Raw genomic sequence first — 43905 nt, 5'->3', positions numbered from 1 at the left:
CCCGGCGGGCTTTCTCATTCTTGACACGACCGCGGCCCCACTCGCCCCTCATATAACCGGCGAGCGCTTCTGCATCCTCTGCAACGCGGCGCGCAGTCGCGGCAATTCCTGATCCACCACCAGCCAGACCGCATCGACGTCGATCGCCAGGTAGTCATGTACCAGGATGTTCCTGAAGCCGGATATCGCACGCCGTGGCACGTCCGGCTCGCCCGCCTTGATCTTATCGGTCAAACGCTGACTCGACTCCGCCAGCGTTTGCAGATTGCGAACGACCGCATCCTGAATCAGCCGTGAAGCGCGAAAACGGGTCTCGTCACCACCGACGTACTCGTCGATGCGGCCAGTGCACTCCGGCATGTGGACAAGCTATACCTTGTCGGCCTCGGGACTCGGCTTCATGCGGCAAGGATCACAATGGCTGCGCCTCGTTGAGGATGCGGTCGCGCATCAGCGGGTGAAGCGATTTCTCGGTCACCACGTCCACGCGGCGACCGAGGAGGTCTTGCGCGTCCATCAACAATGCCCCGAGCACGAAGCCTGAGGTGTCGGGAGCGGTTTCGACCAGCAGGTCGACATCGCTGGATGCGTCGGCGTCGTCACGCGCCATCGAGCCGAACACCTTGATCGAGCGCACGCCATGGCGTCGCGCCAGCGCACGCAGCGCCTCGCGGTGGGATTCGATCATCGGGTGCATGTTCGCCACCTCATGAAAAACGACGCCTCAAGTCTAGCAAACGAACAACGCTGCGCAGATTGCCTCGAGGTCGCGCTCAGCCGCCGGGGTCAGGCGATATTCAGCCATGCTCGGCAAGCATCCGCTGCTTGAAGTCTGCAGCATCGAAGCGTCTCGGCTCGCCGCTGGCTTCTCCCTCGATCAGCGCGGCGCGGATCGCCTCGATCTCGGCGCTGCGCTCCTGCTCGCGGCGGATCAAATCGCGGATGCACTCGCTGTCGTTCGTGTAGTGACCTGCGTTGATCTGTGCCTTGACCCAGTTGTCCTGCTGATCGGTCAGGGTAATCGTCTTGCGCACGGTGCCCATGACGTGCCTCCTGGAGTTACGCCAAAAGTGTGATTAATTCATACGGATGGTGCATTTTAGAGGAAATAGGGGACAGACCCCAATTTCCGCCCCGCGCCGGCGCTACACGCCCCCGTGCCGACGCCAGAACTCGGCGGGCGTGAGGATGGGGTAGACGTTTGCCAGGGCGAGCAGGTCCTTGTCGCCGGCGATCAGGTAGTCGAGGCTTCCTGCGCGCATGCCCGCCAGCAGGGTGCCGAGCACGGGCTGGTCGTTGTCGTCGCGCAAGGCCTCGTCGGCAACCGACTCCGGCTCGACGAGCTCGGCCTGGATCGACAGGATGTCCACGAGGTCGTCGATTTCGCGGCTGGAAAGGCCGTGGCGGGCGGTTAGCCGTGGCAGGACGCGACGCAGTTCTTCGAGGATGAAGGTCGACAAAACCACGTCGACCGAACCGTGCCGCCAGGCGGCGACGATGCGGCCCGGCACGCTCCCCGGGTAGGCCAGGCCGGACAACAGCACATTGGTGTCGAGAACGACACGCAGGGTGGACGGCACGCTCAGCCCGCTATCCGCTGCTTGCGTTCGCGTCGCTCGGCAGCGACCGCGGCCTCGATCTCGGCGATCCCCTCGTCTTCGGGGACGCCGTCATAGCCTGCCTCGATGCGCTGGCAAAGCGCATCGAAACGCGCCTGCATGCGGCGGATGCGCTCGAACAGGCGCGCATCGACGAGTGCTGCGACGGGCTTGCCGTCCTTGTTGATCACCACGCTGTCGTGGCGGTACTGTACCTGGTTGAGCATCTCGCCGAGGTTCTGGCGAAAGCTGACGGCGCTGGCTTGCGTGATCATCGTGCGACTCCTGCTGACTGTTATGGTCATTATGGTCATGGGGGTGAACTCGGGCAAGGTGAGCGAACCAGGGGTCCATCCCCTGCACCGTGCCCCTCAGTCACGACGACAGCCAGTTCTCGACCGCCAGGCCTGGAACGCGGCTGAACTCCCTGACGTTGTCGGTCACCAGCACGGCACCGAGGGCAAGCGCCTGCGCAGCGATCCACAGATCGTTGCCGCCGATCGGCGTGCCTTGCCGCTCGAGCCCGGCGCGAATCCTTGCGTAGTGCGAACTCGTCGCGGCGTCGAGCGGCGGCACCGCAAGCCCCGCCACCACCTCTTCCAGGCGCGCCCGGTTGCGCTCGGCCTGTGCGCTCTTCTCCACCCCGGTCTGGAGTTCGCCCAGCACGATGGGCGAAAGCACGAGCGCGGACGCCGGCAAGGACTCGAGCCGCAAGCGAACCGCAGGCTGCGCCTTGAGCGCGGCGATGAAGATGTTGGTATCGAGCAGGTAGTGCATGCCGCGTCAATCCCAGCCGGCGACCGGCTCGGCAGGCGCATCGGGCGGCGCCTCCAGCTCCAGCCCGCCCGCCTGCCAGCAGGCCCTGAATACGTCTGCCGCGGAACGCGGCGTATCCGGTATGAGGCGGGCGATCACCCGACCGCGCCGGGTGATCGCCACCTCCTCACCACTCTCCACCGCCGCCAGCAACGCTGAAAACTGGCTCTTGGCCTCGACAACTGCAACCGTGCGCATGACGCCTCTCCAGATGACCACATGGACAGATGATAGCAGCGATTGAGAACCCCCCCGGGGTCAGGTCTTTCATTTACTCGCCTAACCCCTCCCGCTGGCACGACTCCGCCCCTCACCAGAACGTCGCAACCCCGAACAGCCCCAATGCCGGATCGCGCGTCACCAACACCAGGCCTTCCAGCTCCGTCTGCGCCGCCAGCATGCGGTCGAAGGGGTCGCGATGCTCGACCGCATAGCCGCCCGCCTTGAGGCAGTGGTAGTGGTTGATCGGCACATGCTGGAAGCCATCGGCCACCACCAGCTCGTCGAACCGGCCGACCGCCTCCGCTGCCTCGCCGAGTTTGCCGAGCCGGTGCTTGGTAGCGAGTTCCCAGGCTGTGGCGGCGCTGACGAAGACGGCGTTGGCCGGGTCCGAGATGGCGTCGCGAGCCCGGGCGGACAGCTGCGGATCATCGGTCCACCACCATAGCAGCGCGTGGGTATCGAGCAGCAGGCGCATCGTCATTCCCAGGCGGCGAGTTCTTCGGGCGGCAGCGGCTCGAAGAAGGCGTCGGGCAGCCGCCTGCCGGCCAGACGGCCCGGCTTGCGGACGGTGCCCCCGTCGGGGGCGAGCGGCACGAGGCGTGCGTAGGGCTTGCCCGCCTTGGCGAGGATGATCTCCTGGCCGGCATGCGCCTGCTCGAGCAGGCGGGAAAATTGCGTCTTGGCTTCGTGGACGTTGACGGTCAACGGCATCGCACACCTATCGGACTAAGTTGATGGACTAAGTCTAGTCTGAAGCCGCAGACCGCAGCAAGACCGGCACGCAGAGAAACCCTCAGGGTCAGGTCTTTCATCTACTCATCCTTCCGCTCCAGCCAATCCTCCAGCAGCAAGCCCGGAACGCGCTCGAATTCACGGAGCTTATGCGTGACGAGGGTGAGGTTGAGCGTGCGAGCATGCGCCGCGATCAGCAGGTCGTTGGCTCCGATGGTGCTCCCGGCCCGCTCCAGCGTCGCGCGAATTTCGGCGTACTCGCGATCTGCATCACCCTCGAAGGGCAACACCTCGATGGCACCGAGCAAATCTTCCACGCGCTGCGTCAGGGCGACCGAGCCGCGCTTCGCCGCGCCATAACGAAGCTCGCAGGCCACGACGATGCTGGTGCAGATGGCATCGGCGTCGAGTTGGGCCAGCCGCTTCGTTACCGCTCCCTGCGGATCCTTGATCAGGCTCGACAGGATGTTCGTGTCCAGCAGATAGCGCGCCGCCATCAGAACACGTCCTCCGGTTCAGGCGGCGGGTCGGCGATTTCGGGGAAGGCTTCCTGCAGCGGGGCCCAGCCGGCCAGCAAGGCCAGGAGCCTGTGACGCGGGCCAATGGGCTCGATGATCAACCTCGCCCCTTCCTTGCGGATGATGGCCTCGGTGCCTTCAAGCTCGAACTCGCGCGGTATCCGGACCGCCTGGTTGCGTCCGTTGCGAAAAAGGGAGACGTGTCGTTCGCTGTTCATAGTGATCCCCTGAAAGGCATATGTCAAAGCCTATGCCTTTCAGGGGATCGGGTCAATCAGCAAAAATCGGGGACAGACCCCAATTCCCGGTTGTGGGGTTCGCCGGTGGGTGAGAGAGCCTCCATGACGCCTGCCGAATGATCTTTGACGCGGCTGGCGCCGGGCCTACCGGAACGGTAACGTCGCCAACGGCACCTTTCGTCCGCGGCGACGGTCCAGAACGCCAGTCTCAACTCCTTTTTTGCCGACCGGGGCAACGGGGCTGCGAGCACGCAGGCGACGCGCGCCTTGATCGCTGAACACAGCGTGCCGGGTCGTGCGCTGGTGCTGGTGACCCATCAGGTAAACATCACCTCACTCTCGGGGGTTTTCCCCGCCGCGGGCGAGATCATCGTGATGCGGATCGCTGCCGATGGGCTCGAAACCGTGGGCCGGATCCGAAGCGCGGACTGAAGCCTCGGTGATGCACCCGGTCGCGTAGAGGGGGTAGAGGATCTCCTCCTCGCGCTGGATACGGTGTGCGAGGCCGATGATCACGCGCTCGAAATCATCGAAGAAGCTCTCCTCGAGCGCCGGCTCCTCGCTTACGTGGGCGTATCGAGCGAGAAAGGCCAGCGCTTCCGCGCCCACCTCGTCCATGTCCTCGCGGAACGCCTGCATCAGCGCGCGCATTTCCGGGTCTTCGGCAAACACATGGTCGAGATGGAAGTAGAAGCGCACGTTCTCGACCAGCACATGGCCCTGGAGCGTAACGCGCAAGCGGTCGAGCAGAGGGCCGATGCTGCGCAGCAAGCCATCCGCCGCAGCGCCCTGGATGGCCCCGATGGCGTCAAGCATGCTTCGGTGCTCGCGTACGAGACGCACCAGCAAGTCAGCGTGGTAACGGGCGGCCAGGTCGAGCGCACCTTCATCGTCACCCTCGTCAGCGGAACACGCCCACTCGGGGAGCGCCTCTTCGCGCCCACGGCGGACTCTGGCAAGTAGCCAATCGAGCAGAAACATGTGTCCCCCATGTCTTGCCGCGTTGCGGCCGATGACCGAAAGCGGGGGTTTAGCCCATTGGCATTCATGAAACGCTGAGCCATATCAAAAAATGATCAATAACTTTCTAATGAACGAATAAGCGCAGACTCAGCGGATTGCACGCACTTGATCGCGCGCAGATCGGTCCACGCCCATTTCTGAGAAAATGCCTCCCCCATCCGAGGCGATCCGACGCCGACCGACTGACCATGTCCGTTCCTGCCCCCACCGCACACGAAACCCTGGACGACCGGCGTGTCCTGCTCGTCCTTTCCACGCTGCCGGACCACGATAGCGCCGAGCGCCTCGCCGCCGCGCTGGTCGAGGCCGGCCTGGCCGCGTGCGTGAACGTGATGGCGCCGTGCACCTCGGTCTATCGCTGGCAGGGCGCGGTGGAGACAGCCAGCGAGGTGCCGGTGCTGATCAAGACCACAGCCGCACGCTATGCGGAACTGGAAGCGGCGATCCGCGCCCGCCACCCGTACGAACTTCCCGAGATCGTGGCGGTCCCTTTCGAGCGGGGGCTGGCGACCTACCTCGACTGGGTGGGCGCCGAAACCCGGCCACCGGCCGGCTGAGGACGCCGCCAGGCCAAGCCGCCCGCACGACTCGCATGCGCCCCTCCCGACAACCCTCCGAAGAGCCCCGATGTTCTCCTCTGCGCGCCTCCTCTCCCCCCTGTACGCCCTGATCCGCCTGTTCGCGCTGCTGGCCAGCTTCATCGCGCTGGTGCCCGCCGTCCAGGCCGATCCGATCGAGCCGGAAAAGGCCTTCGCGATGCGTGCGCAGGCGCTCGATGCGCACACGGTGGAGGTGGTGTTCCAGGTGGCGAAGGGCTACTACCTGTATGGCGACAACTTCCGCTTCGAGGCCGAGCCGGAGGGCGTGCGCTTCGGGACCGCAGAGAAGCCTGCGGGCAAGCTGAAGAAGGACGACTTCTTCGGCGAGGTGGAAACGCATCGCGGCGAACTGCGCATCCTGCTTCCGGTAGAGGCGCCCGAGGGACTCACGCGTTTCGAGTTGTTCGCGACCAGCCAGGGTTGCTGGGACGGGGGCATCTGCTATCCGCCGACCACGCAACAGGTGTCGATTGACCTCAGCGCGCCGCCGAAGAAGTCCGGCGGCGGCTTCCTCGACAGCGTCCTGGGCGGAGGCTCGGGCGCAACAGGCTCCGCCTCGAGCACGCCGGCACCGGCCGCAGCGGCCGCGCCCACCGTCTCCAGCGACGAGACCGGCGACATCGCCCGCCTGCTCTCCGGCGCAAGCGTCCCCATCATCCTCACCAGCTTCTTCGGTTTCGGCCTGCTGCTCGCGTTCACCCCCTGCACCTTCCCGATGATCCCGATTCTGTCGGGCATCATCGTCGGCCAGGGCAACAAGGTGTCGCACATGCGCGCCTTCGTGCTGTCACTGGCCTATGTGCTGGGCATGGCGGCAACCTACGCGCTCGCCGGCGTCGCGGCCGGGCTGTCCGGCACCATGCTGACCGCCGCGCTGCAGAACGTGTGGGTGCTGTCGGCCTTCGCCCTTGTCTTCGTGCTGCTGTCGCTGTCCATGTTCGGCTTCTACGAGCTGCAACTGCCCACCGCGCTGCAAAGCAGGCTGGCAGACACCGCGAGCCACGGCAAAGGCGGCAGCCTGGGCGGGGTGATCGTGATGGGCGTGCTGTCGGCGCTCATCGTCGGCCCCTGCGTGGCAGCACCGCTGGCCGGCGCCCTGCTCTACATCGCGCAGACCGGCGATGCGGTGCTGGGCGGCTGGGCGCTGTTCGCGATGGGCCTGGGCATGGGTGCGCCGCTGCTGGCGGTGGGCGTGGCCTCGCGCAGCCTGCTGCCCAAGGTCGGGCCCTGGATGGAGGGCGTCAAGAAGGCCTTCGGCGTGATGCTGCTCGCGGTGGCGCTGTGGATGATTACCCCGGTGATTCCGCCGCTGGCGATGATGCTGGGTTGGGCGGCGCTGCTGCTGTTCTCCGCCATCTTCCTGCACGCGATCGACCCGCTGCCGCCGCAGGCCAGGGGCTGGCAGCGCTTCTGGAAAGGCGTGGGCGTAGTGCTGCTGCTGGCCGGCGCGGCGATCCTGGTGGGCGCGCTCGCCGGCTCGCGCGACCCGCTGCAGCCGCTCTCGGTGCTGCGCGCGCAGGCCGCGGCGCCGTTCAACGTGCCGCAATTCGACAAGGTTAACTCCGTCGCCGAGCTCGACGCGCGGCTGGCCGCCACCGACCGCCCGGTGCTGCTCGACTTCTATGCCGACTGGTGCGTGTCGTGCAAGGAGATGGAGCGCTTCACCTTCACGGACGCCGGCGTGGCCGAGCGCATGGGCCGCATGCTGCTGCTCAAGGCCGACGTCACCGCCAACACCGAGGAGCACAAGGCGCTGCTCAAGCGCTTCGGCCTTTTCGGCCCGCCGGGCATCATCTTCTTCGACGCCGCGGGCAAGGAGCGCGAGGGCATGCGGGTGGTGGGCTTCATGAAGGCAACGCCCTTCGCGACCGTGCTGGACCGGGCGCTCTGAGCGAGGCGGGGTTTTTTCCCCTACAATCCCGCCTTTCCCCTTTCGGTTCAAACCCTTCATGTTCTCCGGCATCGTCGCGGCCGTTGGTCGCATCGAACACATCGCGCCGCTCGCAGACGGCATCCGCATCACCGTCGACACCAACGGGCTGGATCTGTCCGACATCATCGTCGGCGACAGCGTCGCGCACAGCGGCGTATGCCTGACCGTGGTGGAGATGGACGGCGCCAGGCTCCGGTACGACGTCTCACGCGAGACGCTGAACTGCACCGTAGGCCTGGATGCCGTCGGCAACGAGGTGAATCTCGAGAAGGCGCTGCGTCTGACCGACCGCCTCGGCGGCCACCTCGTCACCGGCCATGTGGACGGCGTGGGCGAGGTGGTGAAGTTCGCCCCCGTGGGCGAGAGTCACGAACTGGTGATCCGGGCGCCCGCCACGATCGCCGGCTACATCGCAAAGAAGGGCTCGATCACCATCAATGGCGTCAGCCTCACCGTGAACCGCGTCGAAGGGCGCGACTTCTGGATCAACCTGATCCCGCACACGGTGGCGATGACCAACCTCAAGCACCTGCAAGCCGACAGCAAGGTCAATCTCGAGATCGACCTCATCGCACGCTACGTCGAGCGCATGCTCGAGTGGAAGAAGGACGAGGCCGCACAGGCCTGAGCCACCGCGCGCCCGCAACACAAGACAGAGGACACAGCATGAGCGCACTCGCGCCGATTACCGAGATCATCGCCGACATCGAGGCCGGCCGCATGGTCATCCTGGTCGACGAGGAAGACCGCGAGAACGAGGGCGACCTCGTGATGGCGGCCGAATTCGTCACCCCCGAGGCGATCAACTTCATGGCCAAGCACGGCCGCGGCCTGATCTGCCTGACGCTCACCGACGAGCGTTGCCGCCAGCTCGGCCTGCAGCAGATGGTGCGCGACAACCGCACGCCGCACGGCACCGCGTTCACGGTGTCGATCGAGGCCGCCACCGGCGTCACCACCGGCATCTCGGCCCACGATCGCGCGCGCACCGTGCAGGTCGCGGTCGCCCGCCAAGCCCGGCCGGAAGACATCGTCACCCCCGGCCACATCTTCCCGCTCACCGCCCAGAAGGGCGGCGTGCTGATCCGCGCCGGTCACACCGAGGCCGGCTGCGACCTCGCCCAGCTCGCCGGGCTGGAGCCCGCCGCGGTGATCTGCGAGATCCTCAAGGACGACGGCACCATGGCGCGCCTGCCCGATCTCATCGAGTTCGGCAAGGCGCACGGCCTCAAGATCGGCGCAATCCGCGACCTGATCGAGTACCGCGCCGCCAACGACCACCTGGTCGAGAAGGTCACGGAGAAGGACGTGGATACCGCGCACGGCCCCTTCCGCCTCACCGCCTTCGAGGACAAGACCTCGGGCGACGTGCACTTCGCGCTGTCGCGCGGCGACATCACCCCCGAGCGCGAGACCCTGGTGCGGGTGCATGAGCCGATCTCGGTGCTCGATTTCCTCGATACCGGCAGTGGCCGGCACAGCTTCCCGATCAACAAGGCGCTCGCCACCCTGGCCGAGGCCGAGGCGGGGGTGATCGTGCTGCTCTATCGCCCGCAGTCGGGTCGGGAATTGCTCGCCAGCCTCAGTGGCAGCCAGGCCCGCCCCACGGTGAAGTGGGACGCCCGGCTCTTTGGCGTCGGTGCCCAGATCCTGCGTGCGCTGAACGTCGGCAAGATGCGTGTGCTCGCCAGCCCGCGCAAGATCCCCAGCATGACCGGCTTCGGGCTGGAGATCACCGGCTTTGTCGACAAGAACTGAACGAATCACAGAGAACCGCATGCAACGTAACGAATCCGAAAACGCCCGCCGCCAGTCGCGCTACGACGGCGTCACCGAAACCGACCCCAGCTTCGCCGGCGCCGGCGTGCGCGTGGGCATCGTCATGGCGCGCTTCAACCTCGACATCTGCGAAGGCCTGCTATCGGCCTGCGTGGACACGCTGCTCACCCTCGGCGTCGCGCGCGAGGACATGCACATCGTCACCGTGCCCGGCGCGCTGGAGATCCCGCTCGTGCTGCAGACCATGGGCAGAAGCGGCCGCTTCGACGCGCTGGTGGCGCTCGGCGCGGTGATCCGCGGCGAGACCTACCACTTCGAGCTGGTTTCCAACGAGATGGGCGCGGGCGTCACCCGCGTCGGCCTCGACACCGGCATCCCGATCGCCAACGGCGTGCTGACCACCGAAGACGACGACCAGGCCATCGCCCGCATGCATGAGAAAGGCGCCGATTGCGCCCGCACGGCGGTCGAGATGGCGAATCTGCTGAAGGTGATCCGATGAGCGAAATGAACGATCCGCAGGCAGAGGGCGCCGGCGCCCCCAACCCGACGAGCAAGATGGCTCGCCGCCGCGCGCGCGAACTCGCGCTGCAGGGCGTGTATCAATGGCTGCTGTCGGGCAACACGGCGAGCACGGTCCAACGTCACCTGGAATCGGAAACCGAGAACCTCGACAAAATCGACCGTGAGCTGTTCGTCAGCCTGCTGCGCGGCGCAACCGGTAGCGCCGACGAGCTGCGCGACTGCTTCACGCCGCTGCTGTCGCGCCCGGTCGCGGAGCTCTCGCCGATCGAGCACGCCATCCTGCTGCTCGGCACCCACGAACTGCGCCACAACATCGACACGCCGTACCGCGTGGTGATCAACGAGGCCATCGAACTCGCCAAGGGCTACGGCGGCACCGACGGGCACAAGTTCGTCAATGGCGTGCTCGACAAGCTCGCCGCACGCCTGCGCCCGGAAGAGGTGGAGGCGGCACGCCAGGCACGCCGCTGATTGCAGCAGGCTTTGCCGTGGGCGCAGGCGCGCCCGCGAGAATGGCGCCTGGTCTTGCCACCTTCGCGGGCAAGCCTGCCCCCACACGCAGTTGCTCCCGCGAGCGCAGTGTCCTCAGCGCCGCCTCGCCTGCATCCGCACCCGCCCGCCGGCCAGCAGGCGCAGCGTGCCATCCGCCGCAATGGCAAAACCGTCGACCTGCCCGGCGGCCTGCATGAAGCGATGCTCCTCATCCATCGCACGCGGTTCGCACGCCATCTTCGTCGCACCCAGCGGCGACAGTCGCAGCCCTTCGCCCGACAAGGCGTATTCGCCGAAATAGCGGTTGCACGCGGCGAGGCCGGACAGGCGCCCCTCGGCACCAAAGCCAATCGTCATGCGCGCGGGTTCGGCCACGGGCTGACCGTCGAGCTCGACCACTTCCCAGGGCTCGCCCTGCAGCAGCGCCGCAGGGTCGCCACCGCAACCCTGGAGCACCCGGTCCTGCCAGCGCACTTCCACCCTGTTCGGGTGCGGCATGCCGCTCATACCGTCCTCGCAGTAGCGGTCGAACACCAGCGCGCTGAGCGCCCCACCGGCGGACATCGCCTCGTAGCTGCGCAGGCCCTCGCCGTCGACGACGAGGGGGCTGGGCGCGAACACGTGCGTATCGCCCTGATCGAGCAGCAGCGACAGCCCGTCGGCGCGCACATCCAGCCGCCAGGCCGGTTCATTGCCCACCGCGCGGAACAAAGGCTTCTCCACCGCCAGGCCGCAGCCGGGCTGAGGCGCGCCGTCCAGTTCAAGCATCGCCGCATCACCCTTGACCCAGATCCAGGTGCGATCGTCATCGACCGACACCATCCTCGCACCCGACGCAGTGCGCTCGGGCCGCAACGTCCAGCTCCGCCCCTCCACCGTAAGCGTGGCCAGTTCTCCGAAGTGGCGCAGCGTCACCGTCCGCTCGCCGCAGCGGAAGCGCATCGGCGCCTGCGGATCGAGCAGTGCGACGGCAGCACGCTCCGCAGCCCCCTCCACGGCCGGGCGTGACGCGCTGAAAAGGCCGCAGCCAGAGAGAGCGGAGGCGGCGAGCAGGACAAGCGCCTGGCGAAGCAGTGCGGGCATGGATCAGTTCCAGAAACGGTTGATGGTTCGGGATTCTAGAATTCGCGCGCCACGGAGGCCAGGCGAACGCGCCCTGCCCGCAGGTGAAAAGAAACTGATCGTTTCTGCACGCAGATGAGCGCAGCGCGTCCACCCCCTTTGCAGCCTCGCAGGCTGCAGGCGTTGCCGCCTGGGGTTTCAGGGCCATGCGGCACGCTGGCACGCTTCTTGATCTCCCTTACCCGATCTTGCGGCAAACGCCGCTTCTCGAACGCGAGGGGAGACACATGCTTACAGCACCTACGACAAGCGCCACCGAGCCCGGGCGTCCGATCGAATCACGCCTCGAAATGAGCCGGCGCAGCTTCCTGCAGTTCTGTGCCACGCTCGCCACCACGCTCGGCCTGCCCAAGGGCGCCGAGGCTGCGGTCGCGAAGGCCATGGAAGCCGCCGAGCGCCCGTCGGTGATCTGGCTGCACTTCCAGGAGTGCACCGGCTGTACCGAATCCATGCTGCGCGCCGAGCACCCCACGCTCGAAAAGCTGATCCTCGACGTGATCTCGCTCGACTACCACGAGACCCTGTTCGCCGCGGCAGGCCATCAGGTCGAGGCGGCGCGCAAGGCGGCAATGGAACGCCACAAGGGCAAGTACCTGCTGGTCGTCGAGGGCGCCATCCCCACCCGCGATGGTGGTGTGTATTGCAAGGTAGGCAACCAGACCGCGATCGAACTCACGCGCGAATGCGCGCAGGACGCCGCGGCAGTGATCGCGATCGGCTCCTGTGCCTCCTGGGGCGGCATGCCGGCGACCGACCCCAACCCCACCGGCGCGGTGGGGGTGAACAAAATCATCGACAAGCCGGTGGTGAGCATTCCCGGCTGCCCGCCCAACCCCTACAACTTCCTCGCCACCGTCGTTCACTTCCTCACCTTCGGCGCCCTGCCGCCGGTAGACGCGCAGGGCCGCCCGCTGTTCGCCTACTCGCGCCTGGTGCACGAGAACTGCGAGCGCCGCGCGCACTACGACGCCGGCCGCTTCGCGATGGAATTCGGCGACGACGGGCACCGCAAGGGCTACTGCCTGTACAAGCTCGGCTGCAAGGGGCCGGAAACCTATGCCAACTGCCCCACCGTGATGTTCGGCGACGCCGGCGCCGGCACCTGGCCGGTCGGCTGCGGACACCCCTGCATCGGCTGTACCGAGGAAGGCGTCGGCTTCACCAAGCCGATCCACATGCTCGCCAAGGTCAAGAACGTAGAGCCGCCCGCGCTCTACCCCGGCATCCACGAATCCCAGGGCCAGGGCGCCACACTCGGCTCGGCCGCCGTGCTGGCCGCCGTCGCAGGGGCTGCGGCCGGCGCAGGCGCGGTGCTGGCCCGCAACCTCGGCAAGCAGCACGCCGCCAGCGAGGCCGCCGCCAAGCCGACCGAACGCGAGGGCGCCTGACATGAACGGCCGGCGCGATTTCTTCCGCCTCGCCCTTGCCGGCGGCGCGGCGGCGGCGGGGGCTGCCGCCAGTCCTTCGGTACAGGCCCGGGGCAATGCAGAGATCTCCCCCGATGCAATCGGACTGCTGTTCGACTCCACCCTGTGCATCGGATGCAAGGCCTGCGTGGCCGCCTGCAAGGAAGCCAACGACCTCCCGCTGGACTACAACACGCCCACCCACGGGCTGTGGGACATGCCGCTCGACACCACGGCGCGCACCTTCAACGTGATCAAGGCCTGGCAGTCGGGCACGGGCATGAACCGCGGCCAGGAAGAGGACGGCTACGCCTTCATGAAGGTGTCCTGCCTGCACTGCGTGGACCCGAGCTGCGTGTCGGCCTGTCCTGTGTCGGCGATGACCAAGGACCCGGTCACCGGCATCGTGCAGTACGACGCCGACGCCTGCATCGGCTGCCGCTACTGCGTCGCCGCCTGTCCCTTCGGAATCCCCAAGTACGACTACGACTCGCCCACCGGCCAGATCGGCAAGTGCGAGCTGTGCCGCCACCTCCTGCCCGAGGGCAAGTACGCCGCCTGCGCAGAGGTCTGCCCCACCGGCGCGACGCTGTTTGGCAAGGTCTCCTCGCTCAAGGCCGAGGCCCACCGCCGGCTCGCGCTCGAGGAAGGCGCCGCCACCGTATGGCCGCGCGGCAACCTCGACACCGCCGACCAGCCCGCCTGGGAAGGCCCGGCGCCGCACTATGTGCAGCACGTCTATGGCGAGAAGGAAGTCGGCGGCACGCAGATGTTCAAGCTCTCCGCGGTCGCCTTTGACAAGCTCGGCCACAAGCCGCTGCCCGAACGCTCCTTCTCGTCCCAGTCCGAAACCCTCCAGCACACGCTCTACGGCGGCCTCGTGCTGCCGCTCGCCGTGCTCGGCGTGATGAGCTGGGTGGCCAAGCGCAACGTGAAGCACGACGACGAAATTCACGACGACCCGATGCACGACACCCAAGACGGGGGCAAGCGCCATGAGTAATCACACCCACACCGCGCCCGCACCGGTCGGCGGCCGGCTGCTGACGCCGGTGACCTTCACCTGCGGCGTGCTGATCCTCGCCGCGCTCGCCATCCTCGCCGTGCGATTCATCTACGGCCTGGGCGAGGTCACCCACCTCAACGACGGCTACCCCTGGGGCATCTGGGTGGTGGCCGACGTGGTGATCGGCTCCGCCTTCGCCTGCGGCGGCTTCTCGATCGCGATGCTGGTGTACATCTTCAACAAGGGCGAATATCACCCCCTGGTTCGTCCGGCCCTGCTCGCCAGCCTGTTCGGCTACACCCTGGCCGGCGTCGGCGTGATCTTCGACCTCGGCCGCTGGTGGAATTTCTGGCACATCCTCAGCCCGAGCTACGCGTCGCCCAACTCGGTGATGTTCGAAGTGGCGCTGTGCATCTCGCTCTACATCATCGTGATGTGGATCGAGTTCTCGCCGGCCTTCCTCGAGAAGTGGGGCATGAAGGACGCGCGCCGCAAGCTGAACAAGGTGATGTTCTTCTTCATCGCCCTGGGCACCGTGCTGCCGATGATGCACCAGAGCTCGCTGGGTTCGCTGCTGATCGTGTTCGGCACCCAGATCCATCCGCTGTGGCAGACCATGCTGCTGCCACTGATCTTCCTGCTCTCGGCGATCACGATCGGCTATGCGGTGGTGCTGTTCGAGTCCTGCCTGGCCGCGGCCGGCTACCGGCGCTCGATCGAGATGCACCTGCTGACCCCGCTGGCGAAGATCATGCTTGGCGTGCTGGCGGTGTTCATGATCGTGCGCTTCGGCGATCTCATCGTGCGCGGCGCGCTCGGCCACGCCTTCACCGCCGACTTCCGCGCGTTCATGTTCTGGCTCGAGACCGCCTGCTTCCTGTCGCCCTTCGTGCTGCTGCGCACCGAGGCCCAGCGCCGCAACCCGGCCCGGCTCTTCGTCGGTGGTGCGCTGCTGATGCTGGGTGGGGTGCTGCTGCGCATCAACGCCTTCCTCATCGGCTACGACACCGGCGAGGGCTGGTCCTACTTCCCGTCCGTTTCCGAGCTGCTCGTCACCTTCGGCATGTTCGCCATCGAAGTGCTCGGCTACATCGTCATCACCCGCCGCTTCCCGGTTCTGCCGCGCGAAGACGCGCCTCACACCCCTGCCGCCGCAGCCCTGCGCGCCGCCACCCGCTAAGGAGACCCAGCACATGAGCCAACGTATCGTCATCGACCCCGTCACCCGCATCGAAGGCCACCTGCGGGTGGACGTGGAGGTCGCCGACGGCCGTGTCGCCAAGGCCTGGGCCTCGGGACAGATGTGGCGCGGCGTCGAGAACATCCTGACCGGTCGCGACCCGCGCGACGCGTGGGCGATCACCCAGCGCATCTGCGGCGTGTGCACCACGGTGCACGCGATCTGCTCGGTGCGTGCGGTGGAAAACGCGCTGAAGCTGGAGATCCCGCTCAACGCCAACTACATCCGCAACCTGATCATCCTCGCGCACGCCATCCACGACCACATCGTGCACTTCTACCACCTGTCGGCCCTCGACTGGGTGGATGTCACCAGCGCGCTCAAGGCCGATCCGGCCAAGGCTGCTGCGCTGGCAGAGAGCCTGTCGACCTGGTCGGGCAACTCGAAGCACGAGTTCGCCAAGGTCAAGGAGCGCCTGTCGGGCTTCGTCGGCACCGGCCAACTCGGCATCTTCACCAACGGCTACTGGGGCCACCCCGCCATGAAGCTGCCGCCCGAGGTGAACCTGATCGCGGTGTCGCACTACCTGCAGGCGCTGGAAGTGCAGCGCTACGCCAACAAGATCGTCTCCATCCTCGGCTCCAAGACCCCCCACATCCAGAACGTTGCGGTCGGCGGCGTGGCCAACCCGCTCGCGGTCGATGCGCAGTCGGTACTGACCGTCGAGCGCCTCATGGCGATCAAGGGCTGGATCGACAAGCTGGACGACTTCGTCAAGAACGTCTACCTGGTCGACGTCGCGGCGATCGGCGCCTTCTACCCCGAGTGGACCCAGATCGGCCGCGGGATCGTCGACTACCTCGCCGCCCCGGACATCCCGCTCGACGGCAAGGGCGAGACCTTTGCGCTGCCCGGTGGCCACATCGCCAACGGCGATCTGGGCCAGTTCACCGAGATCCGCAGCTTCGCCGACGAATACCTGCTCAAGGGGGTCAGCGAGGCGGTCAAGCACTCCTGGTACGAGTACAAGGCGGGTGACGCTGCCACGCTGCACCCCTACGACGGCGAAACCTCGCCGAAGTACACCGACTTCCAGGACGAGGGCAAGTATTCCTGGCTGAAGGCGCCGACCCTGTACGGCAAGCCGATGCAGGTCGGACCGCTGGCACGCGTGCTGACCATGCTCGCCGCCGGTCACGAGCCCACGACGAAGTACGCCACCGCCACGCTCGAGCGCGTGTCGTCCATCGCCGGCATCCAGGTCGGCCTGGACGCCCTGCACTCCACCATCGGCCGCCACGCCGCGCGCGCAGTGTCGTGCGCGGTGCAGGTCGATGAACTCGCGAAACAGTGGGACCTGCTCCTCGCCAACATGGCCAAGGGCGACCTCGACACCTTCAACGCTCCGAGCTTCCCGCGCGGCGAGCAGCGCGGCATGGGCTTCCATGAAGCACCGCGCGGCATCCTGTCGCACTGGGTGGTGATCGAGGACGGCAAGATCAAGAACTACCAGTGCGTCGTGCCCACGACCTGGAACGCGGCGCCACGCAACGAGAAGGATGAGCCGGGCGCGTACGAAGCCTGCCTTGTCGACACGCCGGTCGCCGTGCCGGATCAGCCGCTGGAGGTGTTGCGCACGGTGCACTCCTTCGACCCCTGCCTCGCCTGCGCGGTACATGTGCTCGACACCGAGCAGGCCGAGGTCGTACGGGTCAAGGCTGCCTGAGGGGAACGCCATGCAAGCCGAGACGGACGCGAGACAGGCTCACAACCCGCCGGCCGAGGCCAGCCACGTCACCCCGGCCACGGCGGGCAGCAGTGCCGGCGCCCACGGGCGCGCCGTGCTGCTCGGGGTCGGCAACATCCTGCTCTCCGACGAGGGCGTGGGGGTGCGTCTGGTGGAGCGCCTGATGGTCGGCCACCGCATGCCCACCGGCCTGCAGGTGCTGGACGGCGGCACCTGCGCGATGGAGATGCTCGAGGATCTCGAGCATCTGGATCTGCTCGTGATCGCCGACTGCGTGCGCAGCGGCCGCAGCCCGGGCAGCGTCGTGGTGCTGCGCGACGACGAGGTGCCGACCTTCTTCCGCACCAAGCTCTCGCCGCACCAGGTCGGACTGGCGGATGTGCTCGCGACCCTGCAGTTCGTCGGTCGCGCACCGCGGCGCACCGTGGTGGTCGGCGTCGAACCGCAGTCGCTCGCCACCGGCATGACCCTGTCCGCGCCCGTGCGGGCCGCCCTGGCCGAGGCGGAGGCTGAACTGCTCGGCGCGCTGGCAGGCGGCGGCTACGGCCTGGAAGCCCTGCGGGAGGCTGCCTGATGTGCCTCTCCGTCCCGATGCAGATCCTCGCCCTCGAGGCCGACGGTGACATCGCCGTGGTCGGCCGTGGTGATCGGCGCGAGCGGGCGAACATGATGCTGCTCGGCCCGCAGCCGGTCGGCACCTGGGTGCTGGTGTCGCTCGGCTTCGCCAAGGAAGTGGTCGCCGAGGAAGAGCGCGCGCTGATCGAAGAGGCGCTGGCTGCACTGGCTGCCTCGCTCGACGGCGACTACCACCCGGAAGACTTCTTCGGCGACCTCGATCGCGAACGCAGCCGGAGCGCCGCCACATGATGGAGCAACTGCGCCGCCCGGCGCGTACGCCCCCACCCGCTTTGCACGCGCCGGCCTGGGACACGTCGCCCATGGCCGCGGTGCAGCAGTGGTTCGAAGGCGTGCTCGCCGAGCGCATGTCCGGCCTGCCCTTCCTGAATCCGGCGCTCTCGGTCCATGCCTTCGATTTCCGGCATGTGGAGGGCGACTGGCTGGGCGGCGTAGTCACTCCGTGGAGTGTTCAACTGATGCTGCTGCCTGGCGGCGGCGAGCTGTGGACGGACACGCCCGCGGGCAGCCGGAGCCTGGTGACGCTGCCGGTCGGCACCCTGCCCTTCATCGCGGACGAAGGCGACGCCCGCCTTCCCGCGTTCCAGTACTTCCCCCTGCTCAACACCGTCACCGGGATCGCGGACGACCAAGCCGCACGCGCGCTGGTGCAGGATGCCCTGGCCACCGCCTGCCAACCGCCTGCCGCAACCACCGGCCCGGCTCCGGCGGACACGCCCGCATCCCCGCCACCGGTCGATACGAGCCGCCGCCGCTTCCTGCGCTTTGGCGGCGCACCCGCGGGGCGCTGACGACGATGGCCACGGCTGCCTCGATCGATGCGGGCGCGCTGGAGGTGCACGCGCGGCTCGGCCCCAAAGGCCTGGAAGCCCTGCACCTGCGCAACACGCGCCCGGTCGCCGTGCGCGCACTCGAGGGCAGGTCACCGGCCGATGTGCTCACGCGTGTCCCGCGCCTGTTCTCGCTGTGCGCCATGGCCCAGACGGCCGCTGCACGCGCCGCCCTCGACGCGGCCAGCGGCGGGCAAGGCGACACCGTCCCGACGCCGGGCCGGATACACGACGAGATCGTGGTCGCGGCCGAGACCGCGCAGGAACACCTGTGGCGCCTGATGCTCGACTGGCCGGCCCTGCTCGCCCTGCCCGCCGCGCAGCGCACCGAATGGCGCACCCGCTTCACCGCGATATACCGCCGACTCACGACCATGCGCGAGGAGGGACAGGGCGCGCCCGGCGCCGAACTCTCCGCACTTGCACACGAGATCGCAGCCCCCCTGCTGGATGCGGTCGGCGGCGAACTCGACCCGGCCCTCACGACCGCCCAAGCCACCCCGCTGCTGCCCATGCTGGGCGCACGCGCATGCGTCGAGCAGCTCGACTTCGGCCGCGCCTTCTCGCGGGCGCCGGAGCTCGACGGCGCCGCCCACGAAACCGGGGTGCTCGCACGCCACGCGGCCGATACCGAAACCGCCGCCCGCCTGCGGCAGGGCCAACGCATCCGGGCACGGATCGCGGCGCGAATCGCGGATCTGCGCGAATGCGGGCAGGTGCTGTCCGCCTCGCCACGCCCGGATCGCACGCGCATCGACGCCTTCTCCCCGACGCCCGGCACCGGCCTGTCCTGCGTGGCCAGCGCGCGCGGGCTGCTGATTCACCGTGTACGCGTGGACGAAACCACCTCGGGGCCGCGGGTCATTGAGTACTCCGTGATTGCGCCGACGGAATGGAACTTCCACCCCCGGGGCGCCTTCGTCCGCGAAGCCCTGGCCGCGCCGCGGGGAGCCCCAGCCGCACTCGAACGCAGGCTCCGCGCCCTGGCTCTCGCGCTCGATCCCTGCGTGGCGGTAAGCTGGGCCATCAAGGAGAAACTGCATGCATGAGATGTCGCTGGCCGAGGGCGTACGCACAATCATCGAGGAATCGGCTGCCGCGAACGGGTTCGAAAAGGTGCGCAGCGTCGTGCTCGAGATCGGCGCGCTCGCCTCCGTCGAGGTCGACGCGCTGCGCTTCTGTCTCGACGTGGTACTGCAGGGCACGGCGGCCGAGGGCGCGCGCATCGAGGTCGAGCCGGTCGCCGGGGCCGGCTGGTGCCTGGCCTGCGCGAAGACCGTGCCCATGCACGAGATCTACGACGCCTGCCCCGCCTGCGGCGGCTACCAGGTTCAGCTGACCGCGGGGAAGGAGATGCGCGTCAAGGCGCTGGAGGTGGATTGACGCTAGCCTGCGCAGCAATCGAAACATCGCCGCGGGCGAGAGACGCCCGTAAGGCAGCGACCGCACCCTACAGCACCCCCTCGAGGGGAGCGGGCGCGGACGTTTTTGAATGGACACTGGAGTTTCTGAAGATGTGCACCGTTTGTGGATGTGGTACCGGTGAAACCCGGATCGGCGCGCTGGGCGGCGGCAGGCGCGGTGGACATGGCCGACCCGCGCACGGGCCGACACGCGCCTGGCGCGCGCTCGACACGGCCACTGCGGCCACAGCCACCGACGTGAAGCGCTCCGACCTGCACCACGCCGATGTCCCCCACGCCGACCTCCACCACACCGACGAGCCCCCCGCCGACACCCCGCAGGCCGGCAAAACGGTCGCAGACGACGCCCACATCCACCACGGCCACCACCACCTGCACTTCGGAGCAGGGCCCGCACATGCACACGCACCGGGCCTGAGCCAGGCACAGATGGTGAAGATCGAGCGCGACATCCTCGGCAAGAACGACGCCCGCGCCGACCAGAACCGCGCCTGGCTGCGCGCGCACGGCATCTTCGCGCTGAACCTGGTGTCCAGCCCGGGCTCGGGCAAGACCTCGCTGCTGGTAAGTACCCTCGAGGCGCTGGCCGGACGGATTCCGGCAGCGGTGATCGAAGGCGACCAGCAGACCGAATTCGACGCCGAACGCATCCGCGCCACCGGTGTGCCCGCGCTGCAGATCAACACCGGCAAGGGCTGTCATCTCGACGCCGACATGGTCGCCCGCGCGCTGCCGCGCATGGGGCTCACCAACGGCAGCCTGCTGCTGATCGAGAACGTCGGCAACCTGGTCTGCCCAGCCGCCTTCGACCTCGGCGAAGCGCACAAGGTCGCCATCCTGTCGGTCACCGAGGGCGAGGACAAACCGCTGAAGTACCCCGACATGTTCGCCGCCGCAAGCGTGATGCTGCTCAACAAGGTCGACCTCTTGCCCTATCTGCGCTTCGACGCGCAGCGTGCCATCGAGTACGCGCTGCGGGTGAACCCTGCCCTGCGCGTGATCCGCAGCTCGGCCACCACCGGCGAAGGCCTGGACGAATGGCTGGCGTGGATCGAGGCCGGCCTGGGCGCCGCACGCGCCACCGCGCCGCAGGCATGAAGCTCGCGCTGAACGAGCAGGCGCAGCAGCTGCCCATCCTCGCGCTGGGGGCGTGGTTCAAGCACGCCTCCTGCCTGCTCGAAACGGACGGCGCGGCCTTCGGTCCCAACCTCGGCGACCTCGACAACGCCGACGCCTGTCGCCGCGTCGCCCCCGCGGCCGAGGCGCTGATCGCGCAAGCGGGCGGGCCGCTGCGCGCCATCGCTCACGACCTGCACCCCGACTTCCACTCCACCCGCGTCGCCACCGAACTTGCCGCCCGGCTCGGCGTGCCGGCGATCGGCGTCCAGCATCACCATGCCCACGTCGGCGCCGTGCTCGCCGAGCATGGCCGCTTCAACGCACGGCCGGTGCTCGGCCTCGCCCTGGATGGCGTCGGTCTGGGCACCGATGGCGAGGCCTGGGGCGGCGAACTGCTGTGGGTGGCGGGCAGCGAGTTCGTGCGCCTCGGCCACCTGCGCCCGCTGCATCTACCCGGCGGCGACCGCGCCGCGCGCGAACCCTGGCGCATGGCGGCGGCGCTGCTGCACGCCTGCGGGCGTGGCGACGAAATCCCGCACCGCTTTGCGCACCAGCCCGCGGCTGCCATGCTGGGCCATGTGCTGGCACGCCCCGCGCTGTCCCCGGCGACCTCCAGCCTGGGCCGCCACTTCGACGCCGCGGCGGGCCTGCTCGGCATCTGCGAGGTCATGCAGATGGAGGCCGAGGCCGCCATTGCCCTGGAGCAGCTCGCCAGCCGCGCAAGCGCCCCAGCGGTGGCGCGCACCGACTGGCAGCTCAAGACCCGCAGCACAGCAGACGGTGGCGCCACGCAGGGCGTGCAGCCCGAAACCCCTCCCAAGGGCATCACCCTCGAACTCGACCTGCACCCCCTGCTGCTGCGCCTCGCCGACGAGCACGACGCAGTGCGCGGCGCCGCCCGCTTCCAGGCCACACTGGCCGCCGCGCTGGCCGACTGGGTCGCCGCCGGGCGCCAATTGACCGGCTGCGACACCGTGGTATTGTCCGGCGGCTGCCTGCACAACCGCCTGCTCTCGGACGCGCTGCACGCCAGCCTGCCGGCGAGCGGCCTGCAGGTGCTCGGCGCCCGCCAGCTGTCGCCCGGCGATGCCGGGCTCGCGCTCGGCCAGGCCTGGGTCGCCATGCATCATCTCGCCGCAAAGGAAACCTGAGCATGTGTCTCGCCATCCCCGCCCGCATCGTCGAACTGCTGCCCGACGACCAGTGCCGCGTCGAACTCGGCGGCGTGCGCAAGGACATCTCGCTCGCGCTCGTCGATGGCGCGGCCGTCGGTGACTACGTGATCGTGCATGTCGGCTACGCCCTGACCCGCCTCGATCCCGAGGAGGCCGCACAGACCCTGGCACTGTTCGCCGAGGCGGGGATCGACCCCGAGGCCGCATTCGCAGACGACGCCACAGCAGCGGCCGCTGCGCAATGAGCGCGCAGGGCAAGCCCATGAGGCACAGGGCGACACGATGAAGTACGTGGACGAATTCCGCGACGGCAGGCTCGCCGCGGGGCTTGCGCGGGCGATCGCGCGCGAGGCCGACACCGGCCGCGACTACGCCTTCATGGAGTTCTGCGGCGGCCACACCCACGCCATCTCGCGCTACGGCGTCACCGACCTGCTGCCGCCCAACGTGCGCATGATCCACGGCCCCGGCTGCCCGGTGTGCGTGCTGCCGATCGGGCGCGTGGACATGGCGATCCAGCTCGCGCTCTCGCGCCCCGAGGTGATCCTGTGCACCTACGGCGACTGCCTGCGCGTGCCCGCCTCCGACGGCCTGTCACTGCTCAAGGCCAAGGCCCGGGGCGCCGACGTGCGCATGGTGTATTCCGCCGCCGACGCGCTCGCGCTTGCCGCACGCGAGCCGGCGCGCGAGGTGGTTTTCTTCGCGATCGGCTTCGAGACCACCACGCCGCCCACCGCGCTCGTGCTGCGCCAGGCCGCGGCACAGGGCGTTACCAACTTCAGCGTGATCTGCAACCACGTGCTCACGCCGTCGGCAATCTCCACCATCCTCGAGTCGCCCGAGGTGCGCCGGCTCGGCACCGTGCCGCTGGACGGCTTCATCGGCCCTGCCCACGTGTCCACCATCATCGGCAGCCAGCCCTACGCGTTCTTCGCCGAGGAGTATCGCAAGCCGGTGGTGATCGCCGGCTTCGAGCCGCTCGACGTGATGCAGGCGATCCGCATGCTGGTGCGCCAGGTCAACGAAGGCCGCGCCGAGGTCGAGAACGAGTTCACGCGCGCGGTGGTGCCGGACGGCAACCTCAAGGCCAAGACCCTGGTCGCCGAGACCTTCGAGCTGCGGCGCAGCTTCGAATGGCGCGGCCTGGGCCTGGTGCCCTACTCCGCACTGCGCATCCGCGCCGCCCTCGCGCCCTGGGACGCGGAGGCGAAGTTCGGCCTCGACTACCGCCCGGTGCCGGACAACCGCGCGTGCGAATGCGGCGCGATCCTGCGCGGCGTGAAGAAGCCGACCGACTGCAAGCTGTTCGGCACCGTGTGCACCCCGGAAACGCCGATGGGCTCGTGCATGGTGTCCTCCGAGGGCGCCTGCGCCGCACACTACAACTACGGGCGCTTCCGCGACGTGCCGGTGCGCGTCGTCGGCACCGCACCCCTGAACGCAAACCAGGAAACTGCATGAACACCGTCAAACCCGGCTACGTCCGCCCGCTGGACCTGCGCAACGGCCGCGTCGATCTGGGCTTCGGCGCCGGCGGGCGGGCGATGGCGCAGCTGATCTCCGAACTCTTCGCGCGCGCCTTCGCCAACGACTTCCTCGCCCGCGGCGACGACGGCGCCGTGCTGCCCGCGCCGGCACCGGGCGAGCGCCTGGTGATGGCGACCGACGCCCACGTGGTGAGCCCGCTGTTCTTTCCCGGCGGCGACATTGGCAGCCTGTCGGTGCACGGCACGGTGAACGACCTCGCGGTGATGGGCGCGCGCCCGCTCTACCTGGCCGCCAGCTTCATCCTCGAGGAAGGCTATGCGCTCGCCGAACTCGCCCGCATCGTCGATTCGATGGCCGCCGCCGCACGCGCGGCCGGAGTCATGGTGGTGACCGGCGACACCAAGGTGGTCGAGCAGGGCAAGGGCGACGGGGTCTTCATCACCACAACCGGGGTGGGCGCGCTGCCGGCCGGGCGCGATCCGGGCGGCGCACGTGCGCGGCCCGGCGACGTGGTGCTGCTGTCCGGGCGCATCGGCGACCACGGCATGGCGATCATGGCGCAGCGCGAATCGCTGGCCTTCGACTCCGAGATCGTCTCCGACAGTGCGGCACTCAACGGCCTCATCGAGGCGCTCTATGCCGCGGTGCCGGCCGAGGCGGTGCACGTGCTGCGCGACCCCACCCGCGGCGGCCTGGCGACCACGCTCAACGAGATCGCCACGCAGTCGGGCGTGGGCATGGAGCTCGACGAGGCGGCGATCCCGGTATCGTCCCAGGTGCACGCGGCCTGCGAACTGCTCGGCCTGGACCCGCTCTACGTCGCCAACGAGGGCAAGCTGGTCGTGCTGTGTGCGCCCGAGCACGCCGAGGCCGCGCTCGCCGCATTGCGTGCCCACCCGCTCGGCGCCGAGGCCACAAGGATCGGTGCCGCCACCGCCGACCCGCAGCACTTCGTGCAGATCCGCACCGGCTTCGGCGGGCGACGCATGGTGGACTGGCTCGCCGGCGAGCAACTGCCGAGGATCTGCTGATGGCCGCGGCGCTGCGCATCCTGCTCCTCACCCACAGCTTCAACGGCCTCGCCCAGCGCCTGTTCGCCGAGCTCGGCGCCGACGGTCACGAAGTCTCGGTGGAGTTCGACATCGCCGACAGCGTGACCGAGGAAGCAGTGGCGCTGTTCGCGCCCGACGTGATCGTGGCGCCCTTCCTCAAGCGTGCGGTGCCCGAATCGGTCTGGCGCCGCCACCTCACCCTGATCGTGCATCCCGGCATCGTCGGCGACCGCGGCCCCTCCGCGCTCGACTGGGCGATCCAGGAAGCCGAGGCTGAGGGTGGCGACAAGCGGTGGGGCGTCACCGTGCTGCAGGCCGAGGCCGAGATGGACGCCGGTCCGGTATGGGCGAGCCGTGAGTTCCCGCTGCGCGCAGCGGCCAAGTCCGACGTCTATCGCAACGAGACCACCGCCGGCGCGCTTGCCGCGGTGCGCGAGGCGCTCGCCCGTGTGCCCGACTGGCGCGCGGGTCGCTGGCAGCCGCGCCCGCTGGCGGAAATCAGCGATGCGCGCGGCCGCCTGCGCCCGCTGATGTGCCAGGCCGATCGCGCGCTCGACTGGGCGCGCATGGGCAGCGCCGAGATCCTCGCCCGCATCCGCGCCGCCGACGGCTTCCCCGGCGTGGCCGACGCGCTCTTCGATCAAGCCTGTCATCTCTTTGACGCCCACCTTGGGCGCCGGCCGGCCGGCTGCGAGCACGCCGCGCCCGGCACGCTGCTCGCCCGCCGCGACGGCGCATTGCTGCGCGCCACGGCGGACGGCGCGGTGTGGATCGGCCACGTGCGCCGCGCCGACAGCCCGCATCCGTTCAAGCTCCCAGCCACGCTCGCCTTCGCCACCGAGGCAGCAACGCTGCCGGAACTGCCCGCCACGCTGATAACGCCGCCCGGCGCCGATCCGGCGACGCTCGGCTACCGCGAGCTCGCCTACCGCGAGACGGACGATGGCGCGCTCGGCGTGCTGTCCTTCACGTTCTACAACGGTGCGATGTCCACTGCGCAGTGCCGCCGCCTGCTCGCCGCAATCGCGTTTGCCCGCAGCCGCCCGATGCGGGTGCTGGTGCTCGACGGCGGCGCCGGCTTCTGGTCCAACGGCATCCACCTCAACACCATCGAGGCGGCGCCCTCGCCGGCCGACGAGTCCTGGGCCAACATCGAGGCCATCGACGACGTCTGCCTGGCGCTGCTCGGGCTCACCGACCGCCTCACCGTCGCCGCGCTGCGCGGCAACGCCGGCGCCGGCGGCTGCTTTCTCGCCCTCGCCTGCGACCTTGTATGGGCGCGCGAAGGGGTGGTGATGAACCCGCACTACAAGAACATGGGCAACCTGTTCGGCTCCGAGTACTGGACCTACCTGCTGCCGCGCCGGGTGGGCGGGAACGCCGCGCGCGCAATCATGCGCAACCGCCTGCCGCTGCTCGCCCGCCAGGCGGCGGTGCAAGGGCTGATCGATGACTGCTTCGGCACCGGCCGCGCGGACTTTGCGGCCGAGGTGGAGGCGCGTGCACGCGCGCTCGCCACCGACCCGGCGCTCGCCGCACGCATCGCCGACAAGGCCGGCCGCCGCGCCGCCGACGAGGCCGAGAAGCCGCTCGCCGCCTATCGCGCCGCCGAGCTCGACATGATGCGGCGCAACTTCTACGGCTTCGACCCGAGCTACCATGTGGCGCGTTTCCACTTCGTGCTCAAGAGCGCGCAGTCGTGGACGCCGCGCCACCTCGCCCGCCACCGCGACCTGGGCTGGCAGGTCCCGCCGCCCCGGGAAACGATCCTCACCCCCTGAAGGAAGCTGCGCCCTCCATGCCCACCCCGACCCTGCCCACCGTTCTCGTCGTCGATGATGAGCTGCGCTCGCAGGAGGCCTTGCGCCGCACGCTGGACGAGGACTTCGAGGTGTTCACCGCCTCGTCGGCCGACGAGGCGCTGGAGATCCTGTCGCGGGAGTGGATCCAGATCGTGCTCAGCGACCAGCGCATGCCCGGCACCTCGGGCGTGGCGCTGCTGCGCGAGGTACGCGAGCGCTGGCCGGACGCAGTGCGCATCATCATCTCCGGCTACACCGACTCCGAGGACATCATCGCCGGCATCAACGAGGCCGGTATCTTCCAGTACTTACTCAAGCCCTGGCAGCCCGAGCAGCTGCTGCTGACCCTGCGCAACGCCGCGCAGATGCAGCGCCTGCAGGCCGAGAACGAGCGCCTGAGCCTGGACCTCAAGGTGGCGGCGCCGGTGCTGCGCCAGCGCGTCGCCGGCAAGCGCGAGGCGGTGCGCGACCGCCAGCGCGGCGGCGCCCTGCTGCGCGCGCCCGACTCGCCGATGAACGCCATCTGCGCCCTGGTCGACAAGGTCGCCGGCTACGACATCCCGGTGCTGCTGACCGGCGAGTCCGGCACCGGCAAGGAGCTGCTCGCACGCGCGCTGCACTACGGCAGCCCGCGCGAGGCCAACGCCTTCATTGTCGAGAACTGCGGCGCGCTCCCCGACACCCTGCTCGAGTCCGAGCTCTTCGGCGCCCGCCGCGGCGCCTACACCGGCGCCACCGAGGATCGCGAGGGCTTGTTCCGCCAGGCCAGCGGCGGCTCCATCCTGCTCGACGAGATCGGCGAAACCTCGGCCGCCTTCCAGGTCAAGCTGCTGCGCGTGCTGCAGGAGGGCGAGGTGCGGCCGGTGGGTGCGCCACGACCGGTGCCGGTGGATGTGCGCGTGATTGCCGCCACCAACCGCAACCTTGAGGAAGAGGTGCGCGCCGGCCGTTTCCGCGAGGATCTCTACTACCGCCTCGCCGCGATCACCGTGCGCGTGCCGCCGCTGCGCGAACGGCCGATGGACATCCCGCTGATCGCGCAGCATTACCTGCAGGACAACGCGGCCGCGCTGGGGCTCGCACTCGAACCACTCGACGACGAGATCCTCGGCCGCCTACGCGCCTACCGCTGGCCCGGCAACGTGCGCGAGTTGCGCAACGAGGTGCTGCGCATGATCGCGCTCGCCGAAGGCCCTCGCCTGTCGGCCGCGCACCTGTCGCCGCGCGTGCTGCATGCCGCAGCCGAGGAGGACGAGGCCACGCTGTCCTGGCTGGGCGGCCTGGAAGGTGACCTGCGCAGCCGGCTCGATGCGCTCGAGGCGCGCATCGTACACGCCTGCCTGATCCGCCACCGCTGGAACAAGACCCGCACGGCCGCCGAGCTCGGCCTGTCGCGCGTCGGCCTGCGCAGCAAGCTCGCGCGCTGGGGCCTGGACGACCGGGCAGACTCCGCCGAGGGCAGCGAGGAAACCGATGCAACGGATGCCGCGGGAGCCGCGCAATGAACCTGCTCTGGCTGCAATCCGGCGGCTGCGGCGGGTGCACGATGTCGCTGCTGTGCCACGACGCCGGCGATCTAGTGGGCACGCTGGGGGCGGGCGGCATCGAGCTGCTGTGGCATCCCTCCCTGTCCGAACAGACCTGCGTGGAGGCGACCGACCTTCTGGAAGCCTGCGCCGAAGGCCGCCAGCGGGTCGACATCCTGTGCGTGGAGGGCGCACTGCTGCGCGGCCCCAATGGAAGCGGCCGATTCCACCTGCTCGCCGGCACAGGCAAGCCGATGATCGAATGGGTCAGCGCCCTCGCCGCACGCGCACGCCATGTGGTGGCGGTGGGCAGCTGCGCGGCCTTCGGCGGCATGACGAGTTCGGGCCTGAACCCCACCGACGCCTGCGGCCTGCAGTACGACGGCGACCTGCCCGGCGGCCTGCTTGGCGCGGACTGGCGCTCGCAGGCGGGGCTGCCGGTGATCAACGTTGCCGGCTGCCCCACCCACCCCGGCTGGGTGGTGGAAACCCTGCTCGGGCTGGCTGCGGACGCCTTCGAGGCGGCAGACTTCGACCCCCTCGGCCGCCCCCGCTTCTATGCCGACAAGCTCGTCCATCATGGCTGCAGCCGCAACGAGTACTACGAGTTCAAGGCAAGCGCAGCGGAGCTTTCCCAGCTCGGCTGCCTGATGGAAAACCTGGGCTGCATGGGCACCCAGGCACACGCCGACTGCAACACCCGGCTGTGGAACGGCGCGGGCTCCTGCCCCGAGGGCGGCTTTGCCTGCATCGGCTGCACCGAACCCGGCTTCGAAGACCCGGGCCACCCCTTCCACCAGACGCCCAAGGTGGCGGGCATCCCGATCGGCCTGCCCGCGGACATGCCCAAGGCCTGGTTCGTCGCGCTCGCCGCGCTGTCCAAGTCGGCGACCCCGCGCCGGGTACGGGAGAATGCTCGTTCCGACCACCCGGTCGTGCCGCCCGCGATTCGCGGCAACGGGCGGAAATACTGACGGAGATTGCATGCGCCGCATCGTGCTCGGCCCCTTCAATCGCGTCGAAGGCGACCTGGAGGTGAGCCTCGAGGTCGCAGACGGGCACGTGCGCAGCGCGCAGGTGACCGCACCGCTATACCGCGGCTTCGAGAACGTGCTGCTTGGCAAGACGCCGCTCGACGCGTTGGTGTTCGTGCCGCGCATCTGTGGCATCTGCTCGGTGTCGCAATCCGCCGCGGCCGCTGCCGCGCTGCGTGCGGCGATGGGCATCGTGCCTGCCCCCAACGGCGAGCTCGTTTCGGCGCTGGTGCTGGCCGCGGAGAACCTCGCCGACCATGTCACCCACTTCTATCTGTTCTTCATGCCCGATTTTGCGCGCGAAGCCTACCGCACGCAGAACTGGCATGCCGCCGCCCGCGCCCGCTTCGAAGCCGTGAAGGGAAGCGCGACCGCCGAGGTGCTGCCGGCACGCGCCGCCTTTCTCGAGCTCACCGGCACGCTGGCGGGCAAATGGCCACATACGCTGGCCCTGCAGCCCGGGGGCAGCACGCGTACGGTGGCCAAGAACGACAAGCTGCGCCTGCTCGCGCTGCTGCGCCGCTTCCGCCTGTTTCTCGAGCAGCGACTGCTGGGCGACAGCCTCGAAGCCTTCGCCGCGCTCGACTCCGAAGCGGCGTTGTGGCGTTGGGCCGATGCGCGCACCGCACACGAGGGCGATTTCCGCCATTTCCTGCACATCGCACGCGCCCTCTCGCTCGCATCGCTCGGCCGCGCTGGCGATCGCTTCCTGTCCTTCGGCGCCTACCCCCTGAACGGGCAAGCGCTGTTCGCGTCCGGCACCTGGCAAGAGGGCATGGCAGCGCCGCTCGACCCGCAGGCGATCACCGAGGACGGGCGCCACGCCTGGCTGCGGGACGACCCGGGCAGGCACTCCCCAGGCGCGCACCCCACAGGCGCACACCCCTTCTCTGCGCGCACCGAACCGGTCGCCGACAAGGAGGGTGCCTACTCCTGGTGCAAGGCGCCGCGGCTCGACGGCCAGACACTCGAATGCGGCGCGCTCGCACGCCAGTTGATCGACGGCCACCCGCTGGTCCGCGACCTGGTCGCCCGGGGCGGCGGCAACGTGCTCAGCCGCGTCACCGCGCGTACGCTGGAGCTCGCCCGCGTACTGCCCGCGATGGAGCACTGGGTCCAGGCCATCGTGCCCGGCGAACCTTTCTGCATACAAGGCGAGATGCCCGAGCAGACGCGCGGCGCGGGGCTGGTCGAGGCCGCGCGCGGCTCGCTCGGCCACTGGCTGGTGGTGAACAAGGGCGTGATAGCGAACTACCAGATCATCGCCCCCACCACCTGGAATTTCTCGCCGCGCGACGGCGCCGGCCAGCCCGGCGCGCTGGAACAGGCGCTCGCCGGCACGCCGGTCGGCGAGGACGAGCGCGTGCCGCTCGCCGTCCAGCACATCGTGCGCTCCTTCGATCCGTGCATGTCGTGCACGGTGCATTGACCGAACCGCCCGTCTGCCCGACCGGAGACCCGATCATGTCCCAGGACGACAGCCCGACCCCGCCGCTGCAGCACACCGCCCACCCCGGCGAACTCGTCGGCGTGAGCGAGGACGTGTGGCTGGAGGTCATCGACAAGATGGACGAGGTGTACTCCGACCTGCTGCAGTACGAGGTCGCGCTCGAGCAGAAGAACGCCAAGCTCGAAGAGTCACAGCAGTTCATCTTCTCGGTGCTCACCTCAATGTCCGACATCATGCTGGTGTGCGACCGCAACGGCGTGATCCAGGACGCGAACCGCTCGCTCGAGGCCTTCTGCGGGCGCAGCATCGACGACCTGCGCGGCACGCCGATGATGGAACTGTTCGCGGATCCGCAAGCCGCCGCCGAGGCGCGCCGACGCCTGCTCGAACAAGGTCCCAGGGAAGTGCATGACTGCGAGCTGCCGCTGCGCGCGCGTGACGGCAGCGCCGTGCCGGTGTCGCTGAACTGTACGCCGCGCTTCAGCGCCGTCGGCAAGTCGCTCGGCATGGTCATCACCGGGCGGCCGGTTGGGGAGCTGCGTCGTGCCTACGAGGCGCTGCATCAGGCGCATGAAGATCTCAAGCGCACCCAGCAGCAGTTGCTCCATGCCGAGAAGATGGCCTCGCTCGGACGCCTGGTTGCAGGCGTCGCGCACGAACTCAACAACCCGATCAGCTTCGTCCTCGGCAACGTGCATGCGCTACGCCGCTACGCCGAGCGCCTCTCCGAGTATATCGGCCACATTCACGGCGGCGCCGGTGCCAAGGAGATCGGAGAGGCGCGACGTACGCTGCGCATCGACCGCATCCTCGCCGACCTGCCCTCGCTGATCGAGGGCACCCTCGAAGGCGCCGAGCGCACGCGGGCGATCGTCGACGGTCTGAAACGCTTCTCCGTGATGGACCGCGACGAGGCCGAAGACTTCGATCTGGTCGCGGTCATCGAGCGCGCAGTGCGCTGGGTGTGCAAGGCCGCACGCGAGAGCTTCCGCGTCGAACTCGCGTTACCGCGGTCCATACCGCTGCGCGGATCGTCCGGGCGCATCCAGCAGGTCGTCACCAACCTGATCGAGAACGCCTGGGACGCCGCCACCCAGGGCGACGGCCCGCCCACCCTTCGCATCGGCGCCACGCTCCGCGAGGGCCAGGTGGAACTGCGCTTTCACGACAACGGGCCGGGTATCCCCGAGGCGGTGATCGGCCGCATCTTCGACCCCTTCTTCACCACCAAGCCGGTAGGCAAGGGCACCGGGCTCGGGCTGTCGATCAGCTATGGCATCGTCGAGCGCCATGGCGGGCAACTGCTGGCCGAAAACGCCCCGCAGGGCGGCGCAGTCCTGGTGCTGACACTGCCCCTGGCTGGAACGCAGGACAAGGGCACACCTGGTCAATCGGCTGCCGGTGACGCCCAGTAACCGGAAAGCATTCGACCATCTCTTGAACACTGCAGGCACTGCAGCCTGCGGATTCCAGGTCCGACGCAGACCTGGCACGCATCTTGATAGCAATCATGCGTCCTCGCTGACTCAGCCTTGTTCTTCGACCGCACGCCGCAAAGGAATCACACTCATGCACGCCACCTGTCGCAACTTCGTCCGGCCGCTGACCCTCCTGGCCCTCCTCTCGGCTACCGCACCGGTATTCGCCCACCCTGGCCACGACGCTGCCAGCCTCGCAAGCGGCCTCTCCCACCCGATCGGCGGTCTGGACCACCTGCTCGCAATGCTGGCCGTCGGCCTGTTCGCCGCCCTCCAGCAGAAGCGCGCACGCTGGATGCTCCCTGCCAGCTTCGTGCTGGCGATGCTCGCCGGCGCAACCCTCTCGGCCCTCGCCATCGAATTGCCTGCAGTGGAAGCCGGCATCGCCGCCTCGGTGCTGGTCCTCGGCCTGCTGATCGCCTTCCTGGCCCGCCTGCCGCTCCCCGCCGCGCTTCCGCTGGTCGCCGGCTTCGCGCTTTTCCACGGCCATGCACACCACGCCGAAATGGGCGATGGCTCGGTGCTCGCGTACACCCTTGGCTTCGCCCTCGCCACCGCCGCCCTTCACCTGATCGGCTTTGCGCTCGCCCGACTCGTTCCGGACAGCGCGCTCGGCCGCACGGTGCTGCGCATCAGCGGCGGCGCCATCGCCGGCACCGGCGCCCTGCTGTTTGGCGCCTGAGACCGCCTTCGGGCGCCCAAAACCGGGAGCAGGGCCTCTCTCTCACCCCCTCGGCCAACCGGTCTTGCGCTCACCCGCCACCCGCTTCCACGGGTGGCGGGTTTCTTTTATGTCTGCACGCAGCCGTGGCGCAGTGGTTGCCCGATCACGGCTTCACGGGGAGAATCGCGCCTTTGCGTGCCGCGCCGCAGCGTACGGTCGGTTCACGGGCGCACGCCCATGCGGGTGCAGGCGCTCTTTCCCAGTCCTTTCCGAGTCGGATCATGAACAAATTCTCTTCCCTGCTGATGCTCTCCCTCACCGCCGGCGCCCTGCTGACCGGTTGCGGCAACAACGACAGCGCCCCCGCCGCGCAGTCCGCCGCCCCCGCGCCGGCCGCCCCGACGAAGATCGTCATCGGCCTCGACGACAACTTCCCGCCGATGGGCTTCCGCAACGAGAAGAACGAACTCGTCGGCTTCGACATCGACCTCGCCAAGGAAGCCGCCAAGCGCCTCGGTATCGAAGTCGAGTTCAAGCCGATCGACTGGAGCGCCAAGGAGGCGGAGCTGAACGGCAAGCGCGTCGACGCGCTGTGGAACGGCCTCACCATCACCGAAGAGCGCCGGAAGAACATCGGCTTCACCACCGCCTACATGGAGAACCACCAGATCATCGTGGTGCCGGCCAATTCGGCGGTGAAGACCAAGGCCGACCTCGCCGGCAAGGTCATCGGCATCCAGGACGGCAGCAGCGCGATCGACGCGGTGCAGAAGGACCCGATCGCGGCTTCCTTCAAGGAGCTGAAGAAGTTCGGCGACAACGTCACCGCGCTGATGGACCTGACCACCGGCCGCCTGGACGCCGTGGTGCTGGACGAGGTCGTGGGCCGCTACTACACCGCCAAGAAGCCCGGCGACTACGAGGTGCTCGACGACCACTTCGGCACCGAGGAATACGGCGTCGGCACGCGCAAGGACGACACCGAGCTGCTGGCGAAGCTGCAGAAGGCGATGGACGAGATGAAGGCCGACGGCAGCGCGGCGCGCATCTCCACCGAGTGGTTCGGCAAGGACATCATCAAGTAAAGCGGGCCGGGTTTGGCGGCTTGCGCCGCTCCTGCAGGAATTCATTGCTGCTGTAGGAGCGGCGCAAGCCGCGATCCCTTCCCCCCCTCCGCACGCGGGCTCGACCGCCGGACACTGCTCCCGCACCGCGCCGGCGCCTTCGCGCTCCCCACCTGCCCGCCGCTCGCCCGGCGCCCCGCCATGGACTACATCCTCAGCATCCTCGGCCCGCTCGCCGAGGGCTCGCTGGTCACGCTGCAGCTCTTCCTGATCACCCTGCTGCTGGCGGTACCGCTCGGGCTCGCGCTGGCGCTGGTGCGCATCTCGCGCTTCACCGCCGCCAGCCAGGCCGTCAACGGCTACATCTGGCTGATGCGCGGCACGCCGCTGATGCTGCAGTTGCTGTTCATCTACTACGCGCTGCCCTTCGTGCCGGTGATCGGCATCCGCCTGCCCGACTTCCCGGCGGCGATCGTGGCCTTCGCGCTCAACTACGCGGCCTACTTCGCCGAGATCTTCCGCGCCGGCATCCAGTCCATCGATCGCGGCCAGTACGAGGGCGCCAAGGTTCTCGGCTTTTCCTACGGCCAGACCATGCGCCGCATCGTGCTGCCGCAGGTGGTCAAGCGCATCCTGCCGCCAATGAGCAACGAGACCATCACCCTGGTCAAGGACACCTCGCTGATCTACGTACTCGCGCTCAACGACCTGCTGCGCGCCGCACGCGGCATCGTGCAGCGCGACTTCACCATCACGCCTTTCATCGTCGCCGCGGGCTTCTACCTGCTGATGACGTTGGTGCTGACCTGGTTCTTCCAGCGCCTGGAGAAAAGCCATGCCGTCTATGACTGAGGCCGCGTCGATGAGCGAACCGATGATCCTCGCCAACGGCATCCACAAGCGCTTCGGCGCCAACGAGGTGTTGAAGGGCGTTTCGCTGACGCTCGCGAAGGGCGAAGTGGTCGCGGTGATCGGCCCCTCGGGCTCGGGCAAGAGCACCTTCCTGCGCTGCCTCAACCACCTCGAGACCATCGACGCCGGGCGCATCGTGATCGAGGGCGACACCCTCGTCGACAATGACGCCCACGGCCATGCCCGCTACGTCGCCGACGCCGAGGTGCGCCGGATCTGTGCGCGCATGGGCATGGTGTTCCAGCACTTCAACCTGTTCCCGCACCTGACCGTGCTGCAGAACGTGATCGAGGCGCCGATCACGGTGAAGGGCATGAAGCGCGAGACCATCCTGCCCAAGGCCGAGGAATTGTTGAAGAAGGTCGGCCTCTTCGACAAGCGCGAGGCCTACCCCTCGCGCCTGTCCGGTGGCCAGAAGCAGCGCGTGGCGATCGCGCGCGCGCTGGCGATGGAGCCCGACATCATGCTCTTCGACGAGCCCACCTCCGCGCTCGACCCCGAGCTCACCGGCGAGGTGCTGCGCACCATGCGGCAACTGGCCGACGAGCGCATGACCATGCTCGTGGTGACGCACGAGATGGGCTTTGCGCGCGAGGTGGCGAGCCGGGTGGTGTTCATGGACGGCGGCGAGCTCATCGAGTCGCGCCCGGCGGCGGAGTTCTTCGCCCATCCCGAGCATCCGCGCACGCGGGCCTTCCTGGAAAGCATGCTGTAGCGGCCACAAAGGTGCGCCGTGTGCACGCATCGAGCGGGGACAACGCAGCATCAGCGCGTATCCGCCAGCTCCGCGTAGCTGCGCGCGAGCAGTGCGCCGAGTCGCGCCGGGTCGTCGACGATGCGGTAGCCGCCGTGGCCGAAGATGCGGCGCACATCCGCTTCGGACGCGCGGTCCAGGCTGAGGCAGAAGCAGCGCACGCCCTTGCGCCGCGCCTCCACCACCGCGTGCGCGGCGTCCTCCACCAGATGGCGGGCGTCGAACACGTCGATGTCGGAGGGTGCCCCGTCGGACAGCACCAGCAGCGTGCGTTGCGCGCTGGTCTCCTTTGCCAGCCACGCCGTCGCGTGGCGCAGTGCTGCGCCCAGGCGGGTGGACAAGCCCGGTCGGGCGGCACCCAGCACCGCTAGCGGGTCGGGCGGCACGGGCTGGCCGAACTCGAGCAGGCGCAGGTAGTTGACCGCTTGCCGACCGTCCGAATCAAAGCCGGCGACCTCCAGCCTGTCCTCTCGATCGCGCAGCGCCTCCATCAGCAGCGCGGCGGCCTCGCGTTCCAGATCCAGCACGCTGCGTCCGCAGGGCTGCAGGTCGGCGGTGGAGGCGGACAGATCGAGCAACAGCAGCAGGCTGGTGCGCGGCGCCGCGCGGCCATGGCGACGGAACAGGCGCGGATCGGGCGCCAGCCCCAGCCGGCGGTCGATGAAGACCTCGGTGGCAGCGTCCAGATCCAGTTCGTCGCCTTCCCACTGGCGGCGGATGCGCTGGCTGCGGTCGAGGCGGCGGCTGCACGCCAGCCGCAGCGGCGCGCGGGCGGGCCGCAATGGTGCACTGACAACGCCAGGCGGCACGGCGCGTTCGATCACGGTGCACCAGTTGTCACGGGCGCGGTCGAGGCGGTAGTGCCATTCCGGGTAGTCGTGGCGGGCGAGCTCGGGCAGCGGGGCCGGGCCCGAAACGCCCTCCGGCGCCTGCGGCGGCACGGGCTGGGGTTCGCCCTGCGGTGGCGGGCGTCGCAGCGTGGTTTCGGCCTGCTCGGCGTCGGCGCCCTGGGCCCACAGGTGGCTGTTGTCGTCGTGCCAGGGCAGCGGTGGAGCGTAGGTCTGCAGGTTCATGCGCACGCGCAACTGGCCGAGGTCGTTGGCCAGCACCGACACCACGTCGCGGAAGGCCTCGGCCTCATCGAGCCGCGCGGCTCGCACTTCGAACAGGGCGCGGCCCTTGCGCACCCAGGCGTTGTCGTCGTCAGCCTGCGGGTCGAGCAGAACGCGCTGCAGGCGGGCGACCAACGCCTCGAAGCCCACTTGCGGCAGTTCCGGCTGGCCGCGCAGCAGGCGGTGGAACAGGCGAACGAGGCCGGGGTGGCGGCGCATCAGCAGGCGGTCGACGCGCACGTCCTCGATGGCGCCGGCCAGCGCCAGGCTCATCGGCTTGCGGTTCCCTGTGGGCTGGCGGCGCGGGGAATGGCGCAGGTGGCCGATGGCGTGCAGGGTGGCGGCGAGGTGGAGGTCTTCGGCTGCCATGGCCCACTGCGGCGGCGCCTCGGGCAGCAGCAGGGTGGCGCCGTGCAGCACCGGGCGCGGCGCAGGGCCGTCCTGCGGGGGGCGTTCCAGCGCCTGCACGTCGCCGTCGTCGATGCCGAAGGCGTGCATCAGGTGGCCGAGGGCGGCCAGGCGCGGGGCGAGGCTGTCGGCGCCCGCCATCAGCCACCACGTCGCGGGCAGCTCAGAAGGCCGATTCAAGGAGGGCCCCCAGCGCCCGCTGCATGTCGGGGTCGTCGGTAATCGGGGCGGTCATCGCCATGCGGCAGCTGTCGATGGGCGGCAGGCCGTCGCGGATCAGCACGCCGGCGTAGATCAGCATGCGGGTGGAGATGCCCTCATCCAGCCCGCGCTCGCGCAGTCGGCGCGACTGGTGGGCGATATCGACCAGCCGCATGGCCAGTGCGCGGTCGATGCCGGCCTCGTGGGCGACGATGTCGGCCTCGGCCTCCGCGGCCGGGTAGTCGAACTCGAGCGCGGCAAAGCGCTGGCGGGTGGATTGCTTGAGGCTCTTGCTGTGGCTTTGGTAGCCGGGGTTGTAGGAGACGACGAGCTGGAAGTCGGGATGCGCGGCGACGATCTCGCCCTTCTTGTCCAGCGGCAGGATGCGGCGGCTGTCGGTGAGCGGGTGGATCACCACGGTGGTGTCCTGGCGCGCCTCGACCACTTCGTCCAGATAGCAGATGGCGCCGTGGCGCACGGCGGTGGTGAGCGGGCCGTCGTGCCAGCGCGTGCCCTCGGCGTCGAGCAGGTAGCGGCCGACGAGGTCGGCGGCGGTCATGTCCTCGTTGCAGGCGAGGGTGATCAGCGGCTTGCCCAGGCGCCAAGCCATGTATTCGACGAAGCGCGTCTTGCCGCAGCCGGTGGGGCCCTTGAGCACCAGCGGCAGGCGGTGGGCGTAGGCGTGCTCGTAGAGGGCGATCTCGTGACCGGTGGGGCGGTAGTAGGGCTCGGCGGTGAGGCGGTAAGGGGTGAGGTCCATGGCGTTCGTCCGGATGGGCGCACCCGACGCCCCGCGGGGCATCGGGCGGCCGAAGGGGCAATCAGCGATGGGCCGATGGCTGGTTGGGGATGCCCTCGATCGGGCATTCCGGCGTGCCCACGGTGGAACGGGTGATCGCTTCCACCTTCTTGCGCGTGCCTTCCGGGTCGTTGATCCACTCGCCGTAGAAGCTGTAGGGGCAGGCGGCGACGCCGGTGGGTTCCTCGCCGGAGTTGATCTTGCCGGTGTAGCCGCGGTGCAGCAGCTTGAAGAGGTGGTTCTGCGATTGCGCGTTCTTGCGGAAGTCGCGGATCAGGCTGGTGGAGAGTTCGGCGTACTGGATGCCCATCTCCTCCTCGCCGCATTCGCCCAGCGTGCGGCCGTCGAAGCCGACGATGGCCGAGTGGCCGAAGTAGGAATACACGCCGTCGAAGCCGGTGGCGTTGGCCACGGCCACGTAGCAGTTGTTCATCCACGCCATCGCCTTGGCCACCATCACCTGCTGGTCCTTGGCCGGGTACATGTAGCCCTGGCAGCGCACGATGAGTTCGGCGCCCTTCATCGCACAGTCGCGCCAGATCTCGGGGTAGTTGCCGTCGTCGCAGATGATGAGGCTGATCTTCATGCCCTTCGGGCCGTCGGACACATAGGTGCAGTCGCCCGGATACCAGCCCTCGATCGGCACCCAGGGCATGATCTTGCGGTACTTCTGCACGATCTCGCCCTGGTCGTTCATCAGGATCAGCGTGTTGTAGGGCGCCTTGTTGGGGTGCTCTTCATGGCGCTCGCCGGTCAGCGAAAAAACGCCCCACACCTTGGCCTTGCGGCAGGCGGCGGCGAAGATCTCGGTCTCCTCGCCCGGCACCGTGGCGGCGGTGTCGTACATCTCCTTGGGGTCGTACATGATCCCGTGGGTCGAATACTCGGGAAAGATCACCAGGTCCATGCCCGGCAGGCCCTGCTTCATGCCCACCACCATGTCGGCAATCTTGCGCGCGTTGTCCAGCACCTCGGCCTTGGTGTGCAGGCGCGGCATCTTGTAGTTGACCACCGCAACGCCCACGCAATCGGCGCTGCTCGAAATATCTCCGTGTCTCATGGATTGGGTCTCCCGGTGAGGCGGGTTGCAAAGGATGTGGCCTCATTGTCGGGAGGGTGGTGCGCTGCACAAATACGTTGTTTGACGTATCGGGCGCCAGGGAGGGACGACGCCGTTGAGAGATCTCGTGTCAGCTCGTCCAGGGGTTGAAGACCTCGACGGGCAGGCCCGCGAAATCCTTGGTGTTGCGTGTCACCAGTACCAGATCGTGTTCCAGGGCGGTCGCTGCGAGCAGGCTGTCGATCGTGGGCAGCGGTCGTCCGGCTGCGGCGACCAGACGCCCCCAGCGATCGGCCACTGCGCCATTGACGTCGAGGATGCGCCCGGTGAAGAAGGTGGGGAGATCCGTCTCGAGCCAATCGATCAGCGACTGCTTTCGAACTTCGTCCCCGACGCCTTCAATCCCCTTTCGGATTTCACCGAGCGTCAGCACGGAGAGATGCAGGGTGGCTGGCGGTCGCTGCGAAAACCAGGCGACCACGCCGGGGTCTGGAGACTTGCGCCGCAGTTCGGACAACACATTGGTGTCGATCAGGTAGCTCAAAACAAGACCTCGCGCGTCAGGCTCTGCTCGCGTTCGAGGGCGATGTCGTCTGTTCCGAACAAGGGTGAGCGTCGCATGAAGTCCACCAACGAGTCCTGCGCCTGTGACAACCGATCAAAAGTTTCGCGCGAGATCACCACTGCGACTGACTTGCCGTGCAGGGTGATGTCCTGGGGCTGGGTCTGGGCGCGCTTGACCAACTCCGACATGCGCGCCTTAGCTTCCTGCATCTGCCAAGTCTGCATTGTTTTGCCTCTCTTTCTGACTAGTATGGTCAGATTTTAGTGGCGGTCCGATCAATACTCAAGTCGCGACGCAGGCGCTTTCCCGGCATGGCCCCAGTAGAGCGGCTCCAGCATCTTCCTCAAGCGTGCCCACGATCTAGGCGGTGAGCGCCTCCGGACCCTTGCAGATGGTGTCCGGGTCGTTGAATCGCCCGCCGTCGGGGCGCTGTCTGCGGCGGCGTCGTTTGTAGAGTGATGCTCTGGGGCGCAGGCGGCGGGGTGTCGACCTCAGCCGACCTTGGGTCTGACGCCAACGTCGGGCGGCAATGCGTCGGTCACCGGCCGCTCACCTGTTTTCGGCGGTGAACGACCGCTTCCTGTGTCTGGCTATAGCCGGACCCGACCCAGACCGGGCATCCGAACTTCCCCGAAGCCGCCGCTGAGGCACGGTGGCCTTCTGTGAGTTTCGCTGCCACGAAGCTGCCGTTCGTGACCTCGCGACTCCGGCCAGTTGCTGCCGCTCAACATTTCCAAAACGCTGCTGCCAGAGCGACCGGTGACGCCCAAGAGCTGCCGAATAGCTTAGCCAAAGGACTCAGTGAGATCATTGGCACATTTACGCCTCCGAGTGCCAAGGGCTCAATGTAGAATACTGGCATGTTCTTGAGGGGGTAAGCCATGGCTACAAACATTCCGGGTATTGCGGAACCCATCGAAGGCGACGGTCCGATAGTGCTATTGGGCGCAAATGGGTCAGGTAAAACACGGCTAGCCGTTCAGTTGGCTCAAACCGGTACCGCGGAGTTCATTCCTGCCCTGCGGAATATCGCCATTCCAGACCAGATTCCAAACTGGACGCTTCAGACAGCGACGAACGAGCTGCAGAATCGTACGAATCAGCGGCGCAACTCATATTGGGAATTGGTCCCGGACATTGATGCACTCTTTGGCAAGTTATGGAGTTCGCATGCCGTTGAGGCAATGCGAGTCTACGACCATGTATTGCAGGGCGCTCCTCCTGGCGAACTCCCCGAGACTGTTCTAACCAAGACAAAAGAACTTTGGAAGGTGGTCTTTCCTGGAAGAACTATCACTTTCACTGACTTCACTGCGAAAGTTACTAACGACTATCTGGGTGCTGCCACCTACACTGCAAAGCACATGAGCGACGGTGAGAGAACCGGTCTATATCTCGCTGGACGGGTCTTTGATTCTCACCATTCATTGGTAGTGGTAGACGAACCGGAGACCCATTTCCACTCACGTCTTGCCGTGCGCTTTTGGGATGCACTTGAGAGCTTGTCACCATCAAAACGCTTTGTTTACGTCACGCATGATTTGAGTTTTGCACTGTCCAGAAGGGATGCCAAGATTATTCTTGTGCGTCCCAACCAGCCTCCGGAGTTAATGAATTCAGAAACCGGCCTTCCTTCTGATGACATAGCTTCGATACTAGGTGCGGCTTCGTTCTCCGTTTATGCGTCTAGGTTGGTGTTTTGCGAAGGGCGCGAAGAAAAGAGCCTCGATCAGGAACTGCTACGAGCTTGGTTCAATGATCGCGAGACTGCATTGATTCCTGTCGGAGGGTGCGACAGCGTAAAGCGTTGTACGGCAGCTTTTCAAACACGGTCGGTCGTCAGTGGATTTGTAGCAAGTGGAATTATTGACCGCGACCATTGGCCAGACGAGGTGCTTTCCAATTTGGAGAACGTGCATGTCTTACCTGTTCACGAAATTGAGAGCCTTTACGTTTTGAAGCCTGTATATACGGCAATTGCGATTCATGCAGGACACAAGCCTGAGACAGTGGATGGCTTGTACGCGAATGCATTTGCTAGTTTTAAGCAACAGATGTCAGGAAATCTGGCAAGCAAGCTCATTTGCGAGCGCTTCAAGGCCCGGTCATTGATGCTCATTGAACGAGCCTTCGCAACCAGAGTGGATTACAACGATAAAGAAGCCCTAAAGAATGTCCTCATCGCCGAGATACCCCGTACACAACCCGTTACAGAGCCTCAGACTATATGGAATGAGGAGGAGGCACGAGTGTCTGCCGCCCTAGCCACGGACGACCCAACTGTGTTCCTCAAGACACTTCCTGGTAAGCCACTGATCGGTCCCGCCGCAAGCAGTCTAGGTCTGACAAAGGAGCGTTACTGCGAACTTGTCAAGATTGGGCTTGGCGGTGCCTCTGATACTGCCTTTCAGGCACTACATGCAGCTCTAGACGCTGCATTGGCTCCCTACTTGCCTCCAAGACGAGTGTCATGATTGGACCATCGTAAGGGCTTTTTTTGGGTGACGACGGCTCCACTCCAAGAGCAGTCCTCCGATTCCGATACAGAAGCCGCCGCCCTGGCGACAGCTATGCGTGGATAGTTGTCATACAGACTGTACAGCACTATCTTGATCAAAGCACAGAGCGGCAGCGCAACGCTCACTGCACCGGTGCTGCTGAGTTCTCTAGTACATCAAATTGACGCCACAGGTATAATTTAGTCCTTATGCATATCTTCTAGGAAGTCATCTGATCGCCTGCCCATATTTGAACGTCGAATTTGCACAGAAAAGTCTAGAAAATTTATAGCATTCATCTCTCTGAATCTCGGTATGCATACAGCCAGAGGCAGAGATAGAATCTTAACCTCTCAGAGCATGATTCGATGGCGAAAAGAAATGAAGCGTGTTGGCGCTGTAAGTTCTGGCAGCGATATATCAACACGAGCCACCTTGGCTTTAAGGCCCCTGAGCGATGGGGTGGTTGCTACAGGAAAGCCCCAGCGCTTTGGATTGACGAAGAGGGAGTCCACCGTAATGCGTTTCCAGCGACCCACGGAGGGCAATGGTGCGGTGAGTTTGAAGTCAGTCCGTACGTCGATTACCGGACTAGCCTTCGCGATCTTGATTTAACGAGCCCTCAGTCTGCGGAAGGTTTGAGATCTGGCCCTCTTTCTGATGATCGGGTGAAAAGAGTCATCGACGCGTTGGAAAGTGCAGGCATTTACAGCATCTCCGACTGGTTAATGGTTGGAGAAAGCCAACTTCTCATGATCCCCGAAGTAGGTCGGAAGGCGCTGCATGTGGTCAAGAACGCTATCAGTCAAGAAATTTCGGACGGATTAGTAACTACAGCTACTCGATCGGAAAGCGTTGAGTTCGCTTCTCGATAAGACACTGCAGTCAGCGCTCCGTCGGACTTTCGGCTCTGTGAGCTAAGCTTTCAATAAGGCTAAAACCTATTTTTTGAATAGAAGTACAACCTTCGAGCCCTCGTAAAAATCAAGAAGCATAGCAGCAGATATATGATCCCTTAACTGCACTACCCTATATGAAAAGACTTCGGGATTGTTACCGTGTGCGGGTTGATCGGAGAATAGTGCCTCAGCAGCCACTCCCATTGAAGCAAGTGTATCGTTAAATTTGAGTGCTGATTCACCGTCTAGTGCAAGAAGAAATAGAGGAATAACTTGAATATCGGCTGTCCACTTCTCGCGAAAGTGGTGAAAGTGCAGCGCTCTCCCTATGTGGTCTAGGGCTTGATGAACTCTGTGCGTGTTTATACGCAACGCCATAGTTTCTTCAATCTTTCCCGTCGATGTGTCTTCCACACGGACAGGCCGTGGATGTTGCGTAATTAGTCTTGGAACAGCGGGATTTGAAGTGAAAGCCCTAGTGATCTTCGTTCTGATATGACTCGATGCAGTGACGTTGTTCTGAATGCCGAACACAAGGGCATACATAAGATACTCGTCATCTGCAGACTTCTCAGTGTTGTGAATTTCGCATGATGGAACGGTGATCAATTGCTTTCGCAGGTTAACCCCAGGCGGCAGATCCTTGGTTTTTGGGAAGAGTCCTCTCGGGGGGACGTGCTCGACCGACGTCTTGGGAGCGCTGCACATGTAACAGGTAGGTGTCGTCATGTTCAGAGTGTGAACTGCTGCTATTAACAAGGCCCTTGAATTCAAAGGCGGCGGGAAGCCTAAAAAACTCATCTATTCAAAGAAGTGCATGGAAGACAGACTGTATCTCGGCGTCTTTATTCAAGGGCCGGGTTAATAAGACGCAAGACGGGCACGCGATTATTCGGCGGGCGGCTCCGAGTACACGGACCAGGGCCATCGCATTCGAAAGTCATAACCGATGAATCCCCAGCATTTTCATACGGATATCGTCATCCCAGGCCGCCCGCTTGCGCTTGAGTCGCAGGCT

The 43905-nt window shown here is 67.0% G+C and carries 49 protein-coding genes; 30 read left to right on the top strand and 19 right to left on the bottom strand.

The features are described from left to right. Positions 1 to 48: 48 nt before the first annotated feature. The 12 genes from ACPT9U_RS14620 to ACPT9U_RS14565 form a co-directional block, all read right to left on the bottom strand. A complete protein-coding gene (locus ACPT9U_RS14620) occupies positions 49 to 360 on the bottom strand; it encodes a HepT-like ribonuclease domain-containing protein (protein ID WP_435751449.1) in 312 nt (103 codons plus the stop codon). A gap of 52 nt (positions 361 to 412) precedes the next feature. Then, positions 413 to 697, bottom strand: a complete 285-nt coding sequence (locus ACPT9U_RS14615) for a nucleotidyltransferase family protein (RefSeq protein WP_002940158.1) — start codon at positions 695 to 697, stop codon at positions 413 to 415. A gap of 100 nt (positions 698 to 797) precedes the next feature. After that, on the bottom strand, positions 798 to 1043 hold the full coding sequence (locus ACPT9U_RS14610) for a type II toxin-antitoxin system ParD family antitoxin (RefSeq protein WP_435751448.1): 246 nt from the start codon (positions 1041 to 1043) through the stop codon (positions 798 to 800). 102 nt (positions 1044 to 1145) lie between these two features. Then, positions 1146 to 1580: a putative toxin-antitoxin system toxin component, PIN family gene (locus ACPT9U_RS14605; RefSeq protein ID WP_435751447.1), complete on the bottom strand. Its 435-nt coding sequence runs from the start codon at positions 1578 to 1580 to the stop codon at positions 1146 to 1148. A 2-nt stretch (positions 1581 to 1582) separates the two neighbouring features. Next, positions 1583 to 1873 carry a type II toxin-antitoxin system Phd/YefM family antitoxin gene (locus tag ACPT9U_RS14600; RefSeq protein WP_435751446.1) on the bottom strand — a complete coding sequence of 97 codons (291 nt, stop codon included), beginning with the start codon at positions 1871 to 1873 and terminating at the stop codon, positions 1583 to 1585. A 100-nt stretch (positions 1874 to 1973) separates the two neighbouring features. Continuing rightward, positions 1974 to 2375, bottom strand: a complete 402-nt coding sequence (locus ACPT9U_RS14595; RefSeq protein ID WP_435751445.1) for a PIN domain-containing protein — start codon at positions 2373 to 2375, stop codon at positions 1974 to 1976. Between the two features lie 6 nt (positions 2376 to 2381). After that, positions 2382 to 2612 carry a type II toxin-antitoxin system Phd/YefM family antitoxin gene (locus ACPT9U_RS14590; protein ID WP_435751444.1) on the bottom strand — a complete coding sequence of 77 codons (231 nt, stop codon included), beginning with the start codon at positions 2610 to 2612 and terminating at the stop codon, positions 2382 to 2384. 112 nt (positions 2613 to 2724) lie between these two features. Then, a complete protein-coding gene (locus tag ACPT9U_RS14585; protein ID WP_435751443.1) occupies positions 2725 to 3111 on the bottom strand; it encodes a type II toxin-antitoxin system VapC family toxin in 387 nt (128 codons plus the stop codon). Positions 3112 to 3113: 2 nt separating this feature from the next. Continuing rightward, the gene (locus ACPT9U_RS14580; protein ID WP_435751442.1) at positions 3114 to 3347 is read right to left on the bottom strand and encodes a type II toxin-antitoxin system Phd/YefM family antitoxin; all 234 of its coding nucleotides are present in this window, start codon (positions 3345 to 3347) and stop codon (positions 3114 to 3116) included. 101 nt (positions 3348 to 3448) lie between these two features. After that, positions 3449 to 3865 (bottom strand): type II toxin-antitoxin system VapC family toxin, encoded by a 417-nt coding sequence (locus ACPT9U_RS14575; RefSeq protein ID WP_435751441.1) that lies wholly within the window; start codon positions 3863 to 3865, stop codon positions 3449 to 3451. Next, the gene (locus ACPT9U_RS14570; RefSeq protein WP_039921103.1) at positions 3865 to 4104 is read right to left on the bottom strand and encodes an antitoxin; all 240 of its coding nucleotides are present in this window, start codon (positions 4102 to 4104) and stop codon (positions 3865 to 3867) included. The genes ACPT9U_RS14575 and ACPT9U_RS14570 overlap by 1 nt, the downstream gene beginning before the upstream one ends. Positions 4105 to 4458: 354 nt before the next feature. Continuing rightward, positions 4459 to 5106: a hemerythrin domain-containing protein gene (locus ACPT9U_RS14565; RefSeq protein WP_435751440.1), complete on the bottom strand. Its 648-nt coding sequence runs from the start codon at positions 5104 to 5106 to the stop codon at positions 4459 to 4461. 230 nt (positions 5107 to 5336) lie between these two features. Between ACPT9U_RS14565 and cutA the strand changes: the two genes are divergently transcribed. The 6 genes from cutA to nusB all read left to right on the top strand — a co-directional run bounded on the left by cutA (position 5337) and on the right by nusB (position 10455). Continuing rightward, entirely contained in the window at positions 5337 to 5705 is a 369-nt protein-coding gene (cutA, locus tag ACPT9U_RS14560; RefSeq protein ID WP_435751439.1) for a divalent-cation tolerance protein CutA, read from the top strand. A 70-nt stretch (positions 5706 to 5775) separates the two neighbouring features. After that, positions 5776 to 7638, top strand: coding sequence for a protein-disulfide reductase DsbD (gene dsbD, locus ACPT9U_RS14555; RefSeq protein WP_435751437.1), 1863 nt, complete (start codon positions 5776 to 5778; stop codon positions 7636 to 7638). Positions 7639 to 7696: 58 nt separating this feature from the next. Then, positions 7697 to 8308, top strand: coding sequence for a riboflavin synthase (locus ACPT9U_RS14550; RefSeq protein WP_435751436.1), 612 nt, complete (start codon positions 7697 to 7699; stop codon positions 8306 to 8308). Positions 8309 to 8346: 38 nt separating this feature from the next. Next, complete coding sequence (gene ribBA, locus ACPT9U_RS14545) at positions 8347 to 9438, top strand: bifunctional 3,4-dihydroxy-2-butanone-4-phosphate synthase/GTP cyclohydrolase II (RefSeq protein ID WP_418364472.1); 1092 nt, start codon at positions 8347 to 8349, stop codon at positions 9436 to 9438. 19 nt (positions 9439 to 9457) lie between these two features. Next, entirely contained in the window at positions 9458 to 9961 is a 504-nt protein-coding gene (gene ribH / locus ACPT9U_RS14540) for a 6,7-dimethyl-8-ribityllumazine synthase (protein WP_418364471.1), read from the top strand. Continuing rightward, positions 9958 to 10455, top strand: coding sequence for a transcription antitermination factor NusB (gene nusB, locus ACPT9U_RS14535; RefSeq protein ID WP_435751435.1), 498 nt, complete (start codon positions 9958 to 9960; stop codon positions 10453 to 10455). The genes ribH and nusB overlap by 4 nt, the downstream gene beginning before the upstream one ends. 114 nt (positions 10456 to 10569) lie before the next feature. Here the strand turns inward: nusB and ACPT9U_RS14530 are convergent, their stop codons facing one another. Beyond that, a complete protein-coding gene (locus ACPT9U_RS14530; RefSeq protein WP_435751434.1) occupies positions 10570 to 11559 on the bottom strand; it encodes an META domain-containing protein in 990 nt (329 codons plus the stop codon). A 266-nt stretch (positions 11560 to 11825) separates the two neighbouring features. On the opposite strand from ACPT9U_RS14530, the gene ACPT9U_RS14525 reads away from it, so the two are divergent. The 23 genes from ACPT9U_RS14525 (at position 11826) to ACPT9U_RS14415 (ending at position 35306) form a co-directional block, all read left to right on the top strand. Next, complete coding sequence (locus ACPT9U_RS14525) at positions 11826 to 12986, top strand: hydrogenase small subunit (RefSeq protein ID WP_435751433.1); 1161 nt, start codon at positions 11826 to 11828, stop codon at positions 12984 to 12986. 1 nt (position 12987) lies between these two features. After that, positions 12988 to 14007, top strand: a complete 1020-nt coding sequence (gene hybA / locus ACPT9U_RS14520; protein WP_435751432.1) for a hydrogenase 2 operon protein HybA — start codon at positions 12988 to 12990, stop codon at positions 14005 to 14007. Beyond that, the gene (gene hybB / locus ACPT9U_RS14515; RefSeq protein ID WP_435751431.1) at positions 14000 to 15190 is read left to right on the top strand and encodes a Ni/Fe-hydrogenase cytochrome b subunit; all 1191 of its coding nucleotides are present in this window, start codon (positions 14000 to 14002) and stop codon (positions 15188 to 15190) included. Before hybA ends, hybB begins: the two co-directional genes overlap by 8 nt. A gap of 13 nt (positions 15191 to 15203) precedes the next feature. Beyond that, the gene (locus tag ACPT9U_RS14510) at positions 15204 to 16916 is read left to right on the top strand and encodes a nickel-dependent hydrogenase large subunit (protein ID WP_435751430.1); all 1713 of its coding nucleotides are present in this window, start codon (positions 15204 to 15206) and stop codon (positions 16914 to 16916) included. A gap of 10 nt (positions 16917 to 16926) precedes the next feature. Next, positions 16927 to 17511 carry a HyaD/HybD family hydrogenase maturation endopeptidase gene (locus ACPT9U_RS14505; RefSeq protein WP_435751429.1) on the top strand — a complete coding sequence of 195 codons (585 nt, stop codon included), beginning with the start codon at positions 16927 to 16929 and terminating at the stop codon, positions 17509 to 17511. Further along, a complete protein-coding gene (locus tag ACPT9U_RS14500; RefSeq protein ID WP_435751428.1) occupies positions 17511 to 17804 on the top strand; it encodes a HypC/HybG/HupF family hydrogenase formation chaperone in 294 nt (97 codons plus the stop codon). Before ACPT9U_RS14505 ends, ACPT9U_RS14500 begins: the two co-directional genes overlap by 1 nt. Further along, a complete protein-coding gene (gene hybE / locus ACPT9U_RS14495; protein ID WP_435751427.1) occupies positions 17801 to 18364 on the top strand; it encodes a [NiFe]-hydrogenase assembly chaperone HybE in 564 nt (187 codons plus the stop codon). The genes ACPT9U_RS14500 and hybE overlap by 4 nt, the downstream gene beginning before the upstream one ends. A 5-nt stretch (positions 18365 to 18369) precedes the next feature. After that, positions 18370 to 19452 (top strand): hypothetical protein, encoded by a 1083-nt coding sequence (locus tag ACPT9U_RS14490; RefSeq protein WP_435751426.1) that lies wholly within the window; start codon positions 18370 to 18372, stop codon positions 19450 to 19452. Continuing rightward, on the top strand, positions 19445 to 19786 hold the full coding sequence (gene hypA / locus ACPT9U_RS14485; RefSeq protein ID WP_418364460.1) for a hydrogenase maturation nickel metallochaperone HypA: 342 nt from the start codon (positions 19445 to 19447) through the stop codon (positions 19784 to 19786). The genes ACPT9U_RS14490 and hypA overlap by 8 nt, the downstream gene beginning before the upstream one ends. A gap of 131 nt (positions 19787 to 19917) precedes the next feature. After that, positions 19918 to 20925 (top strand): hydrogenase nickel incorporation protein HypB, encoded by a 1008-nt coding sequence (gene hypB / locus ACPT9U_RS14480; protein WP_435751425.1) that lies wholly within the window; start codon positions 19918 to 19920, stop codon positions 20923 to 20925. Continuing rightward, positions 20922 to 22097 (top strand): Kae1-like domain-containing protein, encoded by a 1176-nt coding sequence (locus tag ACPT9U_RS14475; RefSeq protein WP_435751424.1) that lies wholly within the window; start codon positions 20922 to 20924, stop codon positions 22095 to 22097. Before hypB ends, ACPT9U_RS14475 begins: the two co-directional genes overlap by 4 nt. 2 nt (positions 22098 to 22099) lie before the next feature. Beyond that, positions 22100 to 22366, top strand: coding sequence for a HypC/HybG/HupF family hydrogenase formation chaperone (locus ACPT9U_RS14470; RefSeq protein WP_270069047.1), 267 nt, complete (start codon positions 22100 to 22102; stop codon positions 22364 to 22366). Positions 22367 to 22403: 37 nt separating this feature from the next. Continuing rightward, a complete protein-coding gene (gene hypD / locus ACPT9U_RS14465; protein WP_435751422.1) occupies positions 22404 to 23582 on the top strand; it encodes a hydrogenase formation protein HypD in 1179 nt (392 codons plus the stop codon). After that, positions 23579 to 24640, top strand: coding sequence for a hydrogenase expression/formation protein HypE (hypE, locus tag ACPT9U_RS14460; protein ID WP_435751421.1), 1062 nt, complete (start codon positions 23579 to 23581; stop codon positions 24638 to 24640). The genes hypD and hypE overlap by 4 nt, the downstream gene beginning before the upstream one ends. Beyond that, the gene (locus ACPT9U_RS14455; protein ID WP_435751420.1) at positions 24640 to 26442 is read left to right on the top strand and encodes a hydrogenase maturation protein; all 1803 of its coding nucleotides are present in this window, start codon (positions 24640 to 24642) and stop codon (positions 26440 to 26442) included. The genes hypE and ACPT9U_RS14455 overlap by 1 nt, the downstream gene beginning before the upstream one ends. Positions 26443 to 26459: 17 nt before the next feature. Next, a complete protein-coding gene (locus tag ACPT9U_RS14450; protein ID WP_435751419.1) occupies positions 26460 to 27968 on the top strand; it encodes a sigma-54-dependent transcriptional regulator in 1509 nt (502 codons plus the stop codon). Continuing rightward, complete coding sequence (locus tag ACPT9U_RS14445; protein ID WP_435751418.1) at positions 27965 to 28963, top strand: HupU protein; 999 nt, start codon at positions 27965 to 27967, stop codon at positions 28961 to 28963. Before ACPT9U_RS14450 ends, ACPT9U_RS14445 begins: the two co-directional genes overlap by 4 nt. Before the next feature lie 10 nt (positions 28964 to 28973). Beyond that, entirely contained in the window at positions 28974 to 30452 is a 1479-nt protein-coding gene (locus tag ACPT9U_RS14440) for a nickel-dependent hydrogenase large subunit (protein ID WP_418364452.1), read from the top strand. Positions 30453 to 30487: 35 nt separating this feature from the next. After that, complete coding sequence (locus ACPT9U_RS14435; RefSeq protein WP_435751417.1) at positions 30488 to 31888, top strand: sensor histidine kinase; 1401 nt, start codon at positions 30488 to 30490, stop codon at positions 31886 to 31888. 154 nt (positions 31889 to 32042) lie between these two features. Then, entirely contained in the window at positions 32043 to 32633 is a 591-nt protein-coding gene (locus ACPT9U_RS14430; protein WP_435751416.1) for a HupE/UreJ family protein, read from the top strand. A gap of 263 nt (positions 32634 to 32896) precedes the next feature. Then, a complete protein-coding gene (locus ACPT9U_RS14425; RefSeq protein WP_435751415.1) occupies positions 32897 to 33700 on the top strand; it encodes an amino acid ABC transporter substrate-binding protein in 804 nt (267 codons plus the stop codon). Positions 33701 to 33880: 180 nt separating this feature from the next. Beyond that, entirely contained in the window at positions 33881 to 34531 is a 651-nt protein-coding gene (locus ACPT9U_RS14420; protein WP_435751414.1) for an amino acid ABC transporter permease, read from the top strand. Positions 34532 to 34553: 22 nt separating this feature from the next. Beyond that, on the top strand, positions 34554 to 35306 hold the full coding sequence (locus tag ACPT9U_RS14415; RefSeq protein ID WP_435751450.1) for an amino acid ABC transporter ATP-binding protein: 753 nt from the start codon (positions 34554 to 34556) through the stop codon (positions 35304 to 35306). Between the two features lie 50 nt (positions 35307 to 35356). Here ACPT9U_RS14415 and ACPT9U_RS14410 read toward each other — a convergent pair whose 3' ends face one another. The 5 genes from ACPT9U_RS14410 to ACPT9U_RS14390 form a co-directional block, all read right to left on the bottom strand. Beyond that, positions 35357 to 37045, bottom strand: a complete 1689-nt coding sequence (locus ACPT9U_RS14410; protein ID WP_435751413.1) for a nitric oxide reductase activation protein NorD — start codon at positions 37043 to 37045, stop codon at positions 35357 to 35359. After that, positions 37029 to 37826 carry a CbbQ/NirQ/NorQ/GpvN family protein gene (locus ACPT9U_RS14405; protein ID WP_435751412.1) on the bottom strand — a complete coding sequence of 266 codons (798 nt, stop codon included), beginning with the start codon at positions 37824 to 37826 and terminating at the stop codon, positions 37029 to 37031. The genes ACPT9U_RS14410 and ACPT9U_RS14405 overlap by 17 nt, the downstream gene beginning before the upstream one ends. 61 nt (positions 37827 to 37887) lie before the next feature. After that, positions 37888 to 38925: an aliphatic amidase gene (locus tag ACPT9U_RS14400; protein ID WP_435751411.1), complete on the bottom strand. Its 1038-nt coding sequence runs from the start codon at positions 38923 to 38925 to the stop codon at positions 37888 to 37890. A 130-nt stretch (positions 38926 to 39055) separates the two neighbouring features. Beyond that, the gene (locus ACPT9U_RS14395) at positions 39056 to 39469 is read right to left on the bottom strand and encodes a type II toxin-antitoxin system VapC family toxin (RefSeq protein ID WP_435751410.1); all 414 of its coding nucleotides are present in this window, start codon (positions 39467 to 39469) and stop codon (positions 39056 to 39058) included. Further along, complete coding sequence (locus tag ACPT9U_RS14390) at positions 39466 to 39714, bottom strand: type II toxin-antitoxin system Phd/YefM family antitoxin (protein WP_277079918.1); 249 nt, start codon at positions 39712 to 39714, stop codon at positions 39466 to 39468. The genes ACPT9U_RS14395 and ACPT9U_RS14390 overlap by 4 nt, the downstream gene beginning before the upstream one ends. 657 nt (positions 39715 to 40371) lie before the next feature. Between ACPT9U_RS14390 and ACPT9U_RS14385 the strand changes: the two genes are divergently transcribed. Further along, positions 40372 to 41964 (top strand): AAA family ATPase, encoded by a 1593-nt coding sequence (locus ACPT9U_RS14385; protein ID WP_435751409.1) that lies wholly within the window; start codon positions 40372 to 40374, stop codon positions 41962 to 41964. A 965-nt stretch (positions 41965 to 42929) separates the two neighbouring features. Here ACPT9U_RS14385 and ACPT9U_RS14380 read toward each other — a convergent pair. Beyond that, the gene (locus tag ACPT9U_RS14380) at positions 42930 to 43616 is read right to left on the bottom strand and encodes a hypothetical protein (RefSeq protein WP_435751408.1); all 687 of its coding nucleotides are present in this window, start codon (positions 43614 to 43616) and stop codon (positions 42930 to 42932) included. Between the last annotated feature and the right edge of the window lie 289 nt (positions 43617 to 43905).

Source organism: Thauera sp. AutoDN2 (assembly GCF_051280715.1).
Taxonomy (GTDB): domain Bacteria; phylum Pseudomonadota; class Gammaproteobacteria; order Burkholderiales; family Rhodocyclaceae; genus Thauera.
This window is presented reverse-complemented; position numbering and strand designations above follow the sequence as displayed.

Bases quoted from the DNA above. Each gene is read 5' to 3' on its own strand.
- hybE (WP_435751427.1), top strand. From the start codon at position 17,801: ATGATGGAGCAACTGCGCCGCCCGGCGCGTACGCCCCCACCCGCTTTG.
- ACPT9U_RS14385 (WP_435751409.1), top strand. From the start codon at position 40,372: ATGGCTACAAACATTCCGGGTATTGCGGAACCCATCGAAGGCGACGGT.
- ACPT9U_RS14595 (WP_435751445.1), bottom strand. From the start codon at position 2,375: ATGCACTACCTGCTCGATACCAACATCTTCATCGCCGCGCTCAAGGCG.
- ACPT9U_RS14585 (WP_435751443.1), bottom strand. From the start codon at position 3,111: ATGCGCCTGCTGCTCGATACCCACGCGCTGCTATGGTGGTGGACCGAT.
- hypD (WP_435751422.1), top strand. From the start codon at position 22,404: ATGAAGTACGTGGACGAATTCCGCGACGGCAGGCTCGCCGCGGGGCTT.
- cutA (WP_435751439.1), top strand. From the start codon at position 5,337: ATGTCCGTTCCTGCCCCCACCGCACACGAAACCCTGGACGACCGGCGT.
- ACPT9U_RS14445 (WP_435751418.1), top strand. From the start codon at position 27,965: ATGAACCTGCTCTGGCTGCAATCCGGCGGCTGCGGCGGGTGCACGATG.
- ACPT9U_RS14610 (WP_435751448.1), bottom strand. From the start codon at position 1,043: ATGGGCACCGTGCGCAAGACGATTACCCTGACCGATCAGCAGGACAAC.
- ACPT9U_RS14615 (WP_002940158.1), bottom strand. From the start codon at position 697: ATGCACCCGATGATCGAATCCCACCGCGAGGCGCTGCGTGCGCTGGCG.
- ACPT9U_RS14455 (WP_435751420.1), top strand. From the start codon at position 24,640: ATGGCCGCGGCGCTGCGCATCCTGCTCCTCACCCACAGCTTCAACGGC.
- ACPT9U_RS14435 (WP_435751417.1), top strand. From the start codon at position 30,488: ATGTCCCAGGACGACAGCCCGACCCCGCCGCTGCAGCACACCGCCCAC.
- ACPT9U_RS14550 (WP_435751436.1), top strand. From the start codon at position 7,697: ATGTTCTCCGGCATCGTCGCGGCCGTTGGTCGCATCGAACACATCGCG.
- ACPT9U_RS14390 (WP_277079918.1), bottom strand. From the start codon at position 39,714: ATGCAGACTTGGCAGATGCAGGAAGCTAAGGCGCGCATGTCGGAGTTG.
- ACPT9U_RS14425 (WP_435751415.1), top strand. From the start codon at position 32,897: ATGAACAAATTCTCTTCCCTGCTGATGCTCTCCCTCACCGCCGGCGCC.
- ACPT9U_RS14505 (WP_435751429.1), top strand. From the start codon at position 16,927: ATGCAAGCCGAGACGGACGCGAGACAGGCTCACAACCCGCCGGCCGAG.
- ACPT9U_RS14405 (WP_435751412.1), bottom strand. From the start codon at position 37,826: ATGGACCTCACCCCTTACCGCCTCACCGCCGAGCCCTACTACCGCCCC.
- ACPT9U_RS14580 (WP_435751442.1), bottom strand. From the start codon at position 3,347: ATGCCGTTGACCGTCAACGTCCACGAAGCCAAGACGCAATTTTCCCGC.
- ACPT9U_RS14575 (WP_435751441.1), bottom strand. From the start codon at position 3,865: ATGGCGGCGCGCTATCTGCTGGACACGAACATCCTGTCGAGCCTGATC.
- ACPT9U_RS14590 (WP_435751444.1), bottom strand. From the start codon at position 2,612: ATGCGCACGGTTGCAGTTGTCGAGGCCAAGAGCCAGTTTTCAGCGTTG.
- ACPT9U_RS14525 (WP_435751433.1), top strand. From the start codon at position 11,826: ATGCTTACAGCACCTACGACAAGCGCCACCGAGCCCGGGCGTCCGATC.
- ACPT9U_RS14415 (WP_435751450.1), top strand. From the start codon at position 34,554: ATGATCCTCGCCAACGGCATCCACAAGCGCTTCGGCGCCAACGAGGTG.
- dsbD (WP_435751437.1), top strand. From the start codon at position 5,776: ATGTTCTCCTCTGCGCGCCTCCTCTCCCCCCTGTACGCCCTGATCCGC.
- ribH (WP_418364471.1), top strand. From the start codon at position 9,458: ATGCAACGTAACGAATCCGAAAACGCCCGCCGCCAGTCGCGCTACGAC.
- ACPT9U_RS14470 (WP_270069047.1), top strand. From the start codon at position 22,100: ATGTGTCTCGCCATCCCCGCCCGCATCGTCGAACTGCTGCCCGACGAC.
- ACPT9U_RS14565 (WP_435751440.1), bottom strand. From the start codon at position 5,106: ATGTTTCTGCTCGATTGGCTACTTGCCAGAGTCCGCCGTGGGCGCGAA.
- ACPT9U_RS14440 (WP_418364452.1), top strand. From the start codon at position 28,974: ATGCGCCGCATCGTGCTCGGCCCCTTCAATCGCGTCGAAGGCGACCTG.
- ACPT9U_RS14600 (WP_435751446.1), bottom strand. From the start codon at position 1,873: ATGATCACGCAAGCCAGCGCCGTCAGCTTTCGCCAGAACCTCGGCGAG.
- hypB (WP_435751425.1), top strand. From the start codon at position 19,918: ATGTGCACCGTTTGTGGATGTGGTACCGGTGAAACCCGGATCGGCGCG.
- hybB (WP_435751431.1), top strand. From the start codon at position 14,000: ATGAGTAATCACACCCACACCGCGCCCGCACCGGTCGGCGGCCGGCTG.
- ACPT9U_RS14620 (WP_435751449.1), bottom strand. From the start codon at position 360: ATGCCGGAGTGCACTGGCCGCATCGACGAGTACGTCGGTGGTGACGAG.
- ACPT9U_RS14400 (WP_435751411.1), bottom strand. From the start codon at position 38,925: ATGAGACACGGAGATATTTCGAGCAGCGCCGATTGCGTGGGCGTTGCG.
- ACPT9U_RS14490 (WP_435751426.1), top strand. From the start codon at position 18,370: ATGGCCACGGCTGCCTCGATCGATGCGGGCGCGCTGGAGGTGCACGCG.
- ACPT9U_RS14450 (WP_435751419.1), top strand. From the start codon at position 26,460: ATGCCCACCCCGACCCTGCCCACCGTTCTCGTCGTCGATGATGAGCTG.
- ACPT9U_RS14475 (WP_435751424.1), top strand. From the start codon at position 20,922: ATGAAGCTCGCGCTGAACGAGCAGGCGCAGCAGCTGCCCATCCTCGCG.
- ACPT9U_RS14500 (WP_435751428.1), top strand. From the start codon at position 17,511: ATGTGCCTCTCCGTCCCGATGCAGATCCTCGCCCTCGAGGCCGACGGT.
- ACPT9U_RS14420 (WP_435751414.1), top strand. From the start codon at position 33,881: ATGGACTACATCCTCAGCATCCTCGGCCCGCTCGCCGAGGGCTCGCTG.
- ACPT9U_RS14570 (WP_039921103.1), bottom strand. From the start codon at position 4,104: ATGAACAGCGAACGACACGTCTCCCTTTTTCGCAACGGACGCAACCAG.
- ribBA (WP_418364472.1), top strand. From the start codon at position 8,347: ATGAGCGCACTCGCGCCGATTACCGAGATCATCGCCGACATCGAGGCC.
- ACPT9U_RS14510 (WP_435751430.1), top strand. From the start codon at position 15,204: ATGAGCCAACGTATCGTCATCGACCCCGTCACCCGCATCGAAGGCCAC.
- nusB (WP_435751435.1), top strand. From the start codon at position 9,958: ATGAGCGAAATGAACGATCCGCAGGCAGAGGGCGCCGGCGCCCCCAAC.
- ACPT9U_RS14380 (WP_435751408.1), bottom strand. From the start codon at position 43,616: ATGACGACACCTACCTGTTACATGTGCAGCGCTCCCAAGACGTCGGTC.
- hypE (WP_435751421.1), top strand. From the start codon at position 23,579: ATGAACACCGTCAAACCCGGCTACGTCCGCCCGCTGGACCTGCGCAAC.
- hypA (WP_418364460.1), top strand. From the start codon at position 19,445: ATGCATGAGATGTCGCTGGCCGAGGGCGTACGCACAATCATCGAGGAA.
- ACPT9U_RS14430 (WP_435751416.1), top strand. From the start codon at position 32,043: ATGCACGCCACCTGTCGCAACTTCGTCCGGCCGCTGACCCTCCTGGCC.
- ACPT9U_RS14530 (WP_435751434.1), bottom strand. From the start codon at position 11,559: ATGCCCGCACTGCTTCGCCAGGCGCTTGTCCTGCTCGCCGCCTCCGCT.
- hybA (WP_435751432.1), top strand. From the start codon at position 12,988: ATGAACGGCCGGCGCGATTTCTTCCGCCTCGCCCTTGCCGGCGGCGCG.